Here is a 56,959-nt window from a genome sequence, read left to right as displayed (position 1 = left end):
GAGCCAGTTCTTCTCAAAAATGTCGGCATGTCGGGCAGTCATTTGCTGTCGAGCTATGAGACTGGCGGCGGCTACCAGGCGCTGGCGAAGGTGCTGCGCGAGTACATGCCCGACGAGGTCGTCGACCTTGTCAAACGGTCCAACCTGCGCGGTCGCGGCGGTGCCGGATTCCCTACGGGCCTGAAATGGAGTTTCGTGCCGAAGCGGGGCGACAAGCCGAGATATTTGTGCTGCAATGCCGATGAGGGCGAGCCGGGCACCTTCAAGGACCGGATCATCATGGAGCGCGACCCGCATCAGCTCATCGAGGGGCTGGCGGTTAGCGCCTACGCGATCGGGGCCGAAACCGCCTATGTCTACATCCGCGGAGAATATGTGACGGCGATCCGTCATCTGGAGCAGGCAATCGCCGAGGCTTACGAAAAGGGTTATCTGGGAACGAGGATTCTGGGCTCGGATTTCAATTTCACCGTCCACATCCACTGCGGCGCTGGCGCCTATATCTGCGGCGAGGAGACTGCGATGCTCGAGTCGCTCGAAGGCAAGCGGGCGCAGCCGCGATTGAAGCCGCCCTTTCCGGCCGTGGCCGGGCTCTACGCCAGCCCCACGGTGATCAACAATGTCGAGACGCTCGCTTGCGTGCCACATATCGTTATGCGGGGCCCGGATTGGTTTCGCGGCATCGGCCCGGATAAGAGCCCCGGCCCGAAGCTCTACTGCCTCAGCGGGCAGGTGCGCAGACCGGGCCTCTACGAGTTACCGATGGGGATATCGCTGCGCGAACTGGTCGAGACCCACGCCGGGGGCGCGCTGCCGGGACGCAGGATCAAGGCGGTGATCCCGGGCGGCGTCTCAGCGCCGGTAATTCCCGAGCATGGGCTGGGGGTGGGAATGGATTTCGACTCGCTGGCGGCTGTCGGCTCGATGCTCGGTTCGGCTGGGGTTGTCGTGATCGACGACTCAACCTGCATGGTCAAGGTCGCCACCCGGATCATCGAGTTCTTCCACCATGAATCCTGTGGCAAGTGCACGCCATGCCGGGAAGGATTGAACTGGGTCGTGAAGGTCCTGCGCCGGATTGAGGCCGGGGACGGCGCAGCCGGCGATCTGGAGCAGCTGGAAATGCTCTGCAAAGGCATTTTCGGCAATACGTTTTGTGCCTTGGGGGACGGCGCAGCGATGGGGTTGCGGGCCGCACTGGCGCATTTCCGCGAGGAGTTCGTCGCCCATATCGAGGAGCGGAGGTGCCCGTTTCACTCAGGGAGTGCGCTGGGATAGGACTGCGAGGAAGTATGGTTGGCATTACGATCGATGGACGGACGTTGGAAGTTGAGGCTGGCTCGACAATACTGCAGGTCGCCCAGCGTTTGGGCATTGACATCCCCACCTTCTGCTACCTGAAGCGCCTGCCGGCGCTGGCCTCCTGCCGTATGTGTCTGGTGGAGATCGAAGGGCAGCGGCGGCTGCAGCCATCCTGCGCCACTGCGGTCATCGACGGTATGATCGTGCGGACCAACACGCCGCTGATCGAGGAAACGCGCTCTTCCATGCTCGACATGCTGCTCGCCAACCACCCGCTCGATTGCCCGATCTGCGACAAGGGCGGCGAATGCGAGCTTCAGAACATGGTGATGGCCTACGGGCCTCGCGAAAGCCGGTTCCGCGATGACAAACGTGTGTTCCACTCCGCGGATATCCGTCTCAGCCCGGTCATCATCATGAACGTCAACCGCTGCATCCAGTGCCAGCGTTGCGTCCGGATGTGTGAGGAGGTCGTCGGCGCGGTCGCCCTCGGCACCGTCGAAAAGGGCATGGATACCGCCGTCACCGGCTTCGAGGGTAGTCTCGCGAGTTGCGACCAATGCGGCAATTGCGTTGAGGTCTGCCCGGTCGGTGCGCTGATGAGTTTCCCCTATCGCTATAAGGCGCGGCCCTGGGACCTGGTCGAGACCGACACGGTCTGCCCGCATTGTGGCACCGGTTGCCAGCTGACGGTGGGCACGCGCAAGGGTGAGTTCATGCGGGTGCGCTCGAAATCGGACGAAGGGGTCAACCGCGAAACGCTTTGCGTACGGGGACGCTTCGGCCTCGATTTCATCGGGAGCCGGGACCGGATCACCCGGCCGATGATCCGTCGTGACGGCGCCCTGGTTTCGGTTACCTGGGACGAAGCGGGAGACTATCTGCGCCGGCGGCTGTCGGCTGTCGAGAGCAAGGCTGCCGGCGGGCTGGCCTCGCCGCGCCTGCCGAACGAAGTGCTTTATCAGTTCCAGAAGCTGATGCGGACGGTGTTCCGGACCAACAACATTGACTGCTCGGCGCGCTGGTCCACGCCCTTTGATATACTCGGTCCGTTGGTGGCAAGCTTTTACAGCCGCGCGCCGCTCGACGAGGTGATCGGCAACGACTGCGTCCTCGTCGTTGGCGGCAACGTCACCGAGGAGAACCCGGTCACCGAATACCTATTGCGGGACGGCGCGCGACGGCGGCAGACCGCATTGCTCATGCTCTCGGCACGGCCATCCCGTCTGGACGCAGATGCCCGGACGGCCGTTCGCGTTCCCCCCGGCGGAGAAGCGGCTTGCCTTGCAGCGGTGGTAGCCGGGCTCGTGGCGGCCACCGGCCAAACCTTGCCGGGCGACGCTTTAGCGCGCTTCGGCGCGACAATCGCCAGGCCGGCGGCGAGCAACGGCAGTGATGGACCGGATCGTCTAGCCACCGCACTCAAGGAAGGCCGCAGCGTCACCGTGCTTGTCAGCATCGACCTCCTGAGATCACCGCAAGCGCGCGCGACGCTGCAGCAGCTCAACAACCTGCTGCTGGTTCTCCGCCTGCTCGGCAAGGGCCCTGCAATGCAGTTCCTCTTCGACCGTGCCAACCAGATGGGCGCCTGGGACATGGGGGTTCTGCCGGCGGCTCTGCCAGGGTTGGGGGCGGTCGACGATGATGAGGTGCGCACAACTCTTGCACGGAACTGGGGCGCCGAAATCCCATCGGAACCCGGCGCGGGTCTCGACGCCATGCTGGAGCTCTGCGTCAGTGGGCGGATGGGCGCACTCTACATCGCCGGAGCCGACCCCCTGATCGCCTATCCCGACAGGGATTTCGTGACGCGGGCCCTTGAGGCCACCGATCTCCTGATTGTTCAGGACACCTTCCACACGGATACAGCGGGCCTGGCGGAGGTCGTCCTGCCAGCGGCAGGTTACGGCGAGGAATCCGGCACCTTTACCAACAACGAAGGCCGTACCCAGAAGGTCCGCAAATTCCGCGAACCCGCGTTCGAGGCGCAAAGCAATTTGGCGATCTTCGACTTCGTCGCAACGCTCCGCAACCAAGCGCTGCAACCGTCCACGCAAGGCGAAATTTTCGACGAGATTGCTCGCCTGGTTCCCGCCTACCATGAGATGACGTTGGAAGCGCTTGGCGCCGACGGCGCATTTACCAAGGGCGTCCCGACGCCTCCGGTTGGCGAGCTCTTCGCGCTGCCGCCTGCCCCGAAAGCAGTTGACCGACTCATGCTGGTCACCGGCGACTGCCTATTCCACAACGGATATCTTTCCGAACGCTCGGAAATCCTGAATACGGTCGCGGATGACCCCTACGTCGAGATGAGCGGACAGGATGCCGCGCAACTTGGCCTTTTGGATCGCAATCAGGTGGTCGTGCGATCGGCTCAGGGCGAATTGACGGCGAAGCTCAAGGTCAACAAACGTTTTCCCAGGGGCGTCGTGTTTGTTCCCGAAAACTACAAAGCCCTGCGTCTCAACGGACTGATGCGGCGGGGCGAATACCCGTGTCCGGTGGAGGTTCATCCAGCCACGGCCGCCACCCGCCTCACCGGCTCTGCGTCGAGCCCTGAGGATCACGACCAAGGCATGGCAGGCCGCTTGCCCTGACCCGTCCTATTAGACTAGTGATACCTGGTCCCGCAGATGTAATCCTGCAGATCCTGCTCCGTGCGCTGCGCTTCGTCGAGCCTGTGTTTTACCACATCGCCGATGCTGACCACGCCAACAACGTCGTTCCCATCCATGACAAGCACATGACGCGTACGCCGCTGGGTCATGATCCCCATCGCGACGGGCAGCAAATCCCGGGCCGAACAGGTCGCAACGTTGCGGTTCATGATATCCGCGGCTCGCATCATCGTCGCCTCTGCCCCGTATTCCGCCACTGCATTGCAGCAATCCCGCTCCGATAGCGTACCCACGTGTTTGCCACTCGATCGGCTGACGACGACGAAGCCGATATTGTTGTCGCGAAACAGCTTCAGGACTTCCAACATCGTTTGATCGGGAGTGACCGCGATGACACCGACACCCTTGTTCTTCATGATTTCGCCGACAAGCATCTGAGCCTCCTGTCTGCGCGCTTCGGCTTGACGGATTGCGCGCGTTCACGTTCGCCGAATATTCCGCCACCAATTGTACCCCTGCGACTGGCTCGTCTCGACCAGAACGCCGTTTTCAGTGTTGAGGCGCGCAGCGACTACGCCGCCGCCGGTTGCTGCCTTGCCTGGCTTGCCGAGCAGGTCGTCGCGCCCGATCACCAAGTCGCGCGAAGAAAAACTCGAGAATTCATATTGTTGCCCAAGCGCGATTGCGTCCGCCGGGCAAGCGTCCTCGCACAGTCCGCAGAACAGGCACCGGGCGGTGTCGATCTCGAATTTGGCCGGGTGCCGGTTACCCTTCTCGTCCTCGTAGGGGACGACTTCGATGCAGTCGCAGGGACAGATCCGCGCGCAGAGTTCGCAGGCCACGCACTTGATCTCGCCCTCTTCGTCACGCGTCAGGAAGTGATGCCCGCGATAGCGCGAATAGGGCAACCATTTTTCCTTGTCCGGATACTGCATGGTCACGGATCTGGAGAACATGTAGCCGAAGGTCAGAGCCAAGGCGCTCGCCAAATCGGCGAAGAACGCCCAGCCAATCCATGTTCCAACTCTGTCCTGCGCGCGCGACATCGCCGCCTCGCTAGGGAGCCGCTACGGCCCCCAAAAGTACACCGGTTATAATTATGTTCGCCATCGAAAGAGGAAGCAAGACTTTCCATCCGATCGCCATCAGTTGGTCGTAGCGGTAGCGGGGGAAAGTGAAGCGGAACCAGATAAACAGATAGACGAAGAATGCGACCTTGAGCAGAAACCAGAGGAGCGGTGGCAAGGGGACCAGTACGCCGTTCCAGCCGCCGAAGAACAGGATCACCACCAAGACCGATACCAGCAACACGATGGCATATTCGCTGACCATGAAAAACGCAAAGCGGATACCGCTATATTCGGTATGGAACCCGGCCCCCAGATCGCCTTCCGCTTCAGCCAGGTCGAAGGGAATGCGCTGCGCTTCGGCCAGTCCCGCGACGAAGAACACGAAGAAGCCGACCGGTTGGTAGACGACGTTCCAGAGATCGGCTTGCGCCCTGACGATGTCGAGCAGGCTCATGGATTGCGCCAACATGACCACGCCGATGACCGCGAACCCCATCGGGATTTCGTAGCTGATCATCTGCGCGCAGGTCCTGAGGCTGCCCAGCACGGCGTATTTGCTGTTGGCGGCCCATCCACCGAAGATGACGCCATAGACCTCGATCCCGATCACAGCGAAGACGAAAAGAAGCGCCACATTCATGTTGGAGACGTAGAGCGTGATCTCGGCACCGAGGACCGAGACAGTTTCACCAAAGGGGATCGCAACGAACACCACAAAGGGCGGGACGAGCGCCAGGATTGGCGCCAGTTTGAACAGGAAGCGGTCGGCCTCGGCCGGGATGTGGTCCTCTTTGGTTAAGAGCTTAATTCCGTCCGCCATCGGCTGCAGCAGCCCGTGCCACCCAACCCGCATCGGCCCCATCCGCTGCTGCATGTGCCCGGCGATCTTTCGTTCCAGCCAAGTTAGCGGCAAGGGCAGCAGCAGGAGGATCGCAATCAGAAACGCGACCTTGAAGACGATCAGGCCAAGGGCGACGATGAGTTCCATGATCCGCGGCTACTTATTCACGGGTTGAAACGCGACCGGACTTTGGCTCCGGCTATACATTATAGCACTTTGCGCACGCATCAGGCTACAGGCTACAACGACGCCCCTCAGACAATGCCAATGCAGTTATGCCGAGGCTGGCTATTATGTGTGCTGGTCCGGCCATGTGTGATTGGACCCGAGATTCTTAGACGTCTTCTTTCCTAAATTTCAGGCAAGAAGACTGAACCGCGCCGGGTTTGCCAATAGGTGCCCAACCGCGAACCGGCGGACGCCTTGGCGGCCGCTGATTTTTGTTCGATATGTGTCTGTCATGCACACGGATTTCGCGCAACGCATGCGCTGCACCTCGGGCTGTTTTATCTCGGCGAAGGGTTGACGCGTCCAACCTGCCTGATGTCCCGTTCGACGTTCTGAAGCATCTGGAAGGCCCTATATCGGATGTCATGCTGCTTTTCGATCGCACCTCCAGCGGGCCGAAAGACGGTCGATATTGTCGACATCGCCGTCATTGCGGCGGTCAGATCGGGGTAGCGTGCTGCCGCAACGGCTGCCAGCATCGAAGCGCCCAGCAACACGGGTTCCGAAGTATCCGCAAAGGTAACGGCTACGTTGGTGGCATCCGCCAGAAGCTGGCGCACGAGATCACTCTGCGCCGCTCCGCCGCTGGCGACGATCAACTCGATTGGAAGGCCATCGTCTTCGAGCTTTATCAGCAATTGCCTGAGCCCGTAGCCAATGCCGCACATGCCCGCGACATAGAGGCCGACGAGGTTTGCGTCGGCCGCATCGAGGCCCAAGCCTGCAATGATCGCTCGGGCGTCCGGGTCCGCATGTGGTGATCTGTTGCCGAGAAACTCGGGGACGACATGGACCGATCCGGCAAGCGCAACCACGTTCGACAATCCATTGGACATCCTGCCTGCTTCGCTTTCAAGCCAGGCCACCAGGGAAGTGCCAGCCGCCTCGGCCTCGGCCCGCAATCCGGGAGAGGCAGGATGCATCGAGACCAGGTGATCGATTGCGGCGCCCGCCGCCGACTGGCCGCCTTCGTTCAACCAGAGGCCCGGGATCATGGCAGAGTAGTACGGCCCCCAGACGCCGTTGACGAAGACTGGCTTGTCACTGGACGCCATGGAACATGCCGAAGTGCCGAAGACATAAGCAAGCCGTCGGCGGATATCGGGGGCGATACCTTCGAGCGTGCCGCCGAGCGTGCCGACGCCGCCGGCATGCGCGTCGATAAGGGCAGCGCCAACCGCTGTCCCCGATTGAAGCCCGAGATCGGCGGCGGCCTTGGAGGTGAGACCCTTTCCGAGCGGGCTACCCGGTTCGACGACGTCCATGCCGATGCGTGAAAAACCTTCGGTTACCAGTTCGCCAAGGCCGATGTCGTTGAAATAGTCTGCGTCCCACCGGTTCTCATGCGCGAGATAAGTCCATTTGCAGGTGACCGTACAAATCGACCGGCTAAGACACCCGCTCGCGCGCCAGGTAAGATAGTCCGCAAGATCGAAAAAATGGCCCGCGGCTGCAAAGGTTTCGGGAAGGTTTCGCTTGAGCCACAGCAGCTTCGGCGTCTCCATTTCGGGGGAAATCCGACCGCCGACATAGTTCAGAACAGTATGGTCGCCGGCATTGATTTCTTCGGCTTCCCCCGCGGCTCGGTGGTCCATCCAGACCATGATATTGCGCTTGGGATCTCCGGAAGGGCCAACCGGCAGCGGGGCACCCTCGGCATCGACGACAACCAGGGAACATGTCGCGTCGAAGCCGATTCCGGCGATATCTGCTGACGCGACCTTTGCGCCGCAGAGCGCCTCCTTGACGCTGTCGCAGACCGCCGCCCATATCTGTTCGCTGGATTGCTCGACGATGCTTCCTGCCTCGTGCCAGACCATGATCGCTCGCTTGGCCGAACCCATGAGCCGGCCGCTGTCGTCGAATATCCCGGCGCGCGCGCTGCCGGTCCCGACATCTACCCCGATGAAATAAGGTGCCATCGTCACAGGTCCGTACTCAGCGGCAATATCACGAGGTCGCGGATCGTGACATTGCGAGGTCTCGACAGCATGAAGATAACCGCTTCGGCAACCTCGCTCGGCTCCATCAGGCCGCCTTGGGCAATTGCGTCATCGAGTTTCTCCTTCGGCCAGTCGCCAATGAGAGCGGTCACCACCGGCCCGGGCTGAATGGCCCCGACGCGGACGCCGTGCTTGAAGACCTGGCGTCGGACGGTATGGACGAAAGCCTGCACGGCATGCTTGGAGGCGGTGTAAATCGGCTCCCAGACCACTGGGACCATCCCGGCGACCGAGCTGGTCATGATGATGTCGCCGCTCTTGCGCTCGACCATGTGCGGCAGAACGGCGTGAACCGAACGAAATGCGGCGTTGATATTCAGGTTGAGCATCCTGTCCCAGGCGTCCGGATCGCCATCGACGGCCTCGCCGCCGACGTAGGAGCCGGCATTGGCATGGAAGATGTCGAGCTTTCCGAACCTGTCCAATATCTGCGGCAGCATTGTAGAGACGCTGGCGGGATTCGTCAGGTCCACGACAAGGGGAAAAGCCAGAGGGCCAAGCTCCTGACACACTTTCCTCAACGCCTCTTGCGCCCGGTCGACAAGAACAACGTTGACGCCCTCTTCGATCAGAGCCTTCGCGCATTCCAGACCTATACCCGAGGCGGCACCGGTTATGGCGGCGACTTTGCCCGAAAGTGACTGTCTCATATAAGATTCCTCATTATATTCCCGTTTCGCTGCCGGCTTGCGGATAGCGTTGGTTGGCGTTTGTCGAATGTCAGGCTCGGCCATGGGAGACACGAGAACGGCGTGCCAGCGAGTCGACGATGACCGCAACAGCAAGTACGGCTCCGGTGATCATGTAACGGAGCGATGATGACAGATCGAGAAGCGTCAGACCGTTGGCGATCGATTGAATGACGATGATGCCAAGCAATGCGGAAAAGGCGTTGCCGCGTCCGCCGAAGAGGCTGGTGCCGCCGATGACAGCAGCCGCGATGGCATTGAGGTTCACGTCGCCGGTTCCAGCCTGCTGGCTTGCCGATGCCAAACGGGCCGCGGAGAGGACACCGCCCAGTGCCGCAAGCATCGAGCAAAGCACGAAAGCGCTGCTATAGATTGCCCGCACGTTGATGCCGGCGCGCCTGGCGGCCTCGCGGTTGCCGCCGACCGCCGTCATGGAGCGTCCCCACTGCGTCCGGGTCAGAGCGTAGTTCATGACCATGACCAATCCGACGAAGAGCCCGAACATCCATGGGATGCCACGATCCTGGTTCAGGTAGAGAACGATGAGTTCGAGGACGACCGTGATGACAACCGCGCGGAAAACGATGCTTCCGAGCGACGGCGCGGACAGGTTCGCTTCTCGGCGCCGTGCAATCGCGCGCACGCCTGTCCACAGGATCGCGATGCACGGCAGCGCCGCAAGGATATAGGCTACCAGACGCGGCATCACCATCATCTGGCCGAAGTTCACCACAGCCGAGCCGTAAGGCAGGTTGATCGAGCCTGTCGAGCCCAAGATATAGAGCTGCATGCCGAGAACCGCGAGCAAGCCGGAAAGGGTGGAAACGAAACTCGGCATTCCCAGCCGGTTGTAGAGCAACGCGTAGAGCGATCCGATCAGTCCGCCGACCGCCACTGCAGCAAGGATTGCCAGCGGTACAGGCCAGCCCTGGTTGACCCAGAGAGTTCCGACCATGGCCGAGGCAAAGCCACTGATCGATCCGACGGAAAGATCGATCTCGCCGACCATCAAAACGCAGACGATCCCCAATGCAATGACACCCACCGTCGAGCAGTCGAACAGCAGATTGACGAGATTGTTGCTCGACAGGAAGATCGGGTTGAGGGTGGCGAACACGGTCCAGATGATGACCAACCCGACAACCACCGGCAGGGATCCGAGATCTCCGGATCGAACACGATCAAAGAAAGCGCGTATGGTGCCTGCAACGCCTGTTTCATGCTTCATGCGGACGTCGCTTCGATCGAGCATCGTGGTCGCTTCTTTCGTATCGGTCATGCCCGACCCTCCTGCGAGATTTCATCCTGTGCCTGTCGGCGACTGGCTCGCCGTGAAACCGAATTGTCCGCAGCACCCGTGATGGCGCCGACCAATTCGTGGTTCGAGGCCTCGGGGGTGAAGACGCCATTGTTTCTGCCAAGCCTGAGTACGACGATGCGGTCGGCGACCGCGCGCACGTCCTCCATGTTGTGACTGATCATGATAACGCCGAGGCCGCGGTCCCGGACGCGTTCGATCAGATTGAGAACCTCGGCAGTCTGCGCGACGCCGAGGGCTGCTGTTGGCTCGTCGAGCAGGATGAGCTTTGGCTCGAGCAGCAACGAACGCGCGATCGCCACCGTCTGCCGCTGACCGCCGGACAGGGAGGCAATGGGAATTCGCACACTGGGGATGCGTGCCGAAAGCTCGTTCAGCAGCGTCCACGATCGTACCTCCATCGCCGTTTCGTCGAGCTGCAGGGGACTCAACTCGCGACCAAGGAAAATATTGGCAACCACGTCAAGGTTTTCGCACAGCGCCAGATCCTGAAATACGGTGGCGATGCCGAGATTGAGTGCGGCGCTCGGATCCGTCATCGTGACGACCTGGCCGCAGAACGTGATAGTTCCCGACGTCGGCTGATGGACACCGGCGAGCGTTTTCACCAGGGTCGACTTGCCGGCGCCGTTGTCGCCGACCAGGGCCACGACCTCACCTGCATGGACATCGAGGTCGATGTCCGTCAATGCCGATACGGCACCGAAACTCTTGGAGATGCCGCGCAGGCTAAGCACCAGCTCTCCGACTGAGGTTGCTTGGTTGGACGAATTGGACATATCTGACGAGCCTTTCAACGGACGAGAAGTCGATGGTCGCCATGGCCGCGATCAGCAGCCATGGCGAGAGCTGGGATCAGCCTCCGATGCCGAGCTTCTTGCAGCCTTCAGCATAACGATCGACACAGAGTTCACTGGCTTTCATGATGTTCTTGTCGATGATCTCAGCCTTCAGGTTTTCCGCCGTGACGACGGCGGGCGTGAAAAGTCTCGACGGCGTATTGTACAACGTCGCCTCGGCTTTCGGCGTCTTGCCCGCGAGCAATTCCACGGCAGCGTTGGCGGCAGCCGCGGCGACGATTTCGCTCGGCTTGGAGATGGTATTGTACTGGTCGCCGGCAATGACCAGTTGAAGCGCAGCAATGGTCGCATCATTGCCGGTAACCGGAGGCACCGGATCGACACCTGCGGCCTTCAACGCGGCGATTGCGCCGCCGCCGGTGCCGTCGTTTGCAGCGACGATCCCGACGATCTTCTTACCAAAGCGGGTTACCTGACCGCCGGCCCATTGCTGTGCTTTCGGCGGAGCCCATTCCGGCGTGTCGTATTCCGCCAGGATCTTGTAGCCACTGTTGTCGAGACCGGCGTGGATACCCTTTTTGATAAGGCCCGCGGCTGCGTCGGTTGGAGAGCCGTTGATCTGCAGCACACCGCCGTCGGCAGTCGAAACACCCTTGGCTTTCAGATGTGCGACGAGGCTATCTGCGATCGCCTTGCCGATGCCTTCGTTGTTGAAAGAGACATAAAAATCGGCTTTGGCATCGGGAACTGGACGGTCATAGGCAATGACCTTGACGCCCTGAGCCTGCGCCTGCTTCACCAAAGAGGCGGCAGCAGTCGAATCGACCGGATCGAGCACAATGACCTTGGCGCCTTGCGACATGACGGCGTTGAACTGCTGCTGCTGGCGCGACGCGTCGGCGTCGGCGTTCTGGTAGAGAACCTTGCAATCGGCGCAGAGCTTCTTCATCTCGGCAGCGAAGCCCGGATAATCGTGCTGTTCGTAGCGGGTCGATGCCTGGTCGGGCATAAGGAATGCGACGGTCGCTCCTGACTGCGCGAAGCTGGACGTGCTGCTGAGCAGACCGATGGCGAGTGCAACAGCGCCGCTTATTTTCAATGAGTGTCTCATGTTTTCCTCCGTTTTCATTGTCTGTGGTCTTTGTCGATTTGGTGCTCAATCCGCCTGGACGACGGACAGGCGATCCCCTTCGCGAGATCGCATGCGATCCGCGTTGGTGTTCCGGCGGTAATTATGTTCCTCCCAGTCCTCCCTTTTAGGCGGCCTCCACCGCTCTCACATTTTGCACCAGCAACGTCCTGAAGCGCGAAGGAGCCATGCTCTTCTGCGCCAGGAACTGGCGGTTGAAGTTCGAAATGTTGTTGAATCCGGAAGCAAAGCAGATGTCGGTAATCGACAGATCTGGTTTGCTCATCAACAAATGACAGGCGAAATTTATCCGGAGCCGATTGACATATTGAACAAGGGCCATCCCGGTGTGGCGGCGAAAACTGCGCGAAAACGCACTTGAACTTTGTCCCGTCAGGTCGGCCAGATCCGCTTCGGTAAATGGCTCCGTCAGGTGGCTGTTGATGTAGAGCAAGGCCTGATTGACGCCATTGGACATAAAACCGGAGGGATCGGGCGTATATCTGGTGCTTGCCAGAGAGCGCATTTCGTCGGCCGAGCTAAGGTGACCCAGGATACCCATGAACAATTCCAGGCGTCGAAGACCCCTCGCGTTCACCAATTTCTCCAAAAGCGGCCCCACCTTTGCTGCCGTCAGCGTTGAAAACAGCGCGCCTCTGCGGCTAAGCTCAAGCATCGGGGCGCAGGCTTCGAATTCGGGGAAGGTCTTCGTCGCATCGGCCAGAAATCCCTCCGTGAACTGGACCACCCTGCCACGCAACGGTACGCAGGTTCCCGTCGGAATGCTGCTTATCCAGTTGTGCGGAAGATTCGGCCCCGTCAGGACCAGATTGCCCGGCTCGAATTCGCCGATGAAATCGCCAACGAAGTACTGGCCTTTCGTCGCGACGACATGGTGAATTTCATACTCCGGATGGAAATGCCAACGCACCGTATGGAACGGATAGCCGTGTTCCCAGGCCTTAAACGACTCTCCGCTTCCAATCTGGACGACCTCCAAGTCCGGCTTCATGTCGGCTCCTCCTCGGCTTTGATTGTGCATCTGAGCATCGCCACCTCCTCCCAAAGGCAAGACCTGACCGTAGTTTAGCAGGCTAGTAGGCCGTCGCTACTACGCCTTCAGCACCAAACCGATACTTTTTTGACCTTCCGGCGTTAAATCCGCGGGCGTTTCGCACATGCGAAGGGGAATCGCGCGACCAGATCGCGATCTGTCAGGCGTTATAGCGAGCTATAGGATCGACCGGCGATCGCGAGAAGAGTGGATTTGTGCTGTGTCGGGGCCCATGTGGGCCCATGTCGTCCAGGCTCATTGATGTGTTTTACTTGGGCAGAACTGAAACGCCCACACGACGGCGCCGAGAGCGACAAATTGCATCCAGGAACCTCAGGGGCCGAGAAGTCTCGACCCCTCCATTGCCGCATGCGTTCCAACCTGGTGTCGGTGCTGGTGCATCTGCTGCCACGTGGCGAATGCGAGGCCGTGGCGCTGTCGATCACGGCGCTGCTCAACGGGCTGTGGCTGCGGGCCGGCCTGCAATCGGAAGGCCTGACCCGAGATATAGCCATCAACCAGATGCGCGAATACCTAAAATGCCGCATCCTAGGCTGAAGGTTGGCCAAGCGTGCCGGTCGAGCAAGCGGCCTGCTGTTGTATTGCGACTTTGGTCTGAACTGATAATGTGAAGGGCACACGCGCAAGCTTTTGTGTTGTTTGCGTTTTTGGTCTCACGGACCAAAATGTAACGAGGCATTATGGAAGCATCAAAAACATCGACAGTCAGTTATGGTGCCGAACCAGGATTGCGTTTCGCGTTGCTGCTCGACGGCCGCGGTGGCTGCACGCAGCTGGAGATGGCCGAGTTGCGCGCGTGGAAGCGGGAAGCAGGCGTGGTCTGGCTTCATCTGGAGCGCGATCATCCAGCCGCGGCCGAATGGGTTCACCAAAAAAGCCAATTCGACCCCGTTGTGGCCGAGGCGCTTTTGCAGGAGGAATCCCGTCCGCGTGTCGAACCCGTTGACGACGGGCTACTGATTATCTTGCGGGGCGTGTGCGCCACGTCGCCGGAGGAAGTGGCCGAGAAACCCACTGACATAGATCTCGTGCCGCTGCATCTCTGGGTCGATGCTGACCGAATCGTCTCGTTGCGCGACAGCGGTCACTACATCACAGCGCTGCGCGACATCCGTTTGTCATTGGAGAAGGGGAAGGGTCCCCAGCGCACCGGCGATCTGCTTGCCCTCATTGGCGACAAGCTGGTGCGCGATCTCGAGCCCGTACTGGACGCCATGGACGAGGAGGTTGATGAGCTCGACGAGATGATCTTTCATGGCGAAGCGAGCCAAGTGCGCGAACGCCTTAAGCTCCTCCGGCGGCGGGCGGTACAACTTCGCCGCTACCTCGCGCCCCAGCGTGACGCACTCAGCCGGATAGAACACGATGACGCCCCGTGGCTGGCCGAACGTGACAAGCTCCGCATGCGCGAGGTGATCGACAAGCTGATGCGCTTCATCGAATATCTCGACGCCATACGCGATCGCACCAGCATCCTGCATGACGACCTCTCGACCGTGATCAGCGAGCGCATCGCCCGCAACTCCAACCGCCTCGCTGCCCTTGCGGCCCTGCTGCTGCCGCCAAGCGTGGTGGCAGGCCTTTTCGGCATGAATGTCGGAGGCATTCCTGGCGTCAATGACACTTGGGCTTTCGTCATTATCGTTGCCTTCGTCACGATCACATCGATCGCCACACTTTGGGTGCTGAGGCGCATCAACTGGCTCTAGTGGTCGATGACCTATCATCGCCGAGTTTGGTTTCAATGCGTTCATTTTTCGGAAATGCGCGAGGGGCTTGAGGCAAAGAGCGGCTGTTGGGCGATGCGCAGCGTCCAAGTTGCTAGCCGCGTGCCGGCCGCCCAATCCCGAGATGCTCGCGCAGGGTCGTACCGTCGTAGTCCGTGCGGAAAAGGCCTTTTTCTTGAAGAATGGGCACCACCTCGCGCGTGAAATCCTCGAGCCCGTCGGGAAAGAACGGCGGCATGACGTTGAAACCGTCGGCGGCGCCGTTCTCGAACCACCGCTGCATGCGCTCGGCAATTTCCACCGGGGTTCCGAGCACGATATGATGGCCGCGGCCGGCGGCAACCCGCAAGGCAAGCTGGCGGATCGTCAGCTTTTCCCGTCGCGCCAGTTCGCTCAAGAGTTCGGCGCGACTGCGCAACTGGTCCGAAATCGGCAGGTCCGGCAAGGGGCCGTCGAGATCGTAGTTGGCAAGGCTATGGCCGATCCGCTCCTCGAGCAGGGGCATGGCGCTTTTGATCTCAGTCCAGCGGTTGAGAACGTCGAGTTTCTCGCGGGCTGCAGCCGTCGTTCTGCCGATCACCGGCAGGAAGCCCGGCATGACCGCGACGGCGTCAGGCTCTCTGCCGAAACCGGCAACACGGCCCTTGAGGCTCTTGTAGAAGGCCTGCGCCTCCTCGAGGTTCTGCTGCGCAGTAAAGACGATGTCGGCGGTGCGGGCGGCTAGGTCCTGGCCAGGACCCGACGAGCCGGCCTGGATGAGGATTGGATGACCCTGCGGCGTGCGCGGGATGTTGAGCGGCCCCTTGACGGTGTAATACTTGCCCTTGTGGTCGAGCACGTGCACCTTGGACGGATCGGCATAGACGCCGCTTTCCTTGTCCTTCGGAAAGGCATCGTCGTCCCAGCTATCCCAGAGCCCGCGCACCACATCGACGAATTCCTCGGCCACGGCATAGCGCTCGTCATGTTCCGGATGGCTCTTGGAAAAGTTGGCGGCGGTGCGCGCATAGGAGGTTGTGACGATATTCCAGGCGGCGCGTCCATGGCTCAGATGGTCGATCGAGGCAAAGGCGCGGGCGATATGATAGGGCTCGCCGTAGGTGGTCGATGCGGTGGCTGCAAGTCCGATCTTGTCGGTGACCATGGCAAGCGAGGCAAGTAGGGTCAGCGGTTCGAAACGGGCGATCATGGACGGGTGCGCGTCGATGCCGCTCGTCAGGCCATCTGCCAGAAAAAGCATGTCGAACTTGGCCGCTTCCGCCATTTGCGCCATCCGTCGCAGCAGCTCGAAATTCTCGCTGCCGGCCTCCGCTTCGGGATGGCGCCAGCCGGATACGTGATGACCGGCTCCCTGCAGGAACAGGCCGAGATGGATCTTGCGGGTCTTGCTCATGGTTTCATGCCTCGAAATTACGGAAAGGATCAGGTCAAACGCTGGCCGAGCACGTCGAGGAAGCGATAGAGATCATTCTCGCTCAACATCGTCCGCGCAAGCTCTGGAACGGCCGAAACGGCCGGATGGTTGTCCGTTGCCTCGCGGAATTTGTCGGTCGGGTCGCTGACGCCAGGCAGGCCTTTGAATTCCCGGGTCAGCCGGTTGCCATTGATAAGGTCCACCTCCGCAATCACGAAGCGCGTTTTCGGATCGCTGGACAGGCGAGGGGCGGTCTCGTCATGCCGGCGCCGGACACGGCGGCCAATCGCCATCAGGTCATCGCGAACCGGCGTCTCGGCGAAATGGTCGATCCGGAGCGCCCCGTCGATGAGCGCGGTTGCAAAGACATATTCGGCGCTGAAGCGCGCATCGATCCCGTTGGTCGGGTTCGCCACGACCAGTGCGGCATCGCCGCCCGGCGGGAAGGTGATGGTCACGGCGTCTATCGTTTCCGCGCGCAAGCCTTCCTGATAAAGCTGAAGACCGATCATGCCGACGGGGTGGCTTGCTGTGCAGCATGGAAAGGCCTTGAGCGTCAGCCCCGGTGAGACGATCTGCCAGGCAGAGCCCCAGTTCTCCACCACTGCCTGCGGGCGCTCTTGGCCAAAGGCGAAGGCGGAAAAGAAGCCGGTGGGATTGTCGAGAAAGTCCCTCGCACCACCGAAACCAGCCTTGGCGAGCCTGGCCGACAAGAGACCGGAGCGCGCGGCCATTCCGGCGTGGTAGGGCTTGGCGTCATGGCCGAACTGTAGGCGCAATCCGCTCGAATGGGTGGCGGCAAGTCCGAGTGCCACCGCGGTCTCCTCTGGCGAGTAGTCAAGTACATGGGCGACGGCCGCTGCGGCACCGATCGTGCCGAGCGTTGCCGTGGCATGGAAGCCGTTCTCGTAATGCTTGGTGCCGAGCGACAGCCCGAGACGGGCCATGGCTTCAAGCCCGACGATGTAGCCGGCGATCAATCGCTCCGCGGAAAGCCGGACTTCGGAGGCAAGTGCCAGAAGCGCCGGAACGATCACCGTCGTTGGATGGCCGCGTACGCTCGAATGCACGTCGTCGTAGTCGAGCACGTGGCCTGCATGGGCGTTGATCAGCGCAGCCGTAAGGGCATCGGTACGGCGCTCTTGCCCGACAATCACCGCATTACCGTTGCCGGGCGATAGCTGGTCGAGCAGGATAAGCGTCGTGCGATCCAGGGCGCCGCCGAAGACGCAGGCCAGCCAGTCGATGATCGCTGTGCGGGCCGCCTGAACGGCGGCCCTGTCCTTCAGGGGTTCGGACGAGACGATGGCCCCGGCAAAGCCCGTCGTGAGCGGAGAAACCTTGTCCACAATCAATCCCTTCAAATACCTTCGCCGTCTTCCAGAGCGCTGCGTCCGCCAGCCAGCCCGTTGACGAAGCGGTGAATGCGCGGATTTGCCGATTTCTGAAAGATGTCCTCGGGCGATCCCTTGTCGACGATGCGGCCGTTTTCGGTGAAGACGACGACGTCGCTGATTTCTTCGGCAAATCGCATTTCGTGCGTCACGAGAATGGTTGTCATGCCCTCTTTCACGAGATCACGAATAACGGCGAGCACTTCGCCCACGGTTTCCGGATCGAGCGCCGAGGTGACCTCGTCAAACAAGACGAGATCCGGCCTCATGGCAAGCGCGCGGGCAATCGCCACGCGCTGCTGCTGCCCGCCGGAAAGCTGCCCCGGATACATCAGCGCCTTTTCCGACAGACGCACCTGCGCCAGAAGTTCCTTCGCATGACGTTCAGCTTCGGCCCGATCGATGCCGAGGATACGGGTCGGCGCGAGCGTGATGTTGTCGATGACCGACAGATGCGGGAACAGATTATACTGCTGGAAGACGATGCCGACCCTCTGTCGCAGCTTGATCCGGTCTTTCTCGCTGGTCATCTGGTCGATGCGCGCGCCATTGACGGTGATACGGCCAGATTGCGGCGTCACCAGCGCGTTGATGCAGCGCAGGATCGTCGACTTGCCGGATCCGGAAGGACCGATGATCGAGACGGTCTCGCCTCGCGCCACCTGCAAGTCGATCCCTTTAAGCACCTGCGTGGGCCCGAAGGACAGGTGCACATCCGCCAGATCGACGATCGGATTGGTCGCGGCTTGGCTCATGCCCGGCTCCTCATACTTTCAGGCGACGCTCAAGGCGGCGCGTGAGGCTCGAAATAGGGTAGCAAAGAACGAAAAACGCCGTCATCACCACGACATAGGCAAGCACAGTGAAATCCAGCCGGCGAACGGCGGTGCTTGCATCTGTTGCGGCATGCAGGAGTTCATGGACCCCTACGAGCGAGGCCAGCGCGGTCCCCATGGTGATGGAGGAAAAGAGGTTCATCCAGGGTGGCAGCGAGCGGCGGGCGCATTGCGGCAGGATGATCCAGCGCAGCGCCTGCAGCCTGGAAAAGCCGAGGCCCTTGGCTGCTTCCCATTGCGTCGTGGCGATAGATTGAATGGCCCCACGCGTGATCTCAGCCACATAGGCGCTGGTCGGAATGGCAAGCCCGATCACCGCCTTCAGCCAGTCGGGGAAGGGCAGGTAGTGGCCGAACACCACGATCTCGAACGGGAAGATGTAGGTGGTGGCAAAGATCAGCACGAGATGCGGTGCGTTGCGGAAAACCTGAACATAGAAGACGACCGGATAGCGCACGAGCTTCAAGGGTGCGAGTTCGAAAATGCCGAGAACCACGCCGAGCGTCGTGCCACCCACCATGGCGAGCAGGCTGATGAGGATGTTCATGAGAAAGCCGCTGGCAAGATAGGGCAACCACGCGACGAGGGTCGGCAGCAGCGAAAGATCGGCAAGCAGCCAGATGGCGGCAAGCGCGATCAACGCGCCAAACAACCATGGCAGCCGGCTGTGCGCCGACGCCGACAGGATATTCATGTTCGTCATGATCCCACCCCGAACCCCGGCACCGCCAGGCGCTTCTCGACCCAGTGGCCGATCCGGGCGACGGCCAGGTTGATCGCGCTGAAGAACAGCAGGATGACGATCATCAGCTCGACGACGTTATCGCGCTGCGTCCAGACCATGATCGAGGCATAGGTTATCTCGCTCACCGCGATGGCATTGCCGACGGTCGTGAGCTTCACCAGATTGATCAGATTGTTGACGAGGACCGGCAGAGACGTGCGGATCGCCAAGGGCGCTTTCACGAACCTTAATATCTGCAGGCGGCTGAAGCCGATGGCGAGCGCTGCCTCCACCGTCTGCTCCGGTACGGCCTCTATGCCGGCGCGAAGGGCGTCCGCATGCAGAGCTGCTACATGTAGCCCGACGACGGCGACGACCCAGAAGAATGGCGAGAGCGGATTGTTCTGCGCCCCGCCCAGGACATTGGAGACGAGCGTGTTCAGCACCAGGAAGCTGAACATGAGTTGGACCAGCGTCGGCGTATTGCGGGTGATCTCGATCAACGCTCGCACCGGCGCCGATAGCAGCTTGCGCTCGGATGTCAGCATGGCAGCAAACAGCAGCCCGAAAGCAAGGCTGAGCGGGATCAGCAGCGCAATGAGATACAGCGTGGTGATGAAACCACCACGCCAGATCTGTGCCTCATAACCGCTGGCTAGGAACTCGTAGTGGAGCCCGATCCTGCCCGACCAGTCTATGAAGGCCTGAAGAAGGGAATTCTTCATGAACAGCCTTCTTTCAAGAGACCAAGAGCGTCACTTGCCTTCACTCTCGAGCTTCTTGTGTTCTTCCTCGAGATAGGCGGTGTTGAGCAGCCGATTGGTCCTGGCATAGTCTAGGAGCTTGCCGTTGACATGCAGCTCGCGAATGATCTTGTCGAGCGCGTCGCGGGTTTCGGTTTCCCCCTTGCGCAGCCAAATCACGGAATCAGACGGAACGAGCTCGGTAGGGAAGAGGATGGTGTAGTCCTTCCATTCTTCCGGGCGATCCTGAAGGAGAAGGCCGACGGTGGCGCCGACATGCACGGCGACGGCGCAATTGCCGCCTTGCAATGCCAGCAGCGATTCCGGTTGGCTGGGAAGAGCCTTCACTTCGGCGCCATATTTCTCGATCAAAGGCTGGGTGTAGTTCGACCCTTGCGAAACGCAGACCGCCTTGCCCTTCAGATCGCTCCAGTCCTTCAGGCCGCTGTCCTTTCGACCGACCGCGGCGCCGCCGCTGCGGTCATAGGCTGTGGGCACGTAGTCGAGGATCTTGGCGCGCTCATCGGTGTACTGCATGTTGGCGATTAGGATATCCACCTTGCCCTGCTGCAGGAACTGCACCCTATTCGGCGGCGTGACGGTTACCGTTTCCAGCTTGACGCCGAGCTTGTCGGCCAGCGCCTTGGCGATGTCGATATTATAGCCCTTCTGCTCCTGACCCGCCGGATCGATATAGCCGAATGGCGCGCCCGACAGAATAACGCCGACCGTTAGAGAACCGCGTCCCTTGATGCGATCGAGCGTGGCGTCGGCGTGGGCAATCGTGCTGAAGAGCGCACCGAATGAAAGGACAGCAGCGAAAAAAGCTGTCGAAGCTCGCTTGGCAAAGTTCATTGGATTCAAACTCCTTGGTCGGCGCGAAACCTAGAGAGGCTGGGCGGACCAGACCAGGAATGACATGCCATTTATCGAGGTTCGATGGAACGATTAATCTATATTATATATGGATTTTAATCCATATGTCTTCGCCCGAAAGACGTTCAGCTCAAGGCGGTGATAAACACCCTCGCTGATTGAATTTCGGTGATCCCCGCATCCTTGCATCAACCCATTCATCGGTCCTTAAGCAAAGGATGACAGTTTTGCTCCAATAGGTGGTGGGGGTGTATTCATGGTAAATGGTTTGATGTCGCGGGTCCGCATTCAGACGAAGGTACTCGTACTTTTGGCGCCATTCGTCGTTAGCCTGTGCGCGGTGGGACTGACGGGGTACTACGCGTCCAGCCTTCTCGAAGGGCGGATGGAGATCTCCAACCATGTTTTGCAGTCCCTTAACGGATTCAAGCATGTTTCTTCGAGCATGACCGGTTTTCTGATGAAGCCATCGCAGGAAGCCCGCGATACCGCGCTTGCGGATGCCCGGGAGCAACTGGCAAACCTGAAGCAGACGGTCGAGAGCCTAAGGCCGACGACTGATGTGGCGCTTCTTGACCGGGCGCTTGATCAGTCGCAAATCATCCCGCAAAAGATCGAAGCGATCTGGCAGATCGAAACCGGACAGCAGAAAATTCTCAGTGATGTGGACGCTGCTTCCGCAGCACTTCTTGACGTACAGGGCCAGGTCGGCAAACGCTCGTTCATGCTGATGGCTAGCGCGAAAAAGATGGAAAACGCCAACAAAGGCGGCCTGAACAATTCCGTCTCCATCAGTGCGGCCGCCAGCATCGCGACAAAACTTCGCAATGACTATACGAAGGCGACGACGCCGGCTGACAGAACTAGCCTACTTGCCAAATATGCCCCCGATTTGCAGAAGGCAAAGGAGCAGCTTTCGTCTGCCATGACGACGGACAGGCAAGCCGTCGCCGAGCAGTATGCCGCTGCCGTCGATGCCATTACGAACACTTCTAAGGTGTCGCCTGACACTTTGGACGTCGCAGCGACAGATACCATCGTTGCCAATCTTGCTTCAGTCGGCGACAGTCTCAAGGCGATTGGCGACGATCTGATGCGGACCTCCGTGCTTGCGCTTGCCGCGTCGGACAAGGATATCTCGCAGGCCACGAACGTCGGCAACGAACTGCGCGCCATCGTCAACAGCAACAACGAGATCCGCGTCGGCTTCGCCGAGCTGGCCGGCAATCCGGACGACATGCGCGTGAAGAAAGTCCAGCAGTCGATCTACATGTACCAGACCGAGCTCGGCCGTCTCGCCGGCGTGGTGAACGACGATCCAGTCTTTGCCGAAATTCCGAAGCAGGCTCAGCCTGTCCTAGACCTGCTTGCGGCGGATGCGGCAGCGCTCTCCGAAGGTGCTGCGCACAAACAGGCTGAATTCGACAGCGCTGCCGGGCAGATCGACAACACCTGGAATCTACTTGCTCAATTCGCCGAGACGCAAAGGCAAAATGCTGGTCAAGATCGTCAACAAGCCAATAGGATATCCGGCGGCGCCATTGTCTTCGGCATCCTTATCGCTATGACCGCAGGCGCCGCGCTGGTCGTCACCCTGAAGGGACCAATCACCCAGATTACCGCCGCGATGCGCAAGATTGCAGAAGGCAGGCTAGATACTGCAATCACCGGCGAAGCACGCGGCGACGAGATCGGGGAAATGGCCCGTGCGCTTTCCGTCTTCAAACAAAATGCGCTGTCGAATGTCGAAATGGAGCAACAGGCCGAAATCGCTCGCGGTGATGCAGAATCGGAACGCGCCCGCAACGAACTTGAGCGACGTAGCGCCAAAGTGCAGGTTGACTCAGCAATCGAGGCACTTGCAGAAGGGCTCACGCGGTTGTCGTGCGGGGAGTTGAATTTCTCGATCGAGACGCCATTTGCCGCCGAACTCGACCGGATCCGCACGGATTTCAACATGTCTGTCGCGGGTCTCAGGGAGACGCTCTGCGATATCCGCGCGACGTCTTCCCTCATCAACGACAATGGCCGGCAGATGGCCGAAGCCGTTGATGACCTGGCCGGACGAACGGAAAAACAGGCGGCCGCACTTGAGGAAACCGCAGCGGCAGTCGAGGAGATTTCCTCCGCCGTCAACACCTCTTCAGGAAGGGCGGCAGCAGCGCTTGCCCTTGTCCAACGTGCCAAACAGAGCGCCGACGTCTCCGCCTCCGTGGTCCAAAACGCGGTTTCGGCCATGGGGCGGATTGAGGACGCGTCGGGCAAGATCGTCCAGATTGTCAGCGCCATCGACGCCATCGCCTTCCAGACCAATCTTTTGGCCCTAAATGCGGGCGTCGAGGCGGCTAGAGCAGGTGAGGCCGGCAAGGGCTTCGCAGTCGTGGCACAGGAGGTGCGGGAGTTGGCGCAGCGCTCAGCGCGCGCAGCCAAGGAAATCGGCGAACTCATCAACAATTCCGTCCGAGAGGTTGCGTCTGGCTCAGAATTCGTCGGCCGAACCGGCAATGCGCTGATGGAGATTTCCAGCGAGATCGTCCATATCGTCGGTCATATTGAACTCATCGCCTCGTCAAGCCGCGAACAGGCAACAACACTCCATTCGATCAACGCATCGGTGAACGATATTGACCGCATGACGCAACAAAATGCGGCGATGGTGGAAGAGACGAATGCTGCGACCCGGCAGCTGTCGTCGGAAGCACTTGCGCTTACTGATATGATTGCTCGCTTTCGCCTTGAAGGCCACGAGAGCCAGGTTTCAAGGGGTTACGAGGCCGCGGCATGATGGCAGGAGGTAATCTCAGAACCTGTTAACGTGCGTTGAGATGTGATTCATGGTTTCCGCCTAGAGTCTTCATCGTTTCAAGGAAACGCTTCAAGGCTGTAACTGGCGTCCTAAACTACGCGCCAAGGCCAAGGGAGTGCGATATTTGCTGCGATCGGGTAGCTTGAAGGCGGGCGAAGTTTCGCCAAATCTGCATGGCGAAGTCTCGCAGTGCTCGATGGTGGGCTGACGCGATATCGTGGCGTCAAATGTCGAAGAAATTGGCAATCGGATCATTGATAGGCTGATGGAAATTTTCCGCCCGGCTGTTCAGGCCTTTGCGGGGAGCGATGTTCGACACCCGGCATGATGTCGCGCTTTGCCGCTCCGTATGATCGCAGCTTGTCGGTGATCATTACGCCCCAACCGGAGACGACGCAGAGGACCGCCGCATCCGACGACGCTATGGGGCGGGCGAGCTTCGACGGTTTGTGAATGACGTGCATTTTGGGTAGTGCTGAGCCGGACGAAATGGTCGTCCGACCCATCTGGCCGCGACTTGTGGCGAAGCTCGTGCTGGGCGCGGTTGTCGCCGACCGCAGCGACATCGAGGCCGGGCCCGTCCAGCATGTGCAGGACGGTCCCTACTTCATCTACGTCTCGGCCCACCGCAGCCGGTCGATGATCGAACTGCCGGGCCTTTCAATCAACATCCGCAAGAGGCCCTACCAAGTGGCAGGGGACATCCCTATCTGGGCACGCACCTTGCAGGTCCGTTGCGCAAACTGCTCGACAACCTGGCACCGTCGCGTGCCCGGAAAGACGCCGCGCGCACAATGGGAGGGGCGCCGTAGAGGCGAAACTCTACGAGTTCTGCCGCGCGTCCGGAACCGAATTCCTGAATTCGATCAGGGACAGGGCGCGCAATCTTGCGCCGCTGATCGACCGCGAGGACGGCTTCAGGAAGCTGAACACCATGATCGGCACACTCCTAAACACCGGCGAAGAGAAGATGGTGGCACCGGTCGTGCCGACGAACCAAAATCTGGAAGGAAGCCGGGATAGGTGGAGTTGACCTGCGGAAGCATCAACGATCAACTCTAGTATTGCCGGAATTCGGTGACGACAATGGGCTTGTAGCAGCGTTCTCCCGGACAGAGCCTCGCATCGGACGTTATCGTTCTCGAGCATAGGTGTGCTTCCATTTTCGGTGTTATGTATTTGGCGACTGGCCAACACTCCGATAGAGCATATAGGCGGCGACAACGAAAATGAGCGTAGCAAACAGGCTGTTCAAGATGCCTTTCCGGGTAGAGAGATGCCGAGCCAAAGAAGCGCCGACAATACCGCCGGCAACCCCGCCGCCGACGAAGATTGCCGCCAACGCCCAGTCTACATAGCCCGACAATGCATAGTTCAAGGCAGTCGTTAGCCCGAACGCGGTGACGGCGACCAGCGAAGAACCAATGGCATAGAGGATCGGCATGCCAGTCGAAGCGACGAGGCCAGGAACGATCAGGAAGCCTCCGCCAATACCGAAGAAGCCTGAAAAAATCCCGGTCATTGCGCCGAAACCGGCAACCTTGTGCACGTTCTCTCGTGAACACTGCGCACTGGGATCGCCTTCTGCCCCACGCTTCTTGAACATCAGGATACCAACGACCAGCATGAGCAGGGCGAAAAGAACAAGAAGCTTCTGACCATCGACCATCTTGCCGATGGTCGACCCGATCAACGCCCCGATGATGCCGGCGACACTGTAGATGCCGGCACAGCGCCATTTGACGTTCCCGAGCCGGGCGTGACCAATCAGATTGGTAAAGGCGTTGGCGGCCACGGCGAAGGCGCTTGTCCCGATTGCCAGATGGGCACTGGGGATACCGACGACATAGACCATCAACGGCACGGCGAGGATAGAGCCGCCGCCGCCGAACAGGCCGAGTGTGAAGCCGACCAGCCCGCCGGAAAATGCTCCCAGTCCATATTGGAGAGGATCGAGGTACATGAGTTTGTTCCAATCAGGCAGCCCTCAGTCGGCCTCGTTCTCAAGTTTAGGAGAAACAAGCCATTCACGCCCCTTGAGCATGCAGTGCCAGTAGATCGGCGGCAGGGCTTCGGCCTTCAAATACCAGGCAAGTGCGGACGGCTTCGTGCCGTCGATCATCCAGGTCGGAAAGGTCGGAAGGAGCTTGCCGCCATAACCGAATTCGGCCAGCACGATCTTGCCGCGCTCGACGGTTAGCGGGCAGGAACCGTAACCGTCATAGAAGCAGGGCATCTTCTTGCCGACCATCACTGCCAGCAGATTCTCGGCCACGATGGGAGCCTGCTTGCGGGCTGCGGCCGCAGTCTTGGCATTTGAAGTCGATGCGGCATCACCAAGCGCAAAGATGTTTTCGAACCGCTTGTGCTGGAGCGTCGCCTCATCGACCTCTATCCAGCCGCTAGCGGCCGCAAGCGGGCTTGGGCGGATGAAATCGGGAGCCACCTGTGGCGGGCAGACATGGATCATGGCGAAATCGCGCTTGTCGTTTATGACGGTGCCGCCGCGAGCTCCTTAAGGTTCTCGATGCGGATCTGCGGAGAGGCTGCGAGCGCGTCAGTGAGCTTGCGGATATCCATGGTGTCCTCCTAAGGACTATTTGAAATTGTAGTCCGGCACCGGCCGGCCGAGCGTGAAACGATAGGCGACCATGCCCGCCAGCATGGCGACGGTGAACAGCACTGGCTCCCAACGGCCGGTCGTCAGAGCCGCGATGGCGGGACCTGGACACAGGCCGACAAGGCCCCAGCCAAGGCCGAACAGAACCGCGCCGCCGATCAACCTTCTGTCCGGCTTTCCATTGGTCGGGACATGGAACGATGTATCGAGGACGGGCGCCGGGCGTTGGTTGCGGATCAGATAGGCGATTGACGAAGGGATCAGGGCTCCGCCCATGACGAAGGCGAGCGAGGGATCCCAGTTGCCGGTGATGTCGAGGAAGGCCAGGACACGGGCCGGGTTGATCATATCGGATACGACGAGCCCAGCCCCGAACAGCAGCCCGCAGGCAATGGCTGTCAAAATACGTGCAAACATCATGCACCTCCCACGAAGACTGTTCGAACGACAAACACGGTCAGTGCGGCAACCGCCATGAAGGTCGCGGTGGCGATCAGCGAGCGCGCAGACAGGCGAGCTATGCCGCAGACCGCGTGACCGCTGGTGCAACCCGAGCCAAGCCGCGTGCCGAAACCGACGATGAGGCCGCCTGCGACCAGCAGGAGCGGCGATGACGTCATGGTCAGTTCAGGTCGGCGAATTAGAGCGGATGCCAAAGCCGCGCCGCCGAGAATACCGCCCATGAAGCCAATCCCGAGGCGGCCGATGCCGGCATGGGTCAGGCCGGCGGCCGATGCCGCAAGACCGGAAATGCCGGCGATCCTGCCGTTCAGAAGCAGATAGAGGGCCGCGGAAAGGCCGATTAGGAGGCCACCCGAAAGGGGCCAGAGAGCGTTAAGGTGGGTCATGATGCCCATAGTGCGTTGACGGGAATTTTGATGTACTGGACGCCGTTGTCTTCGGCGGGTGGCAGTTGACCGGCGCGCATATTGACCTGGACGGACGGCAGAATGAGCCTTGGCATGGCGAGCGTTGCGTCCCGCTCGGTGCGCATTTGGTAGAATTCGTCTTCGGTGACGCCGTCGTGAACATGGATATTGCCGCTGCGCTGCGCGCCAACCGTCGTTTCCCAGACGTAAGTGTCACGGCCCGGCGCCTTGTAATCGTGGCAGAGAAACATGCGCGCTTTTGCCGGCAATTTGGTCAAGCGGCGGATGGAGCGATAGAGTTGGCGGGCGTCGCCGCCTGGAAAGTCGCAACGTGCCGTACCGTAATCCGGCATGAACATCGTATCGCCGGGGAATATGGCATCACCGATGACATAGGCCAGGCACGCAGGCGTATGACCCGGAACATGAAGAACCGTCGCCTCCAGACCGCCGATGCTGAACCGGTCCCCATCATTGAAAAGCTGGTCGAACTGGCTTCCGTCGCGCTGGAACTCGGTGCCGGCATTGAAAATCTTGCCGAAGACTTCCTGTACTCGGACGATGTCTTTCCCGATGGCCAGTTGCCCGCCCACAAGCGCCTGCAGCATCGGGGCCGCTGAAAGGTGATCCGCATGCGCATGCGTTTCCAGTAGCCACTGCACTTCAAGACTTGCGGATTTTATGTAATTAATAAGCTCGTTTGCTGACACGCTGGTCGTGCGACCCGAGGCAGCGTCGTAATCAAGCACACTGTCGATGATGGCACAGGCGTTTGAACCGGGATCACGCACCACGTGGCTAACGGTAAAGGTTTGACTATCAAAGAAAGATTTGACGACGGCGCGGCGTATTTGGGCAACGAGCGCCGCGGCGATGACGGCGCTGGCGTGATCGAGCGCAACATCAGGACTTCTCTCGTTCATGACTGCTGTCTCCGTGAAATGACCGTAGCAAAGATACATATATACAATATCTATGCAAGTATGTATTTTGTGGAAATCAAAGGGGTCTTCAGGTAAGGATCGCATCCCTCAACCTTAAAAGCCCAATAGTGAGCGACCGCAGAATGAACGACGTCCCAGAGATAGTCCCGCCACGCATGAACGATCTCGCCCCCGGCTTTACGGCGCGGTCGACCGCTGGCGAGATCGCGCTTTCTGGCTTTCGTGGGCGATGGCTTGTGTTTTTCTCGCACCCCGCAGATTTCACGCCCGTTTGCACAAGTGAGTTCATTGCCTTTGCCAGGGCACAGCCTGAATTCGACAAACTCGGTTGCGCTCTGTTGGGGCTTTCGGTCGACAGTCTCTATTCCCATGTCGCCTGGTTGCGCGATATCCAAGATCGGTTCGCAGTGACGATCAAATTCCCCGTCGTGGAAGACCCCTCCATGGTGATCGCGCGCGCCTACGGCATGCTCGACAGTACAGCACCCAGCAGTGCGACGGTGCGCGCCACCTATGTCATCGACCCCACAGGCATCATCCGGGCCGTCGTCTGGTATCCGATGAATGTCGGCCGATCCGTCGACGAACTGCTGCGCCTCGTGGCGGCCCTGCAGGCATCCGAGCGCGAGGAAGCTTCCACCCCTGAAGGATGGCGCCCCGGCCAGAACCTCATCGAACAGGCCACGATTGCCTTCGGCCCTTCGGCCGATAAAGTCCGGGACGGCGAAAGCTGGTATTTTCGGGAGAAGCGGGCATGATTGGCGGGAAACCGGATGTTTTGCTCGGCACGCTTCAGGAAAAAGCTCCTGAAGCGGCGGAATTCATGCGCCAGTTCGGCAATGCCAACCGGCTGATGCTTCTTTGCCACATCGCTGCAAAGGAGCGGTCGGTCAGCGACATTCAGGACGGCCTCGGCATCAAGCAACCCGCACTCTCGCAACAATTGGCGGAGCTTAGACAGTCGGGACTAGTTAAGACGCGCCGCGCTTCGCGGCAGATCTACTACTCAATCGCCGACGGGCGGGCAAAGATCGTCATGGATATGCTGTTCAGCCTGTTTTGCGCGCCGGACATAGCCGCCGCCGTGCCGACCTCGGCATCCGTCATCTCTGCCACAGTGACACTCCAGCCTCCCCGTCCGGTACCGGTTACAAACGGGCTTGCCATGGGCGAGGCGGCGCATTTCGCGCGCCTCGATCCAGTTGAGCGCTAACTGAGAAATTGAAGCAAAACTACATGCCTGCCGCCAGCGCCAAGGCTGATCGAGGCATGGTCGAGCGACAGCTAAATTGCACGGCGATGCTTTTCCCGGCTTGACCGCGCCTAAGTCTATGCCCGCTATTGACCCCATTATGAAGTTGCCACGGAAGAACTTGGTTGGCTGGTCGACCACATCAAGTTGCTCCAATCCCTGGTCAAAGAGGTTTGCGGCGAGCGGCTCGCACTGTGATCGTAGTCAACTCCTCTGGAAATCGGTGGCGATGATATAGAGTGTCACGGGCAAATCTGGTCATCCCACCAGATCCCACATTTTGATCGATGCTCGGTTAACGTTACGGTGCCTGCCGATTTGTTCTGAAAATGCACTGGGAGGAGGGCCCAATGACCACGATCCATCAGAGGCTGTATCGCGAACGGCTGACATCCGCAAACAGGGCGGTCACGATGATCCCGTCCGGGGCGAAGGTCGCGATGCCACTGGCTGCCGGTCAGCCACCGGCTATCCTTGCGGCGTTTGCTGAACGGGCCCGCGCGGGGGCCGTCGAGAATGTGCGGCTCTATTATCTTCTTTGCACTGGTGTCGCCGGCACCAGCGTGTTTGATTTCGAACTGCGCGACGTGATCGTCCCGATGAGTTACTTTCATGGAGGCGTGGAGCGTGCGCTCGACAAGAGGCGATCGGCGGAGGCGTTGCCCGCCGTCGACTTGGTACCCTGTCATTTCAGCCAGGTGCCGCGCTCGATGGTCGAGCATGTCGGTGTGGACACGTTGATTGCAACCGTCTCGCCGATGGATATGGATGGCAATTTCAGCCTTGGCGCCAGCACCGATTATGCGCTCACGGTATCGCGAAAGCCCGGAATCCGGCTGATCCTCGAGGTCAATCGCAACATGCCTTATGTGCGGGGCGATTGCATGATCCCTGTATCAAGCGTGACAGCGCTGGTTGAAAACGACGTCAGCCTGCCTGTGTTGGCCGCCGCTGCGCGCAATGAAGTGGACGATGCCATCGGCGCGATCATCGCGGGTCTGGTGGAAGATGGCGATTGCCTGCAAATGGGTATCGGTGCTTTGCCTGATGCGGTGTGCTCGGGGCTTTCTCGACATCGCCACCTTGGTATCCACACGGAAATGATGACGCCCGGTCTCGCCAGGCTAATCAAGGCAGGCGTGGTTGACAACAGTTGCAAGCAGACACATGTCGGGCAGTCAATCTTCACCTTTGCACTGGGAGATCAGGCGCTTTACGACTTCCTGAACAACAACCCGGCTGTTGAGGCCTATCCAGTCGACTATGTGAACAATCCCTTCGTCATCGCGCAGAATGACCGGGTGGTGTCGGTCAATGCGACGCTGCAGATCGATTTGAACGGCGCGTGTAATTCGGAATTCGTGAACGGAAGGCAGTTCAGTGCGTCCGGCGGCCAGGTTGATTTCGTGCGCGGCGCTTATGCCTCGCGGGGGGGACGTTCGATCATTGCCTGTCATTCCACAGCGGCGAAAGGCACGTTCTCGCGCATCGTTCCGGCGCTGACGGGACCGGTGACAACATCGCGCAACGACACGCATATCGTTGTTACGGAGTATGGATGGACGAACCTTAAGGGCAAGTCCGTGGCCGAGCGAGCAAGGGCGCTGATCGGGCTGGCCCACCCCGATTTTCGCGAGGATCTGGACCGGGCACCCCACGGGGCAGGGCGTTATGTTAGCACTGCGCTGGATTGACGGACTTTGAACACCGAGCGTTGAGATGAGAAGGTCGTCTCAGATCCCTACAGGGCGACCAATGTGGTCTGTGCAACGTGCTAATCGGCGTGCCGCCGCTGGTGTTGTGCCATTGTCGACCACTATAGTGATGAAGCGGTCGGACAGGAACCGCATGCCGATTGACGGGACTGGCTAAGGATCGCCATGAAAACCATCCGTTTGCCGCTGTCAGGACCTTAGGGCCTGCTGCGATATCGGCGTCTGTCCAGCCCAACACATTCGTATCGCATCGAGCGCCATAGTCGAAGATACTTGGCAGCTCATGGAGCCTGTGCTCGAACCTGCGTTCCGGGCGGGGGCTGACCATGGCGATGAATGAAATAGACTGATGCAGCCAACAGAATCTGCGCCAGATAGGCAAGCCTCTCGCGCACGAAGGAGAGTCCCGAATTTTGGCGACGCAGGCGCTCCGCGCCGAATTGCCCGATTATTGTCACGAAACCGGCGGGAAATCATCCGTTTTCACTGACATGGTTGTCACGGTGACATTCGGGCCGCCATGCCCTCCAAGCCATCCTATATGGCTGCCAGCCTTCGACTCATTTTATCGCTAAACCGGCCCCCAACGTGTCGGCGATGGCGTTCCAGTCCAGCGAGGCACCATCTTGAAAATCGGTAGCGACATCACAAGCATTCAATATCTGCGGGCCATCGCCGCGATTTCCGTCGTTTTCTTCCATGTCAGCGAAGCGTACGGCCTGGAATTCAAGATCGGAGCGGCGGGTGTCGATATATTCTTCGTCCTCAGTGGCTTCATCATGTGGGTCACGACCGAGACAAGACCGGTCGGTCCGCAAGAATTCATGTTGCGCCGGCTGATCAGAATAGTGCCGCTCTACTGGGTTGCGACGGCGGCAACATTCGTCGTGGCCATGTTGAAACCGCAGTTCTTCTTTAACGCGGATTTGAGCATCTGGAATTTGATCGGCTCGCTGTTTTTCTTGCCCGTCATGAAGGACGAAGCACTGCGTCCCGTTGTCGAGCAGGGATGGACCTTGTCCTACGAGATGTTTTTCTATCTCATCTTTGCCATTTCATTGCGTCTGCCGGAGCTCAGGCGGTTTTGGTTCCTGATGGCGGCTCTGGTGACCGTCGTCGTTGCGCATTACCTGCTGCCCTTCAGCTATGTTCGTATTTTCACGGAGCCGATCATTCTTGAATTTGCGGCCGGAATCGTCATCGGACGCTTGTGGAAGCAGGGCTTTCGGCTGCCTTTTCGCGTCGCCGTCGGCTTGATGATTGCCGGATTCGTGCTGCTGCTGGCGAGGGACCCGATGGCCCATTTCGACCGGGTAGTTCGCTGGGGCGTACCGGCAGTGTTGCTGTTGTTGGGCGCTGTTTTCGCAGAGCGGGAGCGAGGCGCTCCCAAACTTGCATTTTTGCAGTTCCTGGGGGAGGCCTCTTATTCCATTTACATTTGGCACGTGCTTACCGGCGTCATGGTAACGGCGCTGCTGTTGCGCGTCGGGGTGCCGCACGCCGCGCAACCTGGGTTTGTCGCATTGGGTTCGCTGGCCTTTGCGATCGTTTGCTATCTGTATATAGAGCGCCCGATGCTCCGAAAAATGCGATCTGCACGCCCAAAGCCGGCATATCGCAGCTGACGCATATGCTTGGCTATTTCGATCCAGCAGTGGGTGTGGCAGCCCTTCTGGGGCCAACTGTGACCGGGTTCATATTCGACGGGACGCGCAGTTGTCTCGTTCCCATCACCTTCAGCATTGCCGCTGCGGTCGCAGCAGGATCCCTAACGCTGCTGCTTCGGTGAAGCCAGTCCGTTGTTTGCGACATATGCGGGTTGTGATCAACGGCCTCAACTTTACCGACGCTATTGCTGAAGTGGCACTGCCGGTCCGGCCTTTGCCCGTCAACTCCGTGGAGTTGGCATGAAGACCGGGCGGTCCGAGCGTTTGGTCCCCAAACGATCAGTCCCGCTCGTGCGCCCCAGCCTTCAAAATGAGGGTAATACAGACTCAATCATATACACCAATCTTTAATTGTATTTATTTGATATTTCGCATAAAAATTGTTGCTTGCCGCAGTTATTAAGCGCATCTTGGTTTAACTCACCGGCCATGCAACGGCACTGGCGCTTGGAAGAGCACGGTGCCTTCACCCCTGAAGAGTAAGATGATCGGCAAATATGCAGGCCTGTTAAAGAACCGTTCGGCCCGTGGGCTTTCGCTCGTCGACCTTCGGCTTTCTACTCCCAGTCTTGAGCGGGTCCAGCTCGGCCCTCTACTTGTCGAGTTGACCACCGGCATTGTTGCAGCTTACGTACAAAAGCATTTTGTGCCGACTGCTGAACTGGCGAAGCTGATTGCTGGCGTGCATGGTGCCTTAGATGGTATTCAGGCGTCGGGCACGACCGTTGTGGCGACGCCCCTTAAAAAACAAAAGTCCTCAGTCTCCATCCAAAAGTCAGTCACCGAAGAGTTCATTATTTGCCTGGAGGATGGAGAACGGTTTAAGTCGATGAAGGGTCACCTGGGCAGCAAGTACAATTTGACCCCCGATCAATACCGCGCAAAATGGGGTCTCTCTGAGGACTACCCAATGGTTGCACCGGTCTACTCCGAAAAGCGTTCCCAGTTGGCGCGAGACCACCGCTTTGGACAGAAGCGCTCGGGCAAAACACCTGACATTGGGCCCTGGTGACAAAGTTTTGGAGCCATATCTTAGCAGCTGCGACGGCCAAGAACGGCGCATATGAAGTTCTAGTCTTATTATAGCGTGTGGCGACCCTGCGGAATTGTTTGATCCGTTGTGTTTTCGTCGCTGTTTGCTGGTGATGATTGCAGCTGGCGCGATGAGACCGAAGCCATCGGCCTGCTGCTGGTTTCACTAGGGCCGTCATGCCGAGCACTGCCAGCCAAGACGGTTGCGACGTCAAGGCCGCCAGCAGTACACCGGGTTGAGACTTATGTGGCTCGGATGAACTAGGCTGTCGCCGTCGTAGCACTCCGGGCATTGTCGAGCGCCCAGGCGCCCGCGCCGGCGAAGGCGAGATAGAGGAAGGTAAAGCAGAACATGATGGCAAGCTCGCCCATGTTCAGAGCTGGCCAGAAGCCTTGTGGGGCATGGGCCATAAAATAGGCAGCAGCCATCTCGCCTGAGGCGATGAACGCGGCGATGCGGGTATAGTAGCCTAATGTCAGCAACAATCCAGTGATCACCTCGATCGCGCCGGCTGCGAGCATGATGGCGGGCAGAGGATAGGGTACGCCCGGAATCGCCGCCGGAAACTGGAAGAACTTCATCGTTGCATGTTCGAGGAACAGCAGGGCGGTAACAATTCGCACAATGGCCAGGACATAGGGCGTCCATTTGTCGGTATTTGGCATTACATATTTCTCCTTTTGTTTGCCCAACCGGTCAGACGGCTGCGGCCTTAAGCTGTTGATTTTCTTTCCACAGGTTCATCATCATCTTGAATGGGCCTTCGACATAGTTTTCGAATACCGGCAAGCTGGTAGGCTCGCGGCCGGATTTCACTGCCAGAAACGCGATGATGTCGTCGGACTCGGCGATGTAACGGCCCGGTTCAAGCTGGGCGGATGGGAAGCTCACCTGGGCAAGATGCGGACTGAGTTCGGCACGAATATCCTCTTCCTGCTTCGATCCGGGCGCGAAGTCACGGATCTCAACCGCCTCCATCATGCCAGCTTCGAGTAGGAACAGTCGGACTTTCAGGCAGAAGGGGCAGTTCTCCTTGACATAGACAACCGGCTTGAAAGTGGGATTGGTCATTACGCTTCTCCTTGGGTTGGGATAGCTTCGGGCGCATTGCCGAAGCGGAAGCTGGATGCGGTGAGCCCGCCTGCGAAGTCGGTCTGATGGTAGGAGACGGCACCGGATTCATCCCTGGCGGCGCCAACGGCCACCATCAGCGGCATGAGATGGTCCTCTTGTGGATGTGCGGCACGGGCAAAGGGGGCTTGCTCCCACTCGAGCAACCGCTCGGCGCGCTCATAGGGCGACGAGTGGATCAGCGTCTGCTGGAGCCAGGCATCGAACCGGCGCGACGGCTCGTAGCCGCTGCTGCCCCGCATTTCCCGCAGATTGTGATAGCTCAGACCGCTGCCAATGATCAGCACGCCTTCGTCGCGCAACGGTGCCAGGGCGCGCCCGGCTTCAAGGTGCAGTGCCGGATCGTAGCTAGCATCCAGTGAGAGTTGAACGACCGGGATGTCCTCGTCCGGGTAGAGCGGCTTCATAATGCTAAATGTGCCGTGGTCAAAGCCGCGAGCAGGATCAAGTCCCGCTTTAAGGCCGCGTGCCTGCAGAAGGTCCTTCACGCGCCTGGCAAGCTCCGGTGAACCCGGCGCGCCATATTTGATGTGATAGAGATACTCCGGGAAGCCGGAATAATCGTAGACCATTCCCGGTTTGGCGCCAGACGAAATAGCGAAGCCTTCGCCCTCCCAATGGCCCGAAATCACCAAGATTGCCTTGGGCGCGTCGCCGAGCTCGGCCCTCATTTCGATCAGCGATTGCTCGAGTCTGTCGAAGTTGCGGCGGAATTCGCCAGTCATATACGGCCATGGGCCGCCGCCATGGCTGACGAAATAGGTCGGGAGACGGGCATTGTTCATTGCGTATGTCCTGTGAAGCGATACCGGCAGCTGCGGAACGGGATCCGGTAGGACCGCGCACTTTCGCTGGTGTTTCTTTGACAAGACGATTGAACGTTTCACATGAATTGATCTATAGGCCCAATGTTGAAGAAGCATTTCCTCTAGGTTGATAATCGATGGATACGCTAACGAGTTTACGGGTCTTCTGTGCTGTAGTGGAGTTGAAAAGCTTTACGGCCGCGGCAGAGCGCCTGGGTCTTTCGCCAGCGATGGCGAGCAAACATATAATGCATTTGGAGAACCGGCTTGGGACTAGACTGCTCAACCGGACGAGCCGCCACGTCAGCGTGACCGAAACCGGGCTGCTCTATTTCAATCAGGCCCGGCAGACGCTCGATGGACTGGACGAGGTGGAAGCCGCCGTTAGCAACGTCGCGGTGACGCCTCGTGGGACGCTAAAGCTGAGCGCTCCGGTGTGGGTTGCAAATACCCTTGTCGCCCGTATGTTTGCCGAATATCATCAGCGTTATCCCGAGGTGTGTCTCGATATTGATTTCAGCGGCCGGATCGTCAATCTCGTGGACGAGGGCTTCGATCTCGCCCTGCGCGCAACGACACCCGAAAGACTCGATCCTGGTCTCATCGCACGCCCGCTGACGAAGATCGTTTTTCACGCCGTAGGTTCGCCCGCCTATCTGGCGCGCACCGGCCGGCCGGCGAAACTGACCGATCTCAACGGACATTCGTTGCTGCAATACAGCGGCGTGAGCTCGAACGGTAGCTTAGCCTTTGATGCTCCGGAGGGCCGCGAAACGGTGAAGTTCCGGACGGTGATGCAAAGCGAGAACGAGACCATGCTGCACTTGGCAGCGCTCGAGGGCATGGGTCTCGTCTTTTTGCCGGCATTGATGATCCAGCCGGACATCGCCGAAGGACGGCTGGAGATGGTGCTGCCGGAGACACTGCACTTCAGCGCAACGCTCTACGCCGCCTATCCCAGCCGGAAATATCTTTCGGCCAAGGTGCGCACCTTCATAGACTTCCTTTCTTCGCGACCACACCTTTGCCCGGAGATTGAAAACCCAACCGTGACGGGATGATGTTCTTGCCATCAGCCGCTTCTCTGTGCCCTACAGATGTGGCCGCATCGGCATCTTTTCACCCAAAGTCCGCGATTCTTCCGAGTTTGCCTTGGTAATCGGCAGAGCTTGCATGATCCGTCAGTGCGGAAATGGACGCATCGGCAAGAATCGGGATTGGCAGCTAACGACAGCCGATGCGTAAGCCCTTAAATATGAACCAGAATTTGTTCGGTAACGCACAGACAACCTTGGGATCAGATCAATGGAACACACGCGTCTAATAGCAAACATCAGTGCTCCTCTACATCCGGTCGATGACCCGCGCCGAGCCGCTGGGCGCGAGGAAGTTCTCGCGCTGGCATTTCAAGAACTTGTACGACAGGTTGTCGCAGCAGGCTGGCACGAGCCAGAGGTCGCTTTGACTTTGGCCGATATCGCTGATGACTATGTCATTACTCTCGCGAAGAGATTGAACTTAAATTAGTTTGCAAGGGGAGCGCCAAACGGCGCCCCAGCTGGGCGTTGTTACGCGGCCCATGACCCCAAACCTGAATTACGTCCTTGTTTCCGAACGTTCCGCATCAGTGAGTATCCCAACAGGCAAGCGAGATTTGATCGATCTGCTCGGTTTGCGGGCGAGCTCTATGAACTTCTTCAGGACTAACTCGTGGACGACCTCTGGATCTCTATCCATCCGAAAATGAACGTTGCTGCCGTCGAACCACGCAACCGTTAGGCCCTCTAAGTTGGCGTTGCAGCTGGTCGAGGTTCCGTTCAGCTCGTAGCGATCGCCTGTGGCGGGAAGGTCGCCGAAGATCTTAGGCGCAGGCCAGGCTCGGATCTGCTCCAACGGTGACCAGGTAATGGTTCCCGTCCAAGGATACTTCTTGGTGAGTTCCACTGCGAACAAATAAATTTCCCTTGAGCCATTGCGAATCATTGCTCCGGAACCTGCGGTCACACGCGCCTTTATGTGATCCTCCACGATCTCCTTCACTTGGTCGATCGGACCTTCGATCCGTGTTCCCTGGTCAAACTGGACGAAAACATCACTCAATGTTCGCTCCTTTGCAGCTTGTCATTTACGTATACTTAAGCCGGTCACTCTTGTTGATTTCCCTCTTGATCGCCTCCTCCGGCTGCATCCAGAGCTGCCGAGTAGCCGGCGGCGAACGCATCGCGGGTACGTTCTGGCCGTAGACCGGTGATGCCGCGAATATTCTTTTGAACCGCTGGCCTATTGAAGCCGGCGGTGCTTACCATGCGGGATGACGATCTGTATCGACAGACTTAGGGGCAACCTTCCTGCGGATGAAGCTCGCCACGCCCTCATCCTGGTTGTCGTACGCGGATATGACTTTGATGCCAGAACTCGGCGCTAAGAGGACGGATCTGAAATTCCATCCCACGAGGCGCGCCGGAAACGACAACAGCGGTCATAAGTTCACGTTACGTTAAGCTTATAGAGCATCTAGTGTTCCGAATCAATACGCCAACCCCTATTGGCCACCGCGATCCGGCTGATTTGCAGGGTCTTGGGCAAACGCTGGCGCGGATAGGAACCAGAAAGCGCAGGCCATCGCGCACATGGAGATTATGAAACCAACCGGCGAGGCCGAGCCTCATCGCACAACATCGAGGTCATCTGGCCGCCAGAATCCCAGGCGTGATTTCAAAACGATCGCTGATTTCCGCCGTGACAAACGCTCTGCCTTGCGCAAGGCGTTCCACGAGTTCGTGCTTCGGTGCCTCAGTTCGTCGTGTTGGTGCTGGAGTAACTGGCGGTGGATGCCACGCGCATCACGGCGGTGGGTGAACAGCCTATAGCTCAGACAAGCGGCATCATCTCAGACCAAACTCGGCGGGCGCCGTTTGGATGTGCTGATGGAAGGTATCGTCCTTGGAAATTGAGTCGAACCGCGTGTGTTAGCGCTCATGCATTGAGCGCTGCAGCGACTCGGGCGCCACCGGCAGTCTTTCCGATGCTCCTCACAAGTCCCAGCGAGTACGTCGATGCGCTCAAGCGGAGCGCCATGAAGTGGCCACTCAATGGTCAGCAGATCACCTCGCTATTGCCACGCGGTTATCTTCCGAGGGCCGCATTGTCGCCCGATCGTTGCTCAACCCTAATCCACGGCCGGAGCAAGGTACGATGCCGCTGCTCACGCCGCGGCATCAAAGGAATGAATCGCAACCACGAAGGAATGAATATGATTACTCGCTATACCCATGCTGCATCGGTGACCGCTGCGGTTTTCAGCTTGATGATTCTCGGCAACGCTGCATTTGCACAGGAGAAAGTTCAAGAGAAACCGCCGACCCCGGCGCAAGCCGATAGCAATGGCGCCGCCGCAGCCATCAGCGATCAGAAAATCGAAGCCTTTGCGGTCGCCTATCGCCAGGTCGACAAGGTCAGGCAGGAATATACGGCCAAACTCGATGCAACGTCTGATCCGACCGCGAAACAACAGTTGCAGACCGAAGCTAGCAAACAAATGGTTCAGGCTGTTCAAGCCTCTCCGGGAATGTCGGTGGATGAATATAGTGCGATTCTGACAGCCGCGCAGAGCGATCCGACGTTCGCTAAGAAAGTTCAGGAAAAGCTTCAGAAATCAGCGCCCGCGCAGCAGTAAGCTGTGCCTGGTTCGGGATCACGTGCCTAGAAGCGGCCTGAATGGCCGCTTTAGCAATCTCGCTTGGGCCACTTGCAACGTAAGCCTCAACTCCTCATCGACTTCTCTGCTTGGCAGCGACAAATTATCGAGCCGGGGCCCTGGGATGGTCCAGTCATCGAGTGACATTCCCGGTTGGTGCTAAATAGATCGTGCGGACCGTCCTGCTGCACCGTGAAGGTGTGAGCGTAATTGTCCCGGCTCCCGAGCGGTACTCCGTCCACAAACTCATCGTGGCCTCTAAGCGGCTCACCGACGCGCTCGGGAGGGCAAAGCGCGACAAGGATCTACTGCAATCCTCGTTGCTCTTCGAGGCTCTGCTGGAGACGCGACAGGGTGATGTGCTGGCCGATGCCTACCGTGAGGCATGGGATCGGGGCAACGCATGGCAGGAGGGCATCATTTTCGGACTGGCGATGATGCCTGACAATGGCAAGGCGGCACTGGCGACTGCCATGGACGTATCGATGGATGAACTTGGCAAGAGGGTAACCTCGTAGCCGATCGATCGGGAAGTCGCCGATCATGCTGCCGACGCAGACGATGATCGGCAATGCCGCCAATCAATTTCAATCATGCCGCCGATTTTACCGAACTTCGGCGCCCTCGGCTGCTCGGCCGATCTCCGGCTTTCGATCACTCCGAAGATCGGAGCGGGCGCTCTAACATTAACCAAGCAGCCATTGATATGTGGGATCTGGCGTCATGACTGTGAATCCGCAGCGAACACTGACCCCTCGCCGGGAGCGCGAGGCGCTTAGGTTTCGTTGCAATTTGGCAAGTCGGCGGGATGCAACCGGCGCCGATGATGACCCAACCGCACTGATAATCGATCAGCGATATCAGGTGCTTAACGCCAAATTCATCGGGGTCAGTGTTCGCTGCAGATTCACAATCATATCTCAGGCACGTCCATGGTTTGCGCTTCAAAAGTCGCATAGAGTCTCGCCTGGGACAGAAATGTCGCATTGCGATCTTACGTGCTCGATGAATCCAGCTTGAGGGGTAATCCCCCCACCAATTAATTGGCTTCAAAAGTAGAATTTTCTCGGCAATATGATCGAGGAGATTTTGATGAAAGACGAGCAGATTTAGCGAACCACAAATCCTTGCAATCCTTGCAATCCTTCGCCAGGCGGAAGGTGGGGTCCCGGTGCCGGAGTTGTGCCGCGAACACGGGATGAGCACGGCATCCTTTTACAAATGGCGATCCAAATACGGCGGCATGGACGCGTCGATGATCAGCCAGATGAAGGCTCTGGAAGACGAGAACCGACGGCTCAATAAGATGTATGCCGAGATGAGCATGCAGGCCGAACTTCTCAAAGAGGCTCTCGGAAAAAAATGACGCGACCTTCTTTACGCCGGGAGATGGTCGCGCAGGCAGTTGGGCGAAGAAGGGTCAGCATTGCGCTGGCATGCCGCACCTTCGGCGTCAGCGAGACTTGCTATCGCTACAGCCCGAAGCTCAATGATGACAACGAGCAGATCGCCGATCTTCTGATCGGGTTGACGAGGGCTAAGAAGAACTGGGGTTTCGGATTGTGCTTCCTGTATCTGCGCAACGTCCAGGGACATGCCTGGAACCACAAGCGCGTTTCCCGAATCTACCGCGAGCTGGAACTGAATCTCCGGATCAAGCCACGCAAGCGGTTGAAGCGAGACAGGCCGGATGCGTTGGTTGTGCCTGATGCACCGAACATGGTCTGGTCCATGGACTTCATGGCGGACCGATTGGAGGATGGTCGGCAGTTTCGACTGCTGAATGTCCTGGACGACTTCAACCGCGAGGGATTGGGCATCGAGGTGGACTTCTCATTGCCTGCCGAACGGGTCATTCGCAGCCTGAACCAGATCATCGAATGGCGCGGCAAGCCGTTCGCCATACGAGTCGACAATGGCCCGGAATATGTCAGCGGCAAGCTGATGGAATGGGCTGAGAACCAGGGCATTGCCTTAAACCACATCCAACCCGGCAAGCCGCAACAGAATGCCTATGTCGAGCGCTACAACCGCACCCTCCGGCATGAATGGCTCGACCAATACATCATCGAGAGTATAGAGGAGGCACAGGAATTCGCCACGCATTGGCTGTGGACCTACCACAACGAACGGCCCAATATGGGCATCGGCGGCATCACACCCGCACAGAAACTGAAAATGGCTGCGTGAATTCTACCGCTGAGCCCCGTTAAAAACGGGGGGATTGCCGAGGCTCACGCCCTTGCTACCAGATATTCTAGCCAACGTGCCCCTCGTTCAGTCCTCGTCGTTCAAATCAACAGGCTCAACAATATCAAACTGCCAAAGCCGCTGAAACTCGGTTCCCGTATAATGCTCTGCAAAGGCAGGCATCAAGGAAAGAAGGGATTCCCCGAGCGCGATACCGATATCGTGGGTCGCAAATCGAAACCTTGTGAGCGGCGAGGGCAGGCTCCGCAACCGACCATCCTCGAGACTGACGATTTCGACATCCCGACCCGGCACCAAGTTGGCTTGGCGCAGGCACGTGTAAACACCGGACGCCAAGGCTTCGTTGATGAGTATGATGCCGGTCGGCGGGTCGGTATTCGACAATAATGTGCCGCAGGCATTGGCAGCGCTGGCCTCGTCAAGCCTGACGTGGGCGACAAGTGCGGGGTCGAAGCCAATCTCACGTTTTGCCAGCGCGCGTTTGTAGCCGGCCAGGGTTATCTGTCCGAAATTCAGCGGACCTGCCGGCACCATAATTGCAATTCTTCGATTTCCAGTGCGATAAAGCCGATCAACCGATTGGTCAGCAAAACTTTCAAAATCGAGATCGATCCATGGCTGCTTGTCGCGAGATCCGGTCCGCCCGAGGGTAATAAACGGCATCCCCTCTTTGGCCAATAGAGCGACGCGCTTGTCATTTGGGCGTGTGGCCGAAAGAATAAGCGCATCCACGAAGCGCCGTTCGACCACACTTCGCAGGTACTCCACCGGGTCTTCGTCGGCGCTGCAGGGAAGGACGACGAGATTAAGGGCGTGGCGCCGCATGACAGTTTGAACGCCATCAAAGATCGACATGAGGAAAAGATCAATATTGCTGGTGAGCGTGGGATGCGTCTCGATCATAAACCCGATGGTTTTGGACATGCCCTGCCGGAGGCTGCGGCCCGACTGCTTTGGCTGATATCCAAGCAATTTGGCGCATTCTACGACACGCTGCCGCAGTTCCTCGTTGACATAGGGCTGGTTGTTGAGCGCGCGCGATACGCTTGCGACCGAGACATTCAAATGGGCCGCGATATCCCTAATGCCAACCATACGATACTCTTAACATCGTGAATGAAGATCTTAGAGGCAATGTCGTCCAAATAGACCATTGACAGCAAAACACACAAGCGCATATTTATGTAAACGTTACATATGGAAACGTTACCTAAACAGGGGCACGGCGGCCAACGCTTGATGGTCCGCAAATGCGGGTGATCGCAAGTATCCGCACACGTGCGTTCAAAAACGGGGCGCCGCTCGACAAGCGAGCGACCAGGGATGGCGCGCCATTTGCCTTGACGCCTCAAGGGCTCTCCAACCCTTACACGGCGCTGCGAAAGCAGGAAGTTGTTGACGAGGCAGGAGAACCGAAGAGTGGATGCAGGCGCGCAAGTTTCCCGGTTCAAGGTCATCGAAGCCGATGTCGACCAGCTCCGTCAGCACTACGAAAGAACTATTGCATCAGCCCATGTAAACCCGCTCGCGGGCAGGAAGACGATCTCTGTCGAGGATCTGCACTTTACCCTTGGCGAGTTCGACATCTGGGCGGGAAACTGCCTATCCGGCATGGAAGTTTGTTTCTCCGAAGCGCCCGATGTCTACGCGCTTTATTTGCCGCTGTCCGGGGTGTTGGAATTCGATTTGCGCGGCCAAGAGTATTTGTCGGCACCGGGAGCGCTTCTGGCATGCAACCTTGGGCACTCGAACTCGCTACGTTTCCAGCCCAATCGCAGCCATATCGGCATCGGGTTCAGCCGGAAGGCGCTGACACAGCAACTCAGCGAGATGATTGATGCACCGGTCATCCAGGATATCGAGCTGCTCGGGACAGCCAGTACCACCGACGGTCCTGGCAAAAAACTTGCCGCAATTTGCAAACTGCTTTGGAACGACCTCGTCACCAACTTTGAGGACGCTATTGATTCCCACTCAAACAAGATGCTTGTCCGGGCAATTATGGTGACGCTGCTTGAAACCTTGCCCCACCGATATTCCTCGCTGCTGGATCGACGCCAGTCGCCTGCGGTGCCGAGGCATGTCAAGCGCGCGATCGAGTTCATGGTCGCCCAGGTAGCGTCGCCGTTGACGATCGAGGAAATCGCCCGCGAGGCTGGCGTTAGTGTTCGCGGGTTGCAGATGGCATTCCAGCAGTTCAAGGATATGACCCCGATGACCTATCTACGACAGATGCGCCTTGATGGTGTCCGGCGTGACCTCACGTCAAGCGCGCAGCAGGACGTCCTGATTTCCGAGGTCGCGAAACGTTGGGGCTTTACGCACATGGGACGGTTTTCCGCCATGTACGTCAATGCGTTTGGCGAGATACCCCGCCAAACATTGAACCGTTCGAGATGATGTCTTCCTTCACCGCAGCAAAGTCGATGAAGCTGGCCGCCGGTTAGGCGCCTTGAATTTGCAGTGGCAGCCCAAACGCTACGATCTTGTCGCGCCGATCACTATTGCAGGCGAACAATAGCCAATCCAGCCCGATTGCCGAGCTAAACCGCCCATCGCTTTGGGGGTGACCGATGGGCGGTTTAGTGCTGCAGTGTACGTGGCCATCATGGCCATCGCAGTACCCCTCAATTGGTGCCAATCGGGTCACTGAAATTCAAGACCGCGGGGTCGTCCCTCCACAGCTAGCGGTGCGCCTCTCCTATTTCCTTTCGTTTTTTGTATAGCCTTGCGCGAAGTGCACATAGCTGAAGCCGGAGACAACCCGACGCTGTCGGAAAACACTGATGGCCGCCCGCAAAACCAACCACCCACTACAGCGCAACGAGAAGCGCGCGGGCGTTCGGCTTTGCTACCTCCCGCCACCTACACCACCCGCCGGGACGCGATCGTGCGCTGTCTCCTCACCGAGCAGTAGCCCAGGTCCTGCGGCATCGCCGTGCGTCAATCCGGGAGAGTTTTGCGAATACGAAACCGAATGACCTGACGCCGCGTTGATGCGGATCAATGCGAGTGAAGAGCGCCGCGCGCCTCTGGTGGAGGCTGGACCCGGACTATTCCATCCGTCAATGCGCCATGAAAATTGGGATCCTGCTGTCTTCGATCATGCTGCGTGTTACGCCCCCGAACAGCGTCTGCCGCCAGCGGGGGTGGCTATAGGCACCCATGACGATCATATCGGCGTTCACATCTAGCGCATGCTGCCTCAAGACTTCGTCGGCTCTGCGTCCACCGCTGGCCACCCGGTCCACCTGAACCTTAACTCCGTGGCGGGCAAGATATCTGCCGATGTCGGCGCCCGGCTCCTCTCCGTTCACTCGCTCCCGTGCCACAGGGTCGATCATCGTCACGTAGACGCAGTCTGCCGTCTTGAGAAGGTCAAGGGCCTGGCGGGCGGCATGCGACGCCTCGTTGCTTGAATCCCATGCAAGAAGGATTGACTTCGACGTCGAACTCAGCAGCCGAGCTCCACGGTTGATGATGATCGGCGTCGGCGTCTGGAACAGTGCGCCGTCGATGATGCGCTTTTGAAGTTCCGTGTCGTTGGCGGCCTGGCGGCCGACGAGCACCACGTCCGCATAGAGCGCTCTTTCCGCGACGTCCTCCTGCGCCCACGCAAATTCCGTGTAGACGTCCTGCACGTCGTAGGACAGATCGGTTTCCGACAGATAGGCCCTGATTTCCTCCGCCTTCTGGGCGAGTTCGTCGATCTCGCGCTGGCGTTCGTCCAGCCAGATTGCAGAAACGTCGTATCCAGCGCCTATCGGCGTCAGGCCTATGGAGATCACCGCCGCGCTGAGGTGCGCGCCGACGGCGGCGCAGAACTCCACCGCGGCCTTCAGATCTTCTTTGAAACTCGTCGAGCTCAGAATGCTTAGCACCGTGCGAATGGACATGTCGATCACCTCTCCGATTGAATGCGGCAAGGATATCCGCGGAAACGGAACTGTCCTTGATCTTCGTCAAGGATTGCGTCCGCAGCTTGCTCACAATGCGGTGGTGTCTGATGCCGTGGATCGATTGCGCAAGATCAAAGCAGCAGTCTGCGGGTCGTGTCAGACTTTGGATTCTTACCGCTGCGCGACGACGGGATGCCTGAGGGAAAGGTCCGGTCGCTACCGGCTTCTCTTGTCACCGGCCGGGGCAGTGTGACCCGATCTCCAACATAAGGAAACCAACATGGACGTAAAGGCAACACGGACCAAGCTCCAGGATTTGAAGAGCGAGCTTTCGCGCCGTCTCGATGCGATCGACGCCGATCTGTCGGTCGCCCTCGAGGCGGACAGCGAGGAGCGCGCGACGCAGGTCGAGAACGATGAAGTTCTTTGGGGAATGCAGGCCGAGGGGGCTCAGCAGATTGCGGCGGTCGACGCCGCGTTGGAAAGGCTGGAAAACGGCACCTACGGCCGCTGCGCTAAGTGTCATGAGAACATCAGAAAGGATCGTCTTGCAGCCGTGCCCTATACGCCGTTCTGCATAACGTGCGCTCAATCCCTTCGCTGACACAGGGAGGAAGGGAGATGCCTTTAGCGGCGGCCTCACGAACTGGCGACAGAACGGGGTCTGAACGTCGCCTGTAACGACTTCCAAGCTTGGAATCTCGCCCGGTTCTTTTGGTCCTGGCGTCCATGCTCGCGGTCGCGCTTGGCTGTTTGCCGGCGCGATCGCGGCGACGCAGTCGATATCGCGTCGGACTTCTTTGAAAGGGAGCTGGAGGAGTATTCTGTGGAGGCAGGGGGCTCGGCGAAAACTTATGGTATATGCGCGGCGTCGATGCTCGGTTCGAACGCCAGCTCGTCGAGTATGTCCTGTCGAATTCCCAAATCAGTCATTTCTGCCTCCTTTTGGGTCCCGAAGCCGGATGGCCTCGCAAGGCAAGATTTGCCGCCCCATAAGGTCGAGCATTGCGCTCGGTCAATCGGGACCGGCGACGGCTGACCGGATCGTGGCGAGCAAACATGTTCCGATTCAACCCCGCGCGAGGATTGAGGTGTCTTTGTCACGAAATACTGGCTGCCCGTCAATCGTCCGATCTTTGATGCGAGCGGCAGGCTGGTCTACCTGCTGCATCACGTCACGGACGTCGCGAGCGTGGTCGAATTTCCCTCTACCAATGCCAAAGCAGCCGAGGGCTAAACGGTCCGGTCTGAGCGGCATGGCGGCTCTCCGATCGGCATGGCCGAACGCCGTACCGCTCGGAACAATCACCGAAACATCCATGCGGGCAGGTTCGTCGAGGAGGCGACGATGGCCACTCCGTTCAACATAACCATGCTGAGCGAGTTGGGCTGATATTATCTCGCTCTCGAGGCGATCGCTGACGTGCGGTGCCTTACCGAGAAGGCGCCGCAAGCCGTCTCCGGCCTAAAGGCGAAGCTCGAGGCGCATCGCGTGTTCGCGCAGGCGTACGGCGAAGACATGCCTGAGATCCAGGATTGGTGTTGGCGGCGTGACGATTGATCTTTGTCAACGCGCATCGTCCGGCTTTCGGCTCTAATCGTCCTGCCAATCAAAGGAGGCACGACGATGCTAGCCAGAGACATCATGACGACGCCGGTGACGACGATCGACGAGGGCCATAACGTCAAGGAGGCCATCGATATCGTCAACGCCAGTAAGATCGGTGCAGTTCCCGTCGTCGATCCCGAAGGTCGGCTGACGGGGATCGTCAGCGAGGGGGACCTGTTGCGCCGGGTGGCGTTATCCTGGGCGAGGCGGGCCGTGCCGCACACGCGCGACCGCGATGAGGCGCTGGCCAACTATGTGAAGGCTCGAAGCTGGCGCATCAAGGACGTCATGACGACGCCCGTCGTGAGCGCCACCCCGACCGCGACGGCAAGCCAGCTCGCCGAACTTCTGCAGGCCCACAACATCAAGCACGTGCCCGTCGTCGAGAACGGCAGGCTTGCCGGTATCATCAGCCGTCGCGACCTGATGCGCGCGCTCCTCGACGTTGCGCCGGACTGCACCGCGTCCGGAGACGAGGCCCTCGGAACCGCCGTGCGCAGCCGTCTGGAAAGCGAGCTTGAAATAACACCTGCAATGGTCGGGACGACCGTACTGAACGGCGTCGTCACCTTGCGGGGCAAGGTCGAAACCGAGCTGGAACGCGACGCGGCCAGAGTGGCGGCAGAAAGCGTCCGGGGCGTCGGCGGCGTGGTAAACAAGATCGCGCTTGCCTATCACATGTTGAGCCGTCTCAAACTTTAGCGCGGGTTCTCTGGAAGGATTGTCGAAGATCGTGTCGGCGGCGATCGTCGGCTCCTTCCTGTAGCATACGCAACGAAAACAATGCGCGAGAGGTGGCCATCATGATCGCCAAGGTTCTAGCCGATGCAGTCATGTCGAGGCTTCTGCTCGTCATCCTGATCCTTATGATCGGGACGGTCGTGGGCGTTCTTCTGGTCAGGTCGCCCGGCAGTGACGCGGGAAGTGGCCGCGTCGAGCGTTCTCTCTCGGCCCCATGAGGCCGCGATGAGCATGCCGCGTTCCACGATAGGATTGTCTCGTTGCCCGTCAAATCAGATCGAAAGGCGCCGTGCCGGCATCTTAGGCTGAGGCGCATCCCGATGGGATATCCCCGGAAGACCGTACCAATAATGACATGGCTTTTTAGCGGAAGGAAACACAATCGCCCAGCGGCAAAGCCTAGTGTCGCTCGATACGTCAGATGAGAAGCACGGGACACAGCCACTTCACAGCGCCCGGCTAATGCGTTTATTCATCGGAACCTACCCCGACACCGTGACGTTACCGTGCGAGGGAGGAGCCAATCGCGTACGAGCCTGACATGACAATCGTTTTCGACGTAAATTCGAAAGGTGCTGCCGTGAGCTTCCGGGGGAACGTGATTTATCTTCCGGGTTGGCCGCTCGGTCGATTCAGTCGTATGTCAGCTTTCTGCGCCATTGATGCTTGATCGACCGACAGGGGATCGGTTGTCTTCGGCTTTCGGGTGTTGGCAGACCTACCCGAGCCCAATTCCAGCAACCTCGTAGCAGGTGTGATTACGATGAGCTTCTCAAACGCAGTTTCCAAGAACAAAATCTCCTACGACGCGGTGACAATATCGCTGCACTGGATCACGGCAGCGCTGGTGATTTTCCTGTTTGGTAGCGCCGAGACATGGGGCTTTTTCGAGCGTGGGGGCGCACTGCGCCACGAGCTTCAGCTGTTGCATGTCTCCTGCGGCATCCTACTTTTGCCGGTCGTCCTTTTCCGCGTCGTCTGGCGGTTTGCGCATCGAGGCGACTTGCCGCCCGCGGCAGCCGGCGTCCAGGAGCTTTTGGCAAAGGGCACACATCTCACTCTGTATGCGCTGCTTGTGGCGCAAGTTACCCTCGGCTTTCTCTATCGCTGGGCACAGGGAGAAGACTTCGGTTTCTTTGGCCTCTTCTCGCTGCCCCGCATCATCGACATCGACGCCACCTGGGCACATTCGATCCGCGAGTTCCACAATGACGTCGCCTGGATCATCGTGGCATTGGCTGGGTTTCATGCTCTTGCGGTGCTCTACCATCACTATTTTCTAAAGGACCGCCTCTGGGCGCGCATGATCCCATCCGTAAACGGCGACGCGCCGTAACGCAGTGCACAGGCTCTCAAAGAAAAAGGTCGGGACGCTACCGTTCCGACCTTTCTCGATCTGTCTCAACGTCACTGCCAATACACCCATGGTCAGCGTAGGAGACAAATTCAATGCCCCCAGCATGGAGGACGCAGTTTAGAGTTCAAGTTGTTAGTTCGAGTTAGCCGATTGTCGCTCCGCTGACAGTAGTAGCGCGACATTGTCGACCTTGCGGCTGAGCGGGCAACCTCTCACAAGGCCTCGTTGGTCGATTCCCCAACAATAACAGCCGATGTAGCGACCTCGATGGCCGCCAGGATCCGTTTGCGGGACGCGCCAGCGACGAACGCGTCGATGACCTGGTCTCCCCCAATGCCATAACGAGGTTGACTGCCGTCAAGCTTCAAGACCAGTCCGCCGACGGCACTCAAGAGTGCCTGGCCGGCGGCGCAGTCCCAGGTCATTGTCGGTGACAACCGCGGATAGAGGTCGGCTTCGCCCGTTGCCAGGAGCGCGAATTTCAAAGAGGAGCCAAGGAGGTGAACCGATTTTGGGGCGAGCTTCATAAGCAGGCCGCGTGTGCGCTCGTCGAAATGGGAGCGGCTGACGACAATGCGCGGCGCCCGCTCCGACTGGCGTACAGGCAAGAGCTGGCGGCGACGGCCATCACTATCTTCCTCGAAAGCACGTCCGCGTCCATCGGCAAAGAACAGGCGATGATGTGCCGGAGCGAACAGGATCGCCGACCTCGGTACGCCGTCTTCGACCAAGGCGACGTTGATCGTGAAATCTTTGTTGCCGGCAATGAACTCCTTGGTTCCATCGAGTGGATCAATGACAAAGGCAGAACCATCGCTCGCGCGGAGCGAGCGGTTATTTTCCTCGCTCAGGATCGGAATATCGGCGTCTAGCTCTTCGCAAGCTTCGCACAGCAATCTGTTGCATTCCAGATCGGCAGCAGTGACAGGTGATCCGTCGGGCTTTGTCATGACCCTGCTGTCAGACCTCCACAATTTCATTGCCGCATCACCCGCGGCGTGTATGGCCGGCAACAAGGCTTGGAGGAATTCTTCGGGCCGTCGCTTTCGCACATGCGCCTCCATGTGTCAGGCTCAATCATAGTCCCTAAGAGATACCGTCGGCGGGCGCCTTGATCCTGGTCAATGCCGATGTTTTCAGACCTGCTGTGATGACAGATAGTAAGGCAGGTCCTCTCACGATGGTTCATCGTGCACGAGATTGATGCCTTTTCCACATCTGTCAGCGGCATGGCAAGAGTGGGCGGTTGCAACAGGCAAAAGGACCCAAGATCATGTTGCTCGACGAACAGCGGGAGGTGATCGCATTCTTGAGCGACGCCAAGTCCTATGGAGGGACCACATCTGTCGCGGTGATTGAGACGCATATCTCACTCATCTTCTTGGCCGGACCGAAGGCTTACAAGCTGAAGAAAGCGGTCAAGCTTCCCTATGTCGATTTTTCAACTGCCGCACTTCGGCTGAGCGCATGTCTCAAGGAGATCGCGCTCAACAGCGTTACCGCGCCCGGCCTGTATCTCGGCGTCAAGAAGCTCGCCAAGGCTCAGGATGGCACCGTCTGTTTCGCAGACGACGGCCCGCCTCTCGACGCCGTTGTCGAAATGGTGCGCTTTGATCAGGACCTCTTATTTGACCGACTTGCGGCGGCAGATAAGCTCACTGATGCGTTGATGACGTCGACCGCGCGTATGATTGCGGGCTTCCATCAAACCGCAGCCATTGCACAAGACCTGGACGGTCGTCGCCATATGGAGGCCGTCCTTGACATCAACGATGCCGGATTTGCCACAAGTACGCTGTTTTCGCAGGATGAATTTGCCGCCTTCGGCAGGCTTTTTCGCGAAGCGCTTGAGCGGCATGCAGAACGACTGCGCGAGCGCGCTGCGTCGGGAAAGATAAGGCGGTGCCACGGCGATCTGCATTTGCGCAATATTTGCCTCCTCGACGGCCTGCCGCGGTTGTTTGATTGCATCGAATTCAACGATCAAATCGCCACGGTTGATGTTCTTTACGACCTAGCCTTTCTGCTCATGGATCTGTGGCACGAGGGCCACCACCATCACGCCAACCTCGTTATGAACCGATATCTCGACGACTCGGACAATGAGGACGGGTTTGTGCTCTTGCCTTTCTTTCTGGCAGTGCGTGCCGCCGTCAGAGCCCATGTGATCGCCACACAAGCGCAGACCGCACGGAATAGGCAGACGCTTCAAGCAGATGCAAGGGCCTATTTCGAACTCGCAAAACGGTTTCTGGAGCCGAAGCCCGTAAGGCTGATTGCCATTGGCGGACTGAGTGGTTCTGGCAAGACAACAATCGCCGAAGCACTTGCTCCCTATGTCGGCGCTCCCCCGGGAGCCCGCGTCGTTGAAAGCGACCGCATCCGCAAGGCCTTGCATGGCGTTCCGGCAGAGACACGGCTCCCGAAGGCCGCCTATCGGCCAGAAGTGTCCGAGCGGGTGTATATGGATATGGTTTTGCGAACGGACGTCATCCTAGCAGATGGAGGATGCGTGGTTGCGGACGCCGTTTTCGACGACCCCGACCACAGAAACGCGATCGAGAAAACCGCGCTCCATCGAAATATCCGCTTTGATGGCTTCTGGCTCGATGCCGATCCGGCCTTGCTCTGGAAGCGCATTGACAGGCGCCAGATGGGGCCTTCCGACGCAAAGGTCGACGTGTTGGAAATGCAGCTTGCGCGACGAATTGGAAATGTGGGCTGGCGCAAGATCGACTCGTCCAGAAGTGTCCATGACATCTACGAAGAGATGGTTTCGGATCTTGCACCGGAAAGGTCGGCAACGGTCCGAGCCTGAAGATCCGGGCTGAAGGCCAGCCGCGTGGCCCGTGCTTGGAAAGAGCCGCGGGACAGGTGCTCGCGACCTCGAATACGCCGGTATGGGTCTATCGCTAACAAGAAGGTGCTTGGGGGTGTCAATCAAGAACCTTGCGTCGCTGTTTCATCCACGATCGGTCGCGGTGACCGGTGCCTCCAATCGCGCGGATGCCATCGGTACAAGAATCCTCGAAAACGTACTGCATGGCGGCTTTCCGGGGCAGGTTTGGCCTGTCAATCCAAACCATGCACAGCTCCTGGAGCAAAAATGCTATACGGACATTCCTACGCTGCCAGCAGCGCCGGACATCGCCATCATCGCGACGCCGGCATCGACTGTGCCGCTCGTTCTGCAGCAATTGGGCGAGAACGGAACCAAGATCGCGGTCGTGGTTGCGGCGGGCCTGACAGACAAAACGGCCTCAGGCAGGCCGCGCATGAGGCCAGCAAGCCCAATGGCTTGCGAATTTTCGGACCGAACGTGGTGGGGCTTATTCTTCCTGGCGCAAGGCTCAATGCGAGCTTCGTGCTGACGAGCCCGACCTCCCTTCGCCTACGAAGAACCGGTTGGTGCCATCGGCGTCACAGGTGAAGATATGTCAGCATTGAAGGATCCTGCCTTCCGTGGCGAATAGACGTGTTCGCTGGCGACCTTTGAGGCGGAATACCCCTCTTTGTCAAAAGGATTGCGCAAGATCAATGCAGGGCCGAACCAACTGAGGCAACCATTTCAAGTGTCCGAAAAGGAGATCGATCGTGAAGGCACAATTTCATCTGCCCTTGGCAACTTATCCTGATGCCAGTTCCTTTGCCGTCATACAGAATGCGGTCGAGTTGGCACGACACCAACAGGCGGAGCTGACGGTAAGTCTGCCGCAGCCGGAAACGCGGGGGATAGCGCAGCCCTCGTCGACTTTTATCGAGGCCGCCGACATCAGCGCGGAAGGAGAAGAGTTCAGTCATGACCCAGCAATGGCGCTGATCGCCGCCGCGCGGAATTACGCCAGCAAGGCCGAGGTTCCCCTCACTTTAGCCTCCTATGCGCAAAAGGCGCCGTTTGTCGGCGACAAGATTGCAGCTCTCGCGCGTATCTATGATCTCTCCGTCATGGAGGCTTCGCCAATGGCAAGGCCCCTCATTGAGAGCGTTCTATTTGCGAGCGGTCGACCCTTGGTCCTTTTTCCCGCGGACAACTTTTGCGGGCGGATCGATACCGTTGCTATTGGCTGGGACGGCAGTGCGACGTTGGCACGCGCACTGACGGGAGCGCGGCTATTTTTAGAAATTGCCTCAAGGGCCATCGTGATTTCGGTGACGGACGACAAAGAAATTGACGAGGACATGCGCGAGCGGTTTGCTGCAGTCCTTCGCAAAACTGTTCGCACGGTCGAAGTTGTGGTCGCAAAAGCGCACGGGGAGCCTGCCGGCGGCGCGATTCAGGCCATTTGTGCTGAGAACCGGGCCGATCTGCTGGTCGTCGGAGGTTTTGGACATTCGCGATTGCGCGAAGTTGTCTTCGGCGGAGTTACCCGTACGCTGCTCAGCAACCTTGAAATTCCGGTACTGCTTGCACATTAGAGGTCATCGAAGCGCGCAACCCCGCGTGAAGGCGGAAAACGCTTAGAGATGCGAGCCATTTGGCGCTCGCTTTGCAGCAACAAATCATCCACCAGAGCCTCCTTCAATGGAGACGCCGAATTACATTTCAAACAAAACTAATAGGTCCTGGCCCCAGTGTTGCGGCTGGGTCCAACGGAACAGTCACATTGAACAGCGACGGTGAGCATCTCAGCGAGCCTGGCACCTTTTGAAAGAGGCGGGCTCCTCTACCTGAAACAATGTCGCCTGTGCATGTTTGGCGCGCCAGTCTTCCAACATCAGCGGATCGCGCTGCCATGCCGTTTTCTGGTGCGTCGGTCTGCGAGGCGTTGGGCTTGCGGCCGTCAGTCCAGCAATTCGCGCAGCCTGATGGCAAGCTCCCGGGCCGTGTATGGCTTTTTTAGCCAGATTTCGTTTTCGGAAAGTCGATCGCCCGCGATCTGCGGCGAAGCATAGCCGGAAGTGAAGAGCACGCGGATGTCCGGCTTCAAGCGCCTGATTTCCTCTGCGAGCTTATCGCCTGCCAGCCCGCCTGGCATGACCATATCGGTGAATAGCAATGCGATATCCGGGTTCTGGCCAAACAATATCAGCGCCTCTGTGCCGTTGGAGGCCTCCAAGACCCGATAGCCCGCATCTTTCAGCCTGGCGACTGCGACGCGCCTTACTCGCAGATCGTCCTCGACGACTAGAATCAGTTCGCTACCGGATGGGATCGTCGGAGCGGGATCCTCGACTGTTGCGACATCCACGGCTTGGCCATGTTTCAGAATGGGCAGGAAAACCCTGACGCTCGTGCCTTGCGCGGCCTCGCTATAGAGCTGGACATGCCCGCCAGACTGCTTTGCAAACCCGTAGACCATGCTCAGACCGAGGCCGGTGCCGGCCCCAACGCTCTTGGTGGTGAAGAAGGGCTCGAAGGCATGGCGCCTTACCGCCTCGGTCATGCCGTGCCCGGTATCCGACACGGTCACCAGAACGTATTCGCCTGTGCGGACCTGCGGAAACATTTCCGCGTAGTCGACGTCGAGCTTGACACGTCCGATCTCGATCGACAGCCGGCCACCGTCTGGCATTGCGTCGCGGGCATTCAGCGCCAGATTCAATAGCGCATTTTGCAGTTGTGACGCGTCGACCAACGCTAGATTGGATGAGCCTGTCACCGTCGTACGCAGCTCGATCGTCTCGCCGATTGTCCGGCGAAGCAGTTCGGAAAATCCGCCAACGAGTTGACCGACGTCGATGACCTTCGGGTTCAGCGGCTGGCGACGGCCAAAGGCAAGGAGTTGTTCGGTGAGCTTTGCTCCATCGTCGGCTGCAAGCTGCGCCTCGTGCAGAAGGGTCAGAAGCTTTGGGTCGTGAAGCTTGCTCTCAAGCATCTCGAGATTGCCGCTGATCACGGTCAGCAAATTGTTGAAGTCGTGCGCCAGCCCACCCGTCAGTTGACCGACTGCCTCCATCTTCTGTGCCTGACGAAGTTCTTCCTCGATCCGATGGCGGCTGGTGAGGTCACGAATGAAACCCGTAAATATCCGATTTCCGTTTGAATTTGCCTCACCGACGGAAAGTTCCATCGGAAAGGTCGTGCCATCTTTGCGCTGGCCCGTCACGATCCGCCCATAGCCTATGATGCGGCGTTCCCCAGTGTTTATGTAGTGTGACAGATATCCGTCATGGGCGTCCCGATCCGGCTGCGGCATTAGCATGCGGACATTGCAGCCCCGCACATCCGCTTCCGAATAGCCGAACAGCCGTTCGGCCGCGGTACTGAACGATGTAATCGTGCCGCGCTCGTCGATGACGACCATCGCTTCGGGGACCGTATCGAGGATGGAGCGAAGATGCAGCTCGCGATGGGCAAGGTCCGCTTGCATCCGTTTAAGGTCGCTCACGTCGCTGTTCGTCTGCAGGATGACAAGTGTCCCATCGCCTTCCAAAAGGGCGGCGACACAGCGGCTGGCGATATGCAGGACATGGCCATCCTTGTGGCGATGTGTGATTTCGCCCGTCCAGATGCCCCGGTTCCGCAAGCTCTCACGGACGTCTTCCAGCGGTTCTGGGAATTCTGTCTCAAGCAGGGTATGGACAATCTTGCCGATTGCCTCCTCGCGTGTCCATCCGTAGAGATCTTCGCAGCCGCGTGTCCAACGGGTAATGACGCCCTCGAAACCATGCACAATGATGCTCGCGCCATCAAGGATACGCTCGATTTCCTCAAGCCCGTGCTCGCTTGTCTGCTGCAGTGGTCTGAAACCGTCCATGCTATCTCTGCTCTTAAGTTAGGGGCGACCGAACCGTTGACCCACCACCATGTCGTGGTCATCATAACTGTTATTGTCCGCATCATCGTCGCCTGCAAGCAGTGCAAGCCTGTCGATCTTGAATTGATAACCGTGGCGGCCCTTCGGGACAATCATGCCGCGCGCCGTCAGTTTTGTCATGTTCCGCGACACGGTCTCGATCGTCAGGCCGAGATAGTCAGCGATGTCCTGGCGGGTCATCGGCAGATCGACTGTCGCAGTCGACTTCGAAATGGCCCCTGTGCGCCGGGCAAGCAGAAGAAGGAAGCTGCAGAGCCGTTCTTCAGCAGTCTTGCACGCCAGCAACGCCATCTGGTCCTGTGCCGCCGCCATTTCATCGCAAAGCCGGGCAAAGAGCTTCGGACGCAGTTCCGGGCACTGGTTTATCTTTTCCTGAAAGGCGGACCGGGCAAATCGACGCACCTTGGTGACGGTCACTGCTTCCGCACCGTAGAGATAGCGGTCTTTCATCGAGATGCCGACCAGATCACCGGGGAAGACAAATCCGGTGATGATGCGACGGCCGTCGCCAATGATCCTGACGACGCGCAGGACGCCCTCGACGACCTCGAATATGTGCTTTGCCGGATCACGCTCCCAAAACAGGGCGCTGCCGGCCTGGATTGTCTCTATTGGCTGGCTCTTGAAGACGGAGGCAAGGGTCGGCGGGGTTGCCGCTGCGATCGAAGTGACGTTGCTGGGGCGGAACTGGTATTCTCTCTCGGCGGCAAACATCTCATTCCCCTCTGTCAATTGGATGAGGGCAATAGATCGCCTTTGGGTAATAGGGGGACGATGCCACTGTGATATTCGGCGTGTAAGTGTAACAAGATGTAACAAGCCTTCACTGCGGGCCACTGGACAATATGACGATGACACCCTTTCAGAGCCAGACCACCAACATCCTCGTGGTCGACGACGATCCGCGCATCCGGCAGATGCTGACACGCTACTTCGAGGACGAAGGATATGGCGTCACCGCGGTGGCGGATGGTGCCTCGATGCGCGCGGTGCTACCGCGGATTTCGTTCGACGCCATATTCCTCGATCTCGTCCTGCCCGGTGGAGACGACGGACT

General features: G+C 58.9%; 50 protein-coding genes and 5 pseudogenes (1 of these 55 cut by a window edge). 24 read left to right on the top strand and 31 right to left on the bottom strand.

Features of this window, described 5'->3' with window-relative positions:
- Together nuoF and nuoG are read left to right on the top strand one after the other, a co-directional pair.
- Positions 1–1,278, top strand: partial view of an NADH-quinone oxidoreductase subunit NuoF gene (nuoF, locus tag AB4Z52_RS26245; RefSeq protein WP_442220827.1) — the 3' portion only. Its footprint begins 6 nt before the window's first position; only the last 1,278 of its 1,284 coding nucleotides appear in the window; its start codon lies beyond the left edge, outside the window; it ends in the stop codon at positions 1,276–1,278.
- A gap of 14 nt (positions 1,279–1,292) precedes the next feature.
- On the top strand, positions 1,293–3,899 hold the full coding sequence (nuoG, locus tag AB4Z52_RS26240) for an NADH-quinone oxidoreductase subunit NuoG (RefSeq protein WP_442220826.1): 2,607 nt from the start codon (positions 1,293–1,295) through the stop codon (positions 3,897–3,899).
- Between the two features lie 14 nt (positions 3,900–3,913).
- On the opposite strand, the gene AB4Z52_RS26235 is transcribed toward nuoG, so the two are convergent.
- The 9 genes from AB4Z52_RS26235 to AB4Z52_RS26195 form a co-directional block, all read right to left on the bottom strand.
- Positions 3,914–4,354 carry a CBS domain-containing protein gene (locus AB4Z52_RS26235; RefSeq protein WP_442220825.1) on the bottom strand — a complete coding sequence of 147 codons (441 nt, stop codon included), beginning with the start codon at positions 4,352–4,354 and terminating at the stop codon, positions 3,914–3,916.
- Positions 4,355–4,399: 45 nt separating this feature from the next.
- Entirely contained in the window at positions 4,400–4,966 is a 567-nt protein-coding gene (locus AB4Z52_RS26230) for an NADH-quinone oxidoreductase subunit I (protein WP_442220824.1), read from the bottom strand.
- 10 nt (positions 4,967–4,976) lie between these two features.
- Positions 4,977–5,978: an NADH-quinone oxidoreductase subunit NuoH gene (gene nuoH, locus AB4Z52_RS26225; RefSeq protein WP_442220823.1), complete on the bottom strand. Its 1,002-nt coding sequence runs from the start codon at positions 5,976–5,978 to the stop codon at positions 4,977–4,979.
- A gap of 359 nt (positions 5,979–6,337) precedes the next feature.
- Entirely contained in the window at positions 6,338–7,981 is a 1,644-nt protein-coding gene (locus AB4Z52_RS26220; RefSeq protein WP_442220822.1) for an FGGY-family carbohydrate kinase, read from the bottom strand.
- A gap of 2 nt (positions 7,982–7,983) precedes the next feature.
- Complete coding sequence (locus tag AB4Z52_RS26215) at positions 7,984–8,712, bottom strand: SDR family oxidoreductase (RefSeq protein ID WP_442220821.1); 729 nt, start codon at positions 8,710–8,712, stop codon at positions 7,984–7,986.
- A 70-nt stretch (positions 8,713–8,782) separates the two neighbouring features.
- Complete coding sequence (locus tag AB4Z52_RS26210; RefSeq protein WP_442220820.1) at positions 8,783–10,030, bottom strand: sugar ABC transporter permease; 1,248 nt, start codon at positions 10,028–10,030, stop codon at positions 8,783–8,785.
- The gene (locus AB4Z52_RS26205; protein WP_442220819.1) at positions 10,027–10,848 is read right to left on the bottom strand and encodes an ATP-binding cassette domain-containing protein; all 822 of its coding nucleotides are present in this window, start codon (positions 10,846–10,848) and stop codon (positions 10,027–10,029) included. The genes AB4Z52_RS26210 and AB4Z52_RS26205 overlap by 4 nt, the downstream gene beginning before the upstream one ends.
- A gap of 76 nt (positions 10,849–10,924) precedes the next feature.
- Positions 10,925–11,980 (bottom strand): ABC transporter substrate-binding protein, encoded by a 1,056-nt coding sequence (locus tag AB4Z52_RS26200; RefSeq protein WP_442220818.1) that lies wholly within the window; start codon positions 11,978–11,980, stop codon positions 10,925–10,927.
- Positions 11,981–12,125: 145 nt separating this feature from the next.
- Positions 12,126–13,010, bottom strand: coding sequence for a helix-turn-helix domain-containing protein (locus AB4Z52_RS26195; protein ID WP_442220817.1), 885 nt, complete (start codon positions 13,008–13,010; stop codon positions 12,126–12,128).
- Positions 13,011–13,313: 303 nt separating this feature from the next.
- On the opposite strand from AB4Z52_RS26195, the gene AB4Z52_RS26190 reads away from it, so the two are divergent.
- Both AB4Z52_RS26190 and AB4Z52_RS26185 read left to right on the top strand, forming a co-directional pair.
- Positions 13,314–13,610: a TetR family transcriptional regulator C-terminal domain-containing protein gene (locus tag AB4Z52_RS26190; protein ID WP_442220816.1), complete on the top strand. Its 297-nt coding sequence runs from the start codon at positions 13,314–13,316 to the stop codon at positions 13,608–13,610.
- Positions 13,611–13,753: 143 nt separating this feature from the next.
- On the top strand, positions 13,754–14,782 hold the full coding sequence (locus AB4Z52_RS26185) for a CorA family divalent cation transporter (protein ID WP_442220815.1): 1,029 nt from the start codon (positions 13,754–13,756) through the stop codon (positions 14,780–14,782).
- A gap of 112 nt (positions 14,783–14,894) precedes the next feature.
- Here AB4Z52_RS26185 and AB4Z52_RS26180 read toward each other — a convergent pair whose 3' ends face one another.
- Genes AB4Z52_RS26180 through AB4Z52_RS26155 form a run of 6 tightly spaced genes read right to left on the bottom strand, consistent with a single transcriptional unit; the run spans position 14,895 to position 20,766 of the window.
- Positions 14,895–16,193, bottom strand: a complete 1,299-nt coding sequence (locus AB4Z52_RS26180; RefSeq protein ID WP_442220814.1) for an LLM class flavin-dependent oxidoreductase — start codon at positions 16,191–16,193, stop codon at positions 14,895–14,897.
- A 29-nt stretch (positions 16,194–16,222) separates the two neighbouring features.
- On the bottom strand, positions 16,223–17,563 hold the full coding sequence (locus tag AB4Z52_RS26175; protein WP_442220813.1) for an MmgE/PrpD family protein: 1,341 nt from the start codon (positions 17,561–17,563) through the stop codon (positions 16,223–16,225).
- Positions 17,564–17,574: 11 nt separating this feature from the next.
- The gene (locus AB4Z52_RS26170) at positions 17,575–18,363 is read right to left on the bottom strand and encodes an amino acid ABC transporter ATP-binding protein (protein ID WP_442220812.1); all 789 of its coding nucleotides are present in this window, start codon (positions 18,361–18,363) and stop codon (positions 17,575–17,577) included.
- 10 nt (positions 18,364–18,373) lie between these two features.
- Entirely contained in the window at positions 18,374–19,147 is a 774-nt protein-coding gene (locus AB4Z52_RS26165; RefSeq protein WP_442220811.1) for an amino acid ABC transporter permease, read from the bottom strand.
- A complete protein-coding gene (locus AB4Z52_RS26160; protein ID WP_442220810.1) occupies positions 19,144–19,893 on the bottom strand; it encodes an amino acid ABC transporter permease in 750 nt (249 codons plus the stop codon). Before AB4Z52_RS26160 ends, AB4Z52_RS26165 begins: the two co-directional genes overlap by 4 nt.
- A gap of 30 nt (positions 19,894–19,923) precedes the next feature.
- On the bottom strand, positions 19,924–20,766 hold the full coding sequence (locus AB4Z52_RS26155; RefSeq protein WP_442220809.1) for a transporter substrate-binding domain-containing protein: 843 nt from the start codon (positions 20,764–20,766) through the stop codon (positions 19,924–19,926).
- Positions 20,767–21,043: 277 nt separating this feature from the next.
- Here AB4Z52_RS26155 and AB4Z52_RS26150 point away from each other — a divergent pair, with 277 nt between their 5' ends.
- A complete protein-coding gene (locus AB4Z52_RS26150) occupies positions 21,044–23,572 on the top strand; it encodes a methyl-accepting chemotaxis protein (protein WP_442220808.1) in 2,529 nt (842 codons plus the stop codon).
- 115 nt (positions 23,573–23,687) lie between these two features.
- On the opposite strand, the pseudogene AB4Z52_RS26145 reads toward AB4Z52_RS26150, so the two are convergent.
- From AB4Z52_RS26145 to AB4Z52_RS26120, 6 genes and pseudogenes are all read right to left on the bottom strand, one after another.
- A pseudogene (locus AB4Z52_RS26145) lies at positions 23,688–23,967 on the bottom strand (hypothetical protein); the annotation flags it as partial.
- Positions 23,968–24,764: 797 nt separating this feature from the next.
- Positions 24,765–25,556, bottom strand: coding sequence for a sulfite exporter TauE/SafE family protein (locus AB4Z52_RS26140; protein ID WP_442220807.1), 792 nt, complete (start codon positions 25,554–25,556; stop codon positions 24,765–24,767).
- A gap of 24 nt (positions 25,557–25,580) precedes the next feature.
- A pseudogene (locus tag AB4Z52_RS26135) lies at positions 25,581–26,096 on the bottom strand (TIGR01244 family phosphatase); the annotation flags it as partial.
- Between the two features lie 93 nt (positions 26,097–26,189).
- The gene (locus tag AB4Z52_RS26130; protein ID WP_442220806.1) at positions 26,190–26,630 is read right to left on the bottom strand and encodes a DUF6691 family protein; all 441 of its coding nucleotides are present in this window, start codon (positions 26,628–26,630) and stop codon (positions 26,190–26,192) included.
- On the bottom strand, positions 26,630–27,061 hold the full coding sequence (locus AB4Z52_RS26125; protein WP_442220805.1) for a YeeE/YedE family protein: 432 nt from the start codon (positions 27,059–27,061) through the stop codon (positions 26,630–26,632). Before AB4Z52_RS26125 ends, AB4Z52_RS26130 begins: the two co-directional genes overlap by 1 nt.
- On the bottom strand, positions 27,058–28,005 hold the full coding sequence (locus AB4Z52_RS26120; protein ID WP_442220804.1) for an MBL fold metallo-hydrolase: 948 nt from the start codon (positions 28,003–28,005) through the stop codon (positions 27,058–27,060). The genes AB4Z52_RS26125 and AB4Z52_RS26120 overlap by 4 nt, the downstream gene beginning before the upstream one ends.
- Before the next feature lie 143 nt (positions 28,006–28,148).
- Here AB4Z52_RS26120 and AB4Z52_RS26115 point away from each other — a divergent pair, with 143 nt between their 5' ends.
- The 5 genes from AB4Z52_RS26115 to AB4Z52_RS26095 all read left to right on the top strand — a co-directional run bounded on the left by AB4Z52_RS26115 (position 28,149) and on the right by AB4Z52_RS26095 (position 33,672).
- Positions 28,149–28,784 carry a peroxiredoxin gene (locus AB4Z52_RS26115; protein ID WP_442220803.1) on the top strand — a complete coding sequence of 212 codons (636 nt, stop codon included), beginning with the start codon at positions 28,149–28,151 and terminating at the stop codon, positions 28,782–28,784.
- Positions 28,781–29,239, top strand: a complete 459-nt coding sequence (locus AB4Z52_RS26110) for an ArsR/SmtB family transcription factor (protein ID WP_442220802.1) — start codon at positions 28,781–28,783, stop codon at positions 29,237–29,239. The genes AB4Z52_RS26115 and AB4Z52_RS26110 overlap by 4 nt, the downstream gene beginning before the upstream one ends.
- Before the next feature lie 389 nt (positions 29,240–29,628).
- Entirely contained in the window at positions 29,629–30,972 is a 1,344-nt protein-coding gene (locus tag AB4Z52_RS26105; RefSeq protein ID WP_442220801.1) for an acetyl-CoA hydrolase/transferase family protein, read from the top strand.
- A 647-nt stretch (positions 30,973–31,619) separates the two neighbouring features.
- A complete protein-coding gene (locus AB4Z52_RS26100) occupies positions 31,620–32,618 on the top strand; it encodes an acyltransferase family protein (protein WP_442220800.1) in 999 nt (332 codons plus the stop codon).
- A gap of 526 nt (positions 32,619–33,144) precedes the next feature.
- Positions 33,145–33,672, top strand: coding sequence for a MucR family transcriptional regulator (locus tag AB4Z52_RS26095; RefSeq protein WP_442220799.1), 528 nt, complete (start codon positions 33,145–33,147; stop codon positions 33,670–33,672).
- On the opposite strand, the pseudogene AB4Z52_RS26090 reads toward AB4Z52_RS26095, so the two are convergent.
- The 4 genes and pseudogenes from AB4Z52_RS26090 to AB4Z52_RS26075 form a co-directional block, all read right to left on the bottom strand.
- A pseudogene (locus AB4Z52_RS26090) lies at positions 33,665–33,778 on the bottom strand (IS5 family transposase); the annotation flags it as partial. The gene AB4Z52_RS26095 and the pseudogene AB4Z52_RS26090 sit on opposite strands and share 8 nt — an antisense overlap.
- 175 nt (positions 33,779–33,953) lie before the next feature.
- The gene (locus tag AB4Z52_RS26085; protein WP_442220798.1) at positions 33,954–34,358 is read right to left on the bottom strand and encodes a DoxX family protein; all 405 of its coding nucleotides are present in this window, start codon (positions 34,356–34,358) and stop codon (positions 33,954–33,956) included.
- A gap of 31 nt (positions 34,359–34,389) precedes the next feature.
- Positions 34,390–34,764 carry a glutathione S-transferase N-terminal domain-containing protein gene (locus AB4Z52_RS26080; RefSeq protein ID WP_442220797.1) on the bottom strand — a complete coding sequence of 125 codons (375 nt, stop codon included), beginning with the start codon at positions 34,762–34,764 and terminating at the stop codon, positions 34,390–34,392.
- Positions 34,764–35,609, bottom strand: a complete 846-nt coding sequence (locus AB4Z52_RS26075; protein ID WP_442220796.1) for a DODA-type extradiol aromatic ring-opening family dioxygenase — start codon at positions 35,607–35,609, stop codon at positions 34,764–34,766. Before AB4Z52_RS26075 ends, AB4Z52_RS26080 begins: the two co-directional genes overlap by 1 nt.
- Before the next feature lie 158 nt (positions 35,610–35,767).
- On the opposite strand from AB4Z52_RS26075, the gene AB4Z52_RS26070 reads away from it, so the two are divergent.
- Positions 35,768–36,691 (top strand): LysR substrate-binding domain-containing protein, encoded by a 924-nt coding sequence (locus tag AB4Z52_RS26070; RefSeq protein ID WP_442220795.1) that lies wholly within the window; start codon positions 35,768–35,770, stop codon positions 36,689–36,691.
- 535 nt (positions 36,692–37,226) lie between these two features.
- Here AB4Z52_RS26070 and AB4Z52_RS26065 read toward each other — a convergent pair.
- Positions 37,227–37,730: a hypothetical protein gene (locus AB4Z52_RS26065; RefSeq protein ID WP_442220794.1), complete on the bottom strand. Its 504-nt coding sequence runs from the start codon at positions 37,728–37,730 to the stop codon at positions 37,227–37,229.
- Between the two features lie 1,147 nt (positions 37,731–38,877).
- On the opposite strand from AB4Z52_RS26065, the gene AB4Z52_RS26060 reads away from it, so the two are divergent.
- The 3 genes and pseudogenes from AB4Z52_RS26060 (at position 38,878) to AB4Z52_RS26050 (ending at position 41,517) form a co-directional block, all read left to right on the top strand.
- Positions 38,878–39,306 (top strand): DUF4168 domain-containing protein, encoded by a 429-nt coding sequence (locus tag AB4Z52_RS26060; RefSeq protein WP_442220866.1) that lies wholly within the window; start codon positions 38,878–38,880, stop codon positions 39,304–39,306.
- A gap of 191 nt (positions 39,307–39,497) precedes the next feature.
- Positions 39,498–39,845 (top strand): annotated as a pseudogene (locus tag AB4Z52_RS26055) (GSU2403 family nucleotidyltransferase fold protein); the annotation flags it as partial.
- A gap of 605 nt (positions 39,846–40,450) precedes the next feature.
- Positions 40,451–41,517 (top strand): IS3 family transposase gene (locus AB4Z52_RS26050; RefSeq protein ID WP_442220865.1). Its coding sequence is split into 2 segments (ribosomal slippage): positions 40,451–40,685 and positions 40,685–41,517, totalling 1,068 coding nucleotides; the frame shifts between segments, so codons are not numbered across the junction.
- Positions 41,518–41,604: 87 nt separating this feature from the next.
- Here the strand turns inward: AB4Z52_RS26050 and AB4Z52_RS26045 are convergent.
- Complete coding sequence (locus tag AB4Z52_RS26045) at positions 41,605–42,633, bottom strand: LacI family DNA-binding transcriptional regulator (protein ID WP_442220793.1); 1,029 nt, start codon at positions 42,631–42,633, stop codon at positions 41,605–41,607.
- Between the two features lie 324 nt (positions 42,634–42,957).
- Here AB4Z52_RS26045 and AB4Z52_RS26040 point away from each other — a divergent pair, with 324 nt between their 5' ends.
- Positions 42,958–43,938 (top strand): AraC family transcriptional regulator, encoded by a 981-nt coding sequence (locus AB4Z52_RS26040; protein WP_442220792.1) that lies wholly within the window; start codon positions 42,958–42,960, stop codon positions 43,936–43,938.
- A 665-nt stretch (positions 43,939–44,603) separates the two neighbouring features.
- Here the strand turns inward: AB4Z52_RS26040 and AB4Z52_RS26035 are convergent.
- Complete coding sequence (locus AB4Z52_RS26035) at positions 44,604–45,434, bottom strand: universal stress protein (protein ID WP_442220791.1); 831 nt, start codon at positions 45,432–45,434, stop codon at positions 44,604–44,606.
- A gap of 283 nt (positions 45,435–45,717) precedes the next feature.
- Between AB4Z52_RS26035 and AB4Z52_RS26030 the strand changes: the two genes are divergently transcribed.
- From AB4Z52_RS26030 to AB4Z52_RS26010, 5 genes and pseudogenes are all read left to right on the top strand, one after another.
- Positions 45,718–46,041, top strand: coding sequence for a TraR/DksA family transcriptional regulator (locus AB4Z52_RS26030; RefSeq protein WP_442220790.1), 324 nt, complete (start codon positions 45,718–45,720; stop codon positions 46,039–46,041).
- Positions 46,042–46,842: 801 nt separating this feature from the next.
- A pseudogene (locus tag AB4Z52_RS26025) lies at positions 46,843–46,998 on the top strand (hypothetical protein); the annotation flags it as partial.
- 66 nt (positions 46,999–47,064) lie between these two features.
- Positions 47,065–47,748 carry a CBS domain-containing protein gene (locus AB4Z52_RS26020; RefSeq protein ID WP_442220789.1) on the top strand — a complete coding sequence of 228 codons (684 nt, stop codon included), beginning with the start codon at positions 47,065–47,067 and terminating at the stop codon, positions 47,746–47,748.
- A 101-nt stretch (positions 47,749–47,849) separates the two neighbouring features.
- Entirely contained in the window at positions 47,850–48,005 is a 156-nt protein-coding gene (locus tag AB4Z52_RS26015) for a hypothetical protein (protein ID WP_442220788.1), read from the top strand.
- A 545-nt stretch (positions 48,006–48,550) separates the two neighbouring features.
- Positions 48,551–49,123 (top strand): cytochrome b, encoded by a 573-nt coding sequence (locus tag AB4Z52_RS26010; RefSeq protein WP_442220787.1) that lies wholly within the window; start codon positions 48,551–48,553, stop codon positions 49,121–49,123.
- 233 nt (positions 49,124–49,356) lie between these two features.
- On the opposite strand, the gene AB4Z52_RS26005 is transcribed toward AB4Z52_RS26010, so the two are convergent.
- Positions 49,357–50,208: a 3'(2'),5'-bisphosphate nucleotidase CysQ family protein gene (locus AB4Z52_RS26005; RefSeq protein WP_442220786.1), complete on the bottom strand. Its 852-nt coding sequence runs from the start codon at positions 50,206–50,208 to the stop codon at positions 49,357–49,359.
- Between the two features lie 209 nt (positions 50,209–50,417).
- Here AB4Z52_RS26005 and AB4Z52_RS26000 point away from each other — a divergent pair, with 209 nt between their 5' ends.
- The 3 genes from AB4Z52_RS26000 to AB4Z52_RS25990 all read left to right on the top strand — a co-directional run bounded on the left by AB4Z52_RS26000 (position 50,418) and on the right by AB4Z52_RS25990 (position 53,560).
- Positions 50,418–51,962 (top strand): AAA family ATPase, encoded by a 1,545-nt coding sequence (locus tag AB4Z52_RS26000; RefSeq protein ID WP_442220785.1) that lies wholly within the window; start codon positions 50,418–50,420, stop codon positions 51,960–51,962.
- Between the two features lie 115 nt (positions 51,963–52,077).
- Positions 52,078–52,515 carry a CoA-binding protein gene (locus AB4Z52_RS25995; protein ID WP_442220784.1) on the top strand — a complete coding sequence of 146 codons (438 nt, stop codon included), beginning with the start codon at positions 52,078–52,080 and terminating at the stop codon, positions 52,513–52,515.
- A 439-nt stretch (positions 52,516–52,954) separates the two neighbouring features.
- On the top strand, positions 52,955–53,560 hold the full coding sequence (locus tag AB4Z52_RS25990; RefSeq protein WP_442220783.1) for a universal stress protein: 606 nt from the start codon (positions 52,955–52,957) through the stop codon (positions 53,558–53,560).
- Between the two features lie 365 nt (positions 53,561–53,925).
- On the opposite strand, the gene AB4Z52_RS25985 is transcribed toward AB4Z52_RS25990, so the two are convergent.
- Positions 53,926–55,842, bottom strand: a complete 1,917-nt coding sequence (locus AB4Z52_RS25985) for a PAS domain S-box protein (RefSeq protein WP_442220782.1) — start codon at positions 55,840–55,842, stop codon at positions 53,926–53,928.
- An 18-nt stretch (positions 55,843–55,860) separates the two neighbouring features.
- Positions 55,861–56,616, bottom strand: coding sequence for a helix-turn-helix domain-containing protein (locus tag AB4Z52_RS25980; RefSeq protein ID WP_442220781.1), 756 nt, complete (start codon positions 56,614–56,616; stop codon positions 55,861–55,863).
- A 137-nt stretch (positions 56,617–56,753) separates the two neighbouring features.
- Here AB4Z52_RS25980 and AB4Z52_RS25975 point away from each other — a divergent pair.
- A partial coding sequence (locus AB4Z52_RS25975; RefSeq protein WP_442220780.1) for a response regulator occupies positions 56,754–56,959 on the top strand: 206 nt, incomplete at its 3' end.

Origin of the sequence: Rhizobium sp. 2YAF20 (genome assembly GCF_052114685.1) — a bacterium.
GTDB lineage: Bacteria > Pseudomonadota > Alphaproteobacteria > Rhizobiales > Rhizobiaceae > Rhizobium.
This window is presented reverse-complemented; position numbering and strand designations above follow the sequence as displayed.

Bases quoted from the DNA above. Each gene is read 5' to 3' on its own strand.
- AB4Z52_RS26020 (WP_442220789.1), top strand. From the start codon at position 47,065: ATGCTAGCCAGAGACATCATGACGACGCCGGTGACGACGATCGACGAG.
- AB4Z52_RS26085 (WP_442220798.1), bottom strand. From the start codon at position 34,358: ATGCCAAATACCGACAAATGGACGCCCTATGTCCTGGCCATTGTGCGA.
- nuoG (WP_442220826.1), top strand. From the start codon at position 1,293: ATGGTTGGCATTACGATCGATGGACGGACGTTGGAAGTTGAGGCTGGC.
- AB4Z52_RS26215 (WP_442220821.1), bottom strand. From the start codon at position 8,712: ATGAGACAGTCACTTTCGGGCAAAGTCGCCGCCATAACCGGTGCCGCC.
- AB4Z52_RS26130 (WP_442220806.1), bottom strand. From the start codon at position 26,630: ATGTTTGCACGTATTTTGACAGCCATTGCCTGCGGGCTGCTGTTCGGG.
- AB4Z52_RS25980 (WP_442220781.1), bottom strand. From the start codon at position 56,616: ATGTTTGCCGCCGAGAGAGAATACCAGTTCCGCCCCAGCAACGTCACT.
- AB4Z52_RS26095 (WP_442220799.1), top strand. From the start codon at position 33,145: ATGATCGGCAAATATGCAGGCCTGTTAAAGAACCGTTCGGCCCGTGGG.
- AB4Z52_RS26115 (WP_442220803.1), top strand. From the start codon at position 28,149: ATGAACGACGTCCCAGAGATAGTCCCGCCACGCATGAACGATCTCGCC.
- AB4Z52_RS26190 (WP_442220816.1), top strand. From the start codon at position 13,314: ATGTGTTTTACTTGGGCAGAACTGAAACGCCCACACGACGGCGCCGAG.
- AB4Z52_RS26105 (WP_442220801.1), top strand. From the start codon at position 29,629: ATGACCACGATCCATCAGAGGCTGTATCGCGAACGGCTGACATCCGCA.
- AB4Z52_RS26220 (WP_442220822.1), bottom strand. From the start codon at position 7,981: ATGGCACCTTATTTCATCGGGGTAGATGTCGGGACCGGCAGCGCGCGC.
- AB4Z52_RS26230 (WP_442220824.1), bottom strand. From the start codon at position 4,966: ATGTCGCGCGCGCAGGACAGAGTTGGAACATGGATTGGCTGGGCGTTC.
- AB4Z52_RS26120 (WP_442220804.1), bottom strand. From the start codon at position 28,005: ATGAACGAGAGAAGTCCTGATGTTGCGCTCGATCACGCCAGCGCCGTC.
- AB4Z52_RS26210 (WP_442220820.1), bottom strand. From the start codon at position 10,030: ATGACCGATACGAAAGAAGCGACCACGATGCTCGATCGAAGCGACGTC.
- AB4Z52_RS26185 (WP_442220815.1), top strand. From the start codon at position 13,754: ATGGAAGCATCAAAAACATCGACAGTCAGTTATGGTGCCGAACCAGGA.
- AB4Z52_RS26060 (WP_442220866.1), top strand. From the start codon at position 38,878: ATGAATATGATTACTCGCTATACCCATGCTGCATCGGTGACCGCTGCG.
- AB4Z52_RS26075 (WP_442220796.1), bottom strand. From the start codon at position 35,609: ATGAACAATGCCCGTCTCCCGACCTATTTCGTCAGCCATGGCGGCGGC.
- AB4Z52_RS26195 (WP_442220817.1), bottom strand. From the start codon at position 13,010: ATGAAGCCGGACTTGGAGGTCGTCCAGATTGGAAGCGGAGAGTCGTTT.
- AB4Z52_RS26035 (WP_442220791.1), bottom strand. From the start codon at position 45,434: ATGTCCATTCGCACGGTGCTAAGCATTCTGAGCTCGACGAGTTTCAAA.
- AB4Z52_RS26110 (WP_442220802.1), top strand. From the start codon at position 28,781: ATGATTGGCGGGAAACCGGATGTTTTGCTCGGCACGCTTCAGGAAAAA.
- AB4Z52_RS26010 (WP_442220787.1), top strand. From the start codon at position 48,551: ATGAGCTTCTCAAACGCAGTTTCCAAGAACAAAATCTCCTACGACGCG.
- AB4Z52_RS26165 (WP_442220811.1), bottom strand. From the start codon at position 19,147: ATGACGAACATGAATATCCTGTCGGCGTCGGCGCACAGCCGGCTGCCA.
- AB4Z52_RS26160 (WP_442220810.1), bottom strand. From the start codon at position 19,893: ATGAAGAATTCCCTTCTTCAGGCCTTCATAGACTGGTCGGGCAGGATC.
- AB4Z52_RS26070 (WP_442220795.1), top strand. From the start codon at position 35,768: ATGGATACGCTAACGAGTTTACGGGTCTTCTGTGCTGTAGTGGAGTTG.
- AB4Z52_RS26005 (WP_442220786.1), bottom strand. From the start codon at position 50,208: ATGGAGGCGCATGTGCGAAAGCGACGGCCCGAAGAATTCCTCCAAGCC.
- AB4Z52_RS26180 (WP_442220814.1), bottom strand. From the start codon at position 16,193: ATGAGCAAGACCCGCAAGATCCATCTCGGCCTGTTCCTGCAGGGAGCC.
- AB4Z52_RS25985 (WP_442220782.1), bottom strand. From the start codon at position 55,842: ATGGACGGTTTCAGACCACTGCAGCAGACAAGCGAGCACGGGCTTGAG.
- nuoH (WP_442220823.1), bottom strand. From the start codon at position 5,978: ATGGAACTCATCGTCGCCCTTGGCCTGATCGTCTTCAAGGTCGCGTTT.
- AB4Z52_RS26125 (WP_442220805.1), bottom strand. From the start codon at position 27,061: ATGACCCACCTTAACGCTCTCTGGCCCCTTTCGGGTGGCCTCCTAATC.
- AB4Z52_RS26155 (WP_442220809.1), bottom strand. From the start codon at position 20,766: ATGAACTTTGCCAAGCGAGCTTCGACAGCTTTTTTCGCTGCTGTCCTT.
- AB4Z52_RS26000 (WP_442220785.1), top strand. From the start codon at position 50,418: ATGTTGCTCGACGAACAGCGGGAGGTGATCGCATTCTTGAGCGACGCC.
- AB4Z52_RS26045 (WP_442220793.1), bottom strand. From the start codon at position 42,633: ATGGTTGGCATTAGGGATATCGCGGCCCATTTGAATGTCTCGGTCGCA.
- AB4Z52_RS26170 (WP_442220812.1), bottom strand. From the start codon at position 18,363: ATGAGCCAAGCCGCGACCAATCCGATCGTCGATCTGGCGGATGTGCAC.
- AB4Z52_RS26080 (WP_442220797.1), bottom strand. From the start codon at position 34,764: ATGACCAATCCCACTTTCAAGCCGGTTGTCTATGTCAAGGAGAACTGC.
- AB4Z52_RS26140 (WP_442220807.1), bottom strand. From the start codon at position 25,556: ATGTACCTCGATCCTCTCCAATATGGACTGGGAGCATTTTCCGGCGGG.
- AB4Z52_RS26030 (WP_442220790.1), top strand. From the start codon at position 45,718: ATGGACGTAAAGGCAACACGGACCAAGCTCCAGGATTTGAAGAGCGAG.
- AB4Z52_RS26015 (WP_442220788.1), top strand. From the start codon at position 47,850: ATGATCGCCAAGGTTCTAGCCGATGCAGTCATGTCGAGGCTTCTGCTC.
- AB4Z52_RS26200 (WP_442220818.1), bottom strand. From the start codon at position 11,980: ATGAGACACTCATTGAAAATAAGCGGCGCTGTTGCACTCGCCATCGGT.
- AB4Z52_RS26205 (WP_442220819.1), bottom strand. From the start codon at position 10,848: ATGTCCAATTCGTCCAACCAAGCAACCTCAGTCGGAGAGCTGGTGCTT.
- AB4Z52_RS26235 (WP_442220825.1), bottom strand. From the start codon at position 4,354: ATGCTTGTCGGCGAAATCATGAAGAACAAGGGTGTCGGTGTCATCGCG.
- AB4Z52_RS25990 (WP_442220783.1), top strand. From the start codon at position 52,955: ATGGCGCTGATCGCCGCCGCGCGGAATTACGCCAGCAAGGCCGAGGTT.
- AB4Z52_RS26150 (WP_442220808.1), top strand. From the start codon at position 21,044: ATGGTAAATGGTTTGATGTCGCGGGTCCGCATTCAGACGAAGGTACTC.